Annotated in this window: 48 protein-coding genes and 2 pseudogenes (1 of these 50 running past the window's edge); 34 read left to right on the top strand and 16 right to left on the bottom strand. The window is 45.8% G+C overall.

All coding sequences use genetic code 11. The features are described 5' to 3' along the window. Positions 1-1,199: the 5' portion of a transglycosylase SLT domain-containing protein gene (locus tag NC994_RS00250; protein ID WP_190436080.1), read on the bottom strand. Its footprint begins 1,033 nt before the window's first position; the window shows 1,199 of its 2,232 coding nt (coding positions 1-1,199); its start codon is at positions 1,197-1,199; its stop codon lies off the left edge, out of view. A gap of 48 nt (positions 1,200-1,247) precedes the next feature. Continuing rightward, positions 1,248-2,354, bottom strand: coding sequence for a class I SAM-dependent methyltransferase (locus NC994_RS00245; RefSeq protein WP_190436077.1), 1,107 nt, complete (start codon positions 2,352-2,354; stop codon positions 1,248-1,250). Positions 2,355-2,499: 145 nt separating this feature from the next. Here NC994_RS00245 and NC994_RS00240 point away from each other — a divergent pair, with 145 nt between their 5' ends. Further along, positions 2,500-3,975, top strand: a complete 1,476-nt coding sequence (locus tag NC994_RS00240; RefSeq protein WP_190436074.1) for a leucyl aminopeptidase — start codon at positions 2,500-2,502, stop codon at positions 3,973-3,975. A 100-nt stretch (positions 3,976-4,075) separates the two neighbouring features. On the opposite strand, the gene NC994_RS00235 is transcribed toward NC994_RS00240, so the two are convergent. Continuing rightward, a complete protein-coding gene (locus NC994_RS00235; RefSeq protein WP_190428861.1) occupies positions 4,076-4,267 on the bottom strand; it encodes a hypothetical protein in 192 nt (63 codons plus the stop codon). 158 nt (positions 4,268-4,425) lie between these two features. After that, positions 4,426-4,578: a hypothetical protein gene (locus NC994_RS00230; protein WP_190986055.1), complete on the bottom strand. Its 153-nt coding sequence runs from the start codon at positions 4,576-4,578 to the stop codon at positions 4,426-4,428. 589 nt (positions 4,579-5,167) lie between these two features. Here NC994_RS00230 and hpsE (NC994_RS00225) point away from each other — a divergent pair. From hpsE (NC994_RS00225) to NC994_RS00130, 20 genes are all read left to right on the top strand, one after another. Next, entirely contained in the window at positions 5,168-6,196 is a 1,029-nt protein-coding gene (hpsE, locus tag NC994_RS00225) for a hormogonium polysaccharide biosynthesis glycosyltransferase HpsE (protein WP_190436071.1), read from the top strand. Positions 6,197-6,320: 124 nt separating this feature from the next. Further along, positions 6,321-7,298, top strand: a complete 978-nt coding sequence (gene hpsE, locus NC994_RS00220) for a hormogonium polysaccharide biosynthesis glycosyltransferase HpsE (protein ID WP_190436068.1) — start codon at positions 6,321-6,323, stop codon at positions 7,296-7,298. Positions 7,299-7,483: 185 nt separating this feature from the next. Continuing rightward, a complete protein-coding gene (locus tag NC994_RS00215; protein WP_190436065.1) occupies positions 7,484-8,653 on the top strand; it encodes a glycosyltransferase in 1,170 nt (389 codons plus the stop codon). A gap of 74 nt (positions 8,654-8,727) precedes the next feature. After that, positions 8,728-9,594, top strand: a complete 867-nt coding sequence (locus NC994_RS00210; protein WP_190428863.1) for a glycosyltransferase — start codon at positions 8,728-8,730, stop codon at positions 9,592-9,594. Positions 9,595-9,634: 40 nt separating this feature from the next. Further along, on the top strand, positions 9,635-10,939 hold the full coding sequence (locus NC994_RS00205) for a hypothetical protein (protein ID WP_190436062.1): 1,305 nt from the start codon (positions 9,635-9,637) through the stop codon (positions 10,937-10,939). Between the two features lie 1,026 nt (positions 10,940-11,965). Further along, positions 11,966-13,231, top strand: coding sequence for an IS701 family transposase (locus NC994_RS00200; RefSeq protein ID WP_190436059.1), 1,266 nt, complete (start codon positions 11,966-11,968; stop codon positions 13,229-13,231). Positions 13,232-13,473: 242 nt separating this feature from the next. Continuing rightward, positions 13,474-13,866: a hypothetical protein gene (locus NC994_RS00195; RefSeq protein WP_190436056.1), complete on the top strand. Its 393-nt coding sequence runs from the start codon at positions 13,474-13,476 to the stop codon at positions 13,864-13,866. 563 nt (positions 13,867-14,429) lie between these two features. Continuing rightward, the gene (locus NC994_RS00190) at positions 14,430-15,410 is read left to right on the top strand and encodes a decaprenyl-phosphate phosphoribosyltransferase (protein WP_190436054.1); all 981 of its coding nucleotides are present in this window, start codon (positions 14,430-14,432) and stop codon (positions 15,408-15,410) included. A 67-nt stretch (positions 15,411-15,477) separates the two neighbouring features. Then, positions 15,478-16,062 (top strand): YqeG family HAD IIIA-type phosphatase, encoded by a 585-nt coding sequence (locus NC994_RS00185; RefSeq protein ID WP_190436052.1) that lies wholly within the window; start codon positions 15,478-15,480, stop codon positions 16,060-16,062. 45 nt (positions 16,063-16,107) lie between these two features. Then, a complete protein-coding gene (locus NC994_RS00180) occupies positions 16,108-16,455 on the top strand; it encodes an SMR family transporter (protein WP_190412201.1) in 348 nt (115 codons plus the stop codon). Positions 16,456-16,763: 308 nt separating this feature from the next. After that, positions 16,764-17,537, top strand: coding sequence for a glucose-1-phosphate cytidylyltransferase (gene rfbF / locus NC994_RS00175; RefSeq protein WP_190412202.1), 774 nt, complete (start codon positions 16,764-16,766; stop codon positions 17,535-17,537). 53 nt (positions 17,538-17,590) lie between these two features. Then, positions 17,591-18,805 (top strand): L-2-hydroxyglutarate oxidase, encoded by a 1,215-nt coding sequence (gene lhgO / locus NC994_RS00170; RefSeq protein ID WP_190436050.1) that lies wholly within the window; start codon positions 17,591-17,593, stop codon positions 18,803-18,805. 11 nt (positions 18,806-18,816) lie between these two features. Further along, entirely contained in the window at positions 18,817-19,848 is a 1,032-nt protein-coding gene (locus NC994_RS00165; protein ID WP_190436048.1) for an SDR family oxidoreductase, read from the top strand. A 3-nt stretch (positions 19,849-19,851) separates the two neighbouring features. Then, complete coding sequence (locus NC994_RS00160) at positions 19,852-21,093, top strand: class I SAM-dependent methyltransferase (protein WP_190428869.1); 1,242 nt, start codon at positions 19,852-19,854, stop codon at positions 21,091-21,093. Then, positions 21,090-21,638, top strand: coding sequence for a dTDP-4-dehydrorhamnose 3,5-epimerase (gene rfbC, locus NC994_RS00155; RefSeq protein ID WP_190412206.1), 549 nt, complete (start codon positions 21,090-21,092; stop codon positions 21,636-21,638). The genes NC994_RS00160 and rfbC overlap by 4 nt, the downstream gene beginning before the upstream one ends. A gap of 103 nt (positions 21,639-21,741) precedes the next feature. Next, positions 21,742-22,683, top strand: a complete 942-nt coding sequence (locus NC994_RS00150) for a hypothetical protein (RefSeq protein ID WP_190412207.1) — start codon at positions 21,742-21,744, stop codon at positions 22,681-22,683. A 313-nt stretch (positions 22,684-22,996) separates the two neighbouring features. Next, positions 22,997-24,274 carry a DUF4910 domain-containing protein gene (locus NC994_RS00145; protein ID WP_190436587.1) on the top strand — a complete coding sequence of 426 codons (1,278 nt, stop codon included), beginning with the start codon at positions 22,997-22,999 and terminating at the stop codon, positions 24,272-24,274. Positions 24,275-24,305: 31 nt separating this feature from the next. Next, positions 24,306-25,031 (top strand): SDR family oxidoreductase, encoded by a 726-nt coding sequence (locus NC994_RS00140; protein ID WP_190436045.1) that lies wholly within the window; start codon positions 24,306-24,308, stop codon positions 25,029-25,031. Between the two features lie 287 nt (positions 25,032-25,318). Then, a complete protein-coding gene (locus NC994_RS00135; protein WP_190668175.1) occupies positions 25,319-26,578 on the top strand; it encodes a glycosyltransferase family 87 protein in 1,260 nt (419 codons plus the stop codon). Positions 26,579-26,587: 9 nt separating this feature from the next. Beyond that, entirely contained in the window at positions 26,588-27,397 is an 810-nt protein-coding gene (locus tag NC994_RS00130) for a glycosyltransferase family A protein (protein ID WP_190436039.1), read from the top strand. 44 nt (positions 27,398-27,441) lie between these two features. Here the strand turns inward: NC994_RS00130 and NC994_RS00125 are convergent, their stop codons facing one another. Continuing rightward, positions 27,442-28,140 carry a hypothetical protein gene (locus tag NC994_RS00125; RefSeq protein WP_190436036.1) on the bottom strand — a complete coding sequence of 233 codons (699 nt, stop codon included), beginning with the start codon at positions 28,138-28,140 and terminating at the stop codon, positions 27,442-27,444. Between the two features lie 563 nt (positions 28,141-28,703). On the opposite strand from NC994_RS00125, the gene NC994_RS00120 reads away from it, so the two are divergent. The 3 genes from NC994_RS00120 to NC994_RS00110 are packed head-to-tail and all read left to right on the top strand — an operon-like array spanning position 28,704 to position 35,568. Further along, on the top strand, positions 28,704-29,504 hold the full coding sequence (locus NC994_RS00120) for an alpha/beta hydrolase (protein WP_190412211.1): 801 nt from the start codon (positions 28,704-28,706) through the stop codon (positions 29,502-29,504). Then, positions 29,489-33,178 (top strand): response regulator, encoded by a 3,690-nt coding sequence (locus tag NC994_RS00115; RefSeq protein WP_242030606.1) that lies wholly within the window; start codon positions 29,489-29,491, stop codon positions 33,176-33,178. The genes NC994_RS00120 and NC994_RS00115 overlap by 16 nt, the downstream gene beginning before the upstream one ends. Before the next feature lie 2 nt (positions 33,179-33,180). Then, positions 33,181-35,568: a response regulator gene (locus NC994_RS00110; protein WP_190436035.1), complete on the top strand. Its 2,388-nt coding sequence runs from the start codon at positions 33,181-33,183 to the stop codon at positions 35,566-35,568. Between the two features lie 22 nt (positions 35,569-35,590). On the opposite strand, the gene NC994_RS00105 is transcribed toward NC994_RS00110, so the two are convergent. Next, the gene (locus NC994_RS00105; RefSeq protein ID WP_190412213.1) at positions 35,591-36,259 is read right to left on the bottom strand and encodes a hypothetical protein; all 669 of its coding nucleotides are present in this window, start codon (positions 36,257-36,259) and stop codon (positions 35,591-35,593) included. 62 nt (positions 36,260-36,321) lie between these two features. Beyond that, entirely contained in the window at positions 36,322-37,278 is a 957-nt protein-coding gene (locus tag NC994_RS00100) for a glycosyltransferase (RefSeq protein ID WP_190436580.1), read from the bottom strand. Positions 37,279-37,749: 471 nt separating this feature from the next. On the opposite strand from NC994_RS00100, the gene NC994_RS00095 reads away from it, so the two are divergent. Genes NC994_RS00095 through NC994_RS00085 form a run of 3 tightly spaced genes read left to right on the top strand, consistent with a single transcriptional unit; the run spans position 37,750 to position 41,418 of the window. Then, entirely contained in the window at positions 37,750-39,306 is a 1,557-nt protein-coding gene (locus tag NC994_RS00095) for a serine/threonine-protein kinase (protein ID WP_242030605.1), read from the top strand. After that, complete coding sequence (locus NC994_RS00090; RefSeq protein WP_277879700.1) at positions 39,287-39,421, top strand: hypothetical protein; 135 nt, start codon at positions 39,287-39,289, stop codon at positions 39,419-39,421. The genes NC994_RS00095 and NC994_RS00090 overlap by 20 nt, the downstream gene beginning before the upstream one ends. Positions 39,422-39,429: 8 nt before the next feature. Further along, positions 39,430-41,418 carry a pentapeptide repeat-containing protein gene (locus NC994_RS00085; RefSeq protein ID WP_190436032.1) on the top strand — a complete coding sequence of 663 codons (1,989 nt, stop codon included), beginning with the start codon at positions 39,430-39,432 and terminating at the stop codon, positions 41,416-41,418. A 25-nt stretch (positions 41,419-41,443) separates the two neighbouring features. On the opposite strand, the gene NC994_RS00080 is transcribed toward NC994_RS00085, so the two are convergent. From NC994_RS00080 to NC994_RS00055, 6 genes are all read right to left on the bottom strand, one after another. Beyond that, positions 41,444-42,514 (bottom strand): LOG family protein, encoded by a 1,071-nt coding sequence (locus NC994_RS00080; RefSeq protein WP_190436029.1) that lies wholly within the window; start codon positions 42,512-42,514, stop codon positions 41,444-41,446. Between the two features lie 375 nt (positions 42,515-42,889). Then, positions 42,890-43,213 (bottom strand): thioredoxin, encoded by a 324-nt coding sequence (trxA, locus tag NC994_RS00075; RefSeq protein WP_190412216.1) that lies wholly within the window; start codon positions 43,211-43,213, stop codon positions 42,890-42,892. Positions 43,214-43,527: 314 nt separating this feature from the next. Next, positions 43,528-44,691 (bottom strand): GuaB3 family IMP dehydrogenase-related protein, encoded by a 1,164-nt coding sequence (locus NC994_RS00070; RefSeq protein WP_190412217.1) that lies wholly within the window; start codon positions 44,689-44,691, stop codon positions 43,528-43,530. Positions 44,692-44,736: 45 nt separating this feature from the next. Further along, positions 44,737-44,919, bottom strand: a complete 183-nt coding sequence (locus tag NC994_RS00065) for a hypothetical protein (RefSeq protein ID WP_190436026.1) — start codon at positions 44,917-44,919, stop codon at positions 44,737-44,739. Then, a complete protein-coding gene (locus NC994_RS00060; RefSeq protein ID WP_190436022.1) occupies positions 44,919-45,206 on the bottom strand; it encodes a hypothetical protein in 288 nt (95 codons plus the stop codon). The genes NC994_RS00065 and NC994_RS00060 overlap by 1 nt, the downstream gene beginning before the upstream one ends. 11 nt (positions 45,207-45,217) lie before the next feature. After that, positions 45,218-45,586: a hypothetical protein gene (locus NC994_RS00055; RefSeq protein WP_190436019.1), complete on the bottom strand. Its 369-nt coding sequence runs from the start codon at positions 45,584-45,586 to the stop codon at positions 45,218-45,220. 951 nt (positions 45,587-46,537) lie between these two features. On the opposite strand from NC994_RS00055, the gene NC994_RS00050 reads away from it, so the two are divergent. Next, positions 46,538-47,101 (top strand): Uma2 family endonuclease, encoded by a 564-nt coding sequence (locus tag NC994_RS00050; RefSeq protein ID WP_190436016.1) that lies wholly within the window; start codon positions 46,538-46,540, stop codon positions 47,099-47,101. 129 nt (positions 47,102-47,230) lie between these two features. Here NC994_RS00050 and NC994_RS00045 read toward each other — a convergent pair whose 3' ends face one another. The 3 genes from NC994_RS00045 to NC994_RS00035 all read right to left on the bottom strand — a co-directional run bounded on the left by NC994_RS00045 (position 47,231) and on the right by NC994_RS00035 (position 51,029). Then, complete coding sequence (locus tag NC994_RS00045; RefSeq protein WP_190436015.1) at positions 47,231-47,839, bottom strand: hypothetical protein; 609 nt, start codon at positions 47,837-47,839, stop codon at positions 47,231-47,233. A 190-nt stretch (positions 47,840-48,029) separates the two neighbouring features. Next, positions 48,030-50,153, bottom strand: a complete 2,124-nt coding sequence (locus NC994_RS00040) for a flotillin domain-containing protein (RefSeq protein ID WP_190436012.1) — start codon at positions 50,151-50,153, stop codon at positions 48,030-48,032. Positions 50,154-50,324: 171 nt separating this feature from the next. After that, a complete protein-coding gene (locus NC994_RS00035) occupies positions 50,325-51,029 on the bottom strand; it encodes an OB-fold-containig protein (protein WP_190436009.1) in 705 nt (234 codons plus the stop codon). A gap of 512 nt (positions 51,030-51,541) precedes the next feature. On the opposite strand from NC994_RS00035, the gene NC994_RS00030 reads away from it, so the two are divergent. From NC994_RS00030 to NC994_RS00005, 6 genes and pseudogenes are all read left to right on the top strand, one after another. After that, complete coding sequence (locus tag NC994_RS00030) at positions 51,542-51,781, top strand: hypothetical protein (protein ID WP_190412221.1); 240 nt, start codon at positions 51,542-51,544, stop codon at positions 51,779-51,781. Positions 51,782-51,883: 102 nt separating this feature from the next. Beyond that, on the top strand, positions 51,884-54,340 hold the full coding sequence (locus tag NC994_RS00025) for an endonuclease MutS2 (protein ID WP_190436007.1): 2,457 nt from the start codon (positions 51,884-51,886) through the stop codon (positions 54,338-54,340). A 143-nt stretch (positions 54,341-54,483) separates the two neighbouring features. Then, entirely contained in the window at positions 54,484-55,074 is a 591-nt protein-coding gene (locus NC994_RS00020; protein WP_190412223.1) for a DUF3038 domain-containing protein, read from the top strand. Between the two features lie 41 nt (positions 55,075-55,115). Then, positions 55,116-56,747, top strand: coding sequence for a DUF4335 domain-containing protein (locus tag NC994_RS00015; RefSeq protein WP_190436003.1), 1,632 nt, complete (start codon positions 55,116-55,118; stop codon positions 56,745-56,747). Positions 56,748-57,047: 300 nt separating this feature from the next. Next, a pseudogene (locus NC994_RS00010) lies at positions 57,048-57,239 on the top strand (IS4 family transposase); the annotation flags it as partial. A gap of 75 nt (positions 57,240-57,314) precedes the next feature. Then, positions 57,315-57,671 (top strand): annotated as a pseudogene (locus NC994_RS00005) (IS982 family transposase); the annotation flags it as partial.

The following is a 57,671-nucleotide window of genomic DNA, read 5'->3' as shown; positions in this document are numbered from 1 at the left end:
CAAGCCCCTAAGAAATCCCCTAGAGTCGCCTTGGCTTGGGCGACTTTCCAGCGGTATTCTGCCGCGACATCGGAACTGCCATGTTTAGTCAGGAGCAATTGACGAGCTTCTGCGGCTGATTTGTCGCTGTTGAGACGATCGAGGATTTCGGCTTTGGCGAGGAGTGCCTCACCGGCTTCGTCGGGAAATTTGCGGATGACGATGTCGAGATAGGCGATCGCTTCCGGTGGCTGGGATGATAAAGAAGCCAGCCGCCTCAAAGCGAGTCCGGTTTCTTTGGCATCGGGAAATTGCTGAATCATCTGTTGATAAGCAATTTTCGCTTCGGTTCGTTTCTCGCCGAGATGGAGTCCGCGCCCAATGCGGTAGGCGTGGAGGGAGGTGCGGGGGGCTTTGGCGTAGGCTTGTCCGGCTTTGCGGTACTGACCGTTTTCCCAATAGCTATAAGCGATCGCTTGCCAATCTTCTGGCTTGAGTAGCCCTGTACCTTGCTGTTTGAGCGCCGCTTCCTGCAAAGTCACCAGCCGATCCAGAATCGGGAGAATGCTGGGGTCGCTTGGAGCATTTTTGGCTAAATGTAAGAGTAATCTGGGTTGATTGGGATTCTTACTCAGGGAAGAACGCACAATTTCCAGGGTGCGTGGATGGCTTTTGAACTGAGCGATCGCTTGTTCTCGATACTTCGGATTCGTTTGCCCCAGCACAAACAACGCTTCTGCGGCGACGGGATTATCGGGATAACTTTCGAGTAAATTCTGCCAAGCTGCGGTAGCTTTTGCTTTGTCCCCGGCAAGTTGGTAAGCTTGGGCGCGTTTCAGGGCGATGTAAGGGGCAAGAACCGGATAGTCTGCCTCCAATCCTTCCAAAGACGCGATCGCTTTTTTAGGCTGCTGTTGTTGGAGCGAATCGTTCGCCAAGAGATAGCGGGCGCGATTGCGTTCTGGGGATGGGGTGCCATTGGCGATCGCTTCGAGTTGTGCGCCCCGCTGTGCCGCCGGTAGCGACGCCAATGGCAAAACAGAATTCTTGGATTGGCTCCCCGGATTCAAAAGGGTTTTATCGGGGGACTGACCGTTCGGGGTTAATTTCTCCAGCCAACTGGTTAATTGCGGGACTGACAGCGTTGCTCCAGCGACTAGCGCTAGTAGTCCGGCTCCAACACTTAGCAAAATTTTATTTTTCTGTGCAAGCTTTAGCATCGATCCTTATCCTTACCAACCCAAAAAGGGCAACAACCTTGTATTCCGTTAGTACCGTCTACAGAGAATCCAACGCAGCTCCATCGGAGGGGTTTCTTGGATGGGAAACACGTCACGTCCGCTCGTCCAGGATACAAACCAATTAGTTGGGGGCCATGCCTCTTGCGGAAGGTGAGCGCGCTCATAATCAAGCACAGACTCATCTGACAGCATTTCCAGAGGTAAGTCCTCCATCGCTCGCTTCAGCTCCGATCGCGTCATGATATACGATGCCGCTACCTGTGACATTTCCCGCACCCGATCGTTTGGCTCATATCCATCCACAGCTAAGAAGAGGTTGAACAGCAACAGACCGCTACCTTGGATAACATCGCACATTTTCGCCAAGAGTAAGCGGACTTGATCGTTATCCCGGAAGTGAGACACCACTTCCGCCACAATTGCGAATTTGTAATAAGCGGGTCGCATTCTCACCAGGGGGTCGAGGATATCACCCTGGATGACTCGAATCGGTAAATTTTCCGCAACTGCCGCATTTAGCAGTTGTTCCGCCAAACCGGGAGTCAATTCTAAAGCATCAACCGGATGGCCTTTTCGCGCCAAGGGAAGGCTATTGCGACCTGTTCCTGCTCCCACATCAAGAATTGGGTTCCGAGCCGGATCTCTAAATTGGGCAGCCGTTGCCATGACTTTTGCGTCTGGGTGACTACCAAATAGGGGCGGCTCTCGGTTCTGAATCCACTGCTGGTACTCCTGGGCAACCGATAAAATCCTGGTTGAGACGTTACAGGTGAGGCTATTTAAGGAAGTAGGATCGGGTTGGTACTGAATGACTAATCGAGCATGAGGAGAAGCCAGAAAACCTTCTTGAATATTAGATGCAATCAAATCGCGCAATTTTTGCAGTTCTTCAGGAGCGAGTTGGCGACCAATCGCCTCAAACAGCCGCACTAGCCGATTGAGTGCATAATCTAGCATTGATGGCACGCAGGGCATCGTCAGTTCACCGCGGGCAGAGGAATGATGATTAAACTGTCTCTGGAGATCTTGCTGTAGCACGCTCGGATCGGGGCGGGCTACCGACTGGTTGCTAGGAACTGGCGCATTGGATGGCGACGAAAGAGGTTGGGGTTCTCCCCTAGCTTTTGAAACCATCAATCCGCTCCTAAGTCCAATCGGAAAAAGTGTATTCCTATAAAGTGTATCTACAGGGGACAAGTTACGCGGGTGGGCAGACGAGTCTTGTTGATGATTTTTGAGCAATACTGTTACAGGTAGTGCTTTAAGGTAAGAGCCGGGGATGGATATTCGAGCGATTGATACGCCGCGTTTGGACTGGGCTGGGGACGCTCTCGCCCTTGGTTTTTTTGAGGATGCGGTAGAGGTGACAGACGATTTAGCGGTGCTGGATGAGAAGTTTGCCGGTACGCTGAACGAACTGATTGCAGAAACAGAATTTAAGGGAAAAGAAGGGAGTAGTGCCGTCACCCGCGTGGGTGCAGGTAGCCCGGTTCGGAAAATTATTCTGGTAGGACTGGGGAAAGCAGAGGCTTTTCAACCGGATACTCTGCGGCGAATTGGTGCGGCAATCGCGCGGTTAGCGAAGAAGGAAAAGAGTAAAATCCTGGGGATTAGCCTGCCGGTGTGGAATCAGGCACCCGATGCAACGGCTGGCGCGATCGCTGAAGGGATACTGCTAGCTCTTCATCAGGATAATCGCTTTAAGTCAGAACCGGAGGATAAGGAGCCGCAGCTAGAGCGGGTGGATTTACTCGGATTGGCAGGTCAGGAAGAAGCCATTAATCGCGCTCAATTCCTATCTTCGGGGGTGATTCTGGCGCGGGAACTGGTTGCTGCACCGCCGAATGAATGCACTCCCATAACGATGGCTCAAACCGCACAAGCGATCGCGTCTAACCACAACCTCCAGTTGGAAATTCTGGAACAAGAAGAGTGCGAAAAATTGGGCATGGGGGCGTTCCTCGGTGTTGCCAAAGCTTCCGATATGCCCCCTAAATTCATCCATCTCACTTACAAGCCAGAAGGAACACCCCGCCGGAAAGTGGCTATCATCGGCAAGGGTCTCACTTTCGATTCGGGTGGTCTAAACATTAAGGGCGCGGGTAGTGGCATCGAAACCATGAAAATGGACATGGGAGGTGCTGCGGCTACCCTCGGCGCGGCGAAGGCGATTGGTCAACTCAAACCAGATGTTGAAGTTCACTTTATCTCAGCCGTCACTGAGAATATGATCAGCGGTCACGCCATGCACCCAGGCGACATCCTCAAGGCATCCAATGGCAAGACGATTGAAGTGAACAACACGGATGCGGAAGGTCGATTGACCTTAGCAGATGCGTTGGTGTTTGCGGAAAAGCTCGGCGTTGATGCCATTGTCGATTTAGCTACGCTGACAGGTGCTTGCGTCATTGCCTTAGGCGATGATATCGCTGGGTTGTTTACCCCCGATGACACTGTTGCTCAAGAGTTGCTGCAAGCATCAGAAAAGGCAGGTGAAAAGCTGTGGCGGATGCCGATGGAAGAGAAATACTTTGAAGGCATCAAGTCTCCGATTGCCGATCTGAAAAATACCGGCCCTCGTCCGGGTGGTTCGATTACGGCTGCCTTATTCCTAAAGCAGTTTGTCCAAGAGACACCTTGGGCACACCTCGACATTGCCGGTCCTGTCTGGGCGGATAAAGAGAACGGTGTCAACAATTCCGGTGCTACGGGTTACGGTGTCCGCACCCTCGTCAACTGGGTCCTGAGCCACTGATATCTCCGAGACATCCCGATTATCCAGGGATTGGTAATCGGGAATGGTGAGTTGTCGTAGGGACACGGCATTGCCTGTGTCCCTACGACAACTCCATCACTCATTCGTTCCCGTCTTTTGTTTTTTGCTTTTCACCCTCAACAGCTTGTTGAACAGCAGGGCTATCGAGAATCTCTTTTGCCATATTCATAAATTTCAGGCTGTCTGGATGAACGGTGCGCTTGAGCTGCGGCACTGGTTCTGGCTGTGACTGAGATTGTTCCGGTGTAAATTTGCGGTTTTCTGAATTCATCAAATACTTGCGCGACCTACACCCCAGTTTGTTCGGGATTGAGAACTGAGCCAAGCAAGAGAATGCTCAATACTCAGCACATTTTGAGGGGAGAAGCCGCACCCTCCAACTCAAAGACATTAAAGATTTACTTTTCCAAATATTTTAACGGAACGAGCCTAATTAGGTCGTGTCTCCCGCCAGGGTGAAGTAGACGGCTTGCCGTGTCCCACGTCCAGGGATTCGCTAATTTCTGCTGTACCCTTGGAGTCGGTCACTGCTGAACCCGGACTCACTGCCAGAGGATGCCTGCGGGCTACCCCCAACACCACGAGAATTTAGGCAATTTATCTGCTCGCTCGCCACGGTGAAGTATATGGGTATACCCAAAGGCTCGATTGCCGAATCCCATTTATGTCTTATTACAGATGATATTACGTGCGCATCTCTTTAAGATATGGACTGACGATAAAAGTCGTTTTTGGCGAGCCTTTTAATCTAACTTTATCTAAACTTCACAGGAGTCCCCACAAAACCCGGAAATTTAAAGCTTGAGTAAAGATACTTAACCCATGTGTAGATGAGTTCGTAAGTATTGGGTAAAATCTTATGAAGCTTTAAGAAAGTTTTCCGTAAAAACCCCGATCCAATGGTGTAGATTTAACCAAGATAACTGAGGTTGACTGCAACGAGAGAGCGATCGCTCAACCCAGCAACCGCTTCGCTGTCAGTCTACTTAAGTATTATCGCGGGGAAGATTTAGTAGGCCTTCTACAAAGCTCGACGTACCCCACGCCATTCAGGGGAAAGTGCAAGAGCAGTAGGTACTACTAATCTGCATCGTTTTGAAGTTGGTGTTCTCACCCAAGCTCTACTAACACAACATCGGCATCTATCTACTCAAAAAACCGGTCAAAACTTATGGTTGACGTTACAGTAGCCATTCCCACCTTTAATAGTGAAAAGCGTTTACCCGAAGTTCTCGATCGACTCAGAGAGCAGATCAACACCAAACACTTTTCGTGGGAAATTATTGTTGTTGATAACAACAGCACCGACAAAACCGCAAAAATTGTTCAAGAATATCAAGCCAACTGGTCAGAAGTTGCTCCGCTACACTACACGTTGGAAGTTGAGCAAGGAGCTGCATTTGCTCGCCAACGGGCTGTTGAAGAAGCCAGAGGCACTTTAATTGGCTTTTTAGATGATGACAATCTGCCTGACTCTAACTGGGTTGCTGCTGCTTATGCCTTCGGTCAAGCGCATCCAGAAGCGGGTGCCTACGGTAGCCAAATCCAAGGAAATTTTGAAATCGAGCCACCTGAAAATTTTAAAAAAATTGCTTGTTTCTTGGCATTAGTGGATCGAGGTGCGGAAGCCAGCCTTTACGAACCACGCAAGAAGATCCTGCCTCCAGGGGCAGGATTAGTGGTTCGCAAGCAAGCTTGGCTTGCGAACGTGCCTAAGCGCCTCGTCCTCAATCACAAGGGGAGAGAAGCTAAGTTAGCCAGCGAAGATTTGGAAGCCACATTGCATATTCAGCGCGCGGGTTGGGAAATCTGGTACAATCCCGAAATGCGTGTTTACCATCAAATTCCCCGCTGGCGATTGGAAAAAGATTACCTAATTTCTCTCATCCGTTGCGTGGGTTTAAGTCGGTATCACATACGGATGCTCGGTCTGAAGAACTGGCAAAGACCTGTAGCTTTTCCAGCTTACCTGCTCAACGATCTCCGCAGACTAATGCTCCATCTGATTAAATATCGAGGAGATCAAAGAGATTTGATTGCGGCTTGCGAGCGGGAACTACTGTTATCTAGCTTGATTAGTCCCTTTTTCCTTTTCAAAAATAAATACTTAGAACTTGGGCAAGCTAAAATATTTGGCTTGAGAGAAGACATTAATTCTTTACCGGGACTGGTAGATCGCAAAGTATCTACTGCCCCATAAGAAAGGTTGGTTAAATTTAAAATTGGACTGGAGACAACAATTAGCCGTGGGGGTTGACGCTAGCTCAATCCACGGCTACTCTGAAGGCAACTTCTGAACCCCAATCAGGGCTGGGCTTGTAGATATGTCTAAGGTAGACTTTACTGTAGCAATTCGCACTTACAACGGGGAAAAGCTTCTACCAGCCGTTTTGGAGCGATTGCGATCGCAGGTAGGCACCGAGCAGATTTCTTGGGAAATTGTTGTCGTCGATAACAATAGTACTGACAACACCGCCAAAATCATTCAAGAATATCAATCTAACTGGCCTCAAGCATATCCGCTCATGTATTACTTTGAGCCACAGCAAGGCGCAGTGTTTGCAAGACTACGCGCCATTAAGGAAGCAAGAGGTACTTTTATTGGTTTTTTGGATGATGATAATTTTCCGAACCCAAATTGGGTAGCAGCAGCCTACTCCTTCGGGAAATCTCATCCAAAAGCGGGTGCTTTTGGAGGCCAGATAAAAGGGGAATTTGAAGTTTATCCGCCAGAAAACTTTGAAAGAATTCAATCTTTTTTGGCACTGAAAGAAAGAGGTTCAAAACCTAATCTATACGACCCGGAGAATTTAAGCCTTCCTCCAGGAGCCGGATTAGTTGTCCAAAAGCAAGTGTGGCTAGACAACGTTCCCGCTCAACTTGTTCTTCAGGGACCAGTTGGGTCATCCTTGGCAGCCAAAGGAGAAGATTTTGAAGCGCTACTCTACATCGGACGCGCTGGTTGGGAAATTTGGTACAACCCCGAAATGTGTATTTATCATCAAATTCCCAAGTGGCGGCTAGAGAAAGATTACTTAATAACCCTGATTCGGGGGGTAGGCTTAAGTATTTGTCAGCTACGCATGATTAATGCTAATAATTGGCAAAAGCCAATTATTATTACCAGAATCCTTTTAGGAAACCTGCGTAGAGCCATTCTTCAACTAATTAAATATAGAGGTAAGTTGAAAACTGACCTGGTTGCTGCTTGCGAAATGGAATTCTTCTTAAGCAGTTTAGTGAGTCCATTTTATTTTTTGAAAAAAAGTATGCAAATGAAATTTCTAACAGGGAAAAATTAGTAAAAATACAAGAATTACAACTAAGTAGTTCGAGGAATTTTGTTAATTGATTTTATTAAGCTCATAACCGTTGACTTTTAATAAGGTTCAATTAATCAAACGAACGTCTATTGAACTAAACTTGACATAGACGTGCTAAGTTTCGCCTGGTTGAACTGGTTTTTTAAAGGGTAGCTGCATCAACCATGTCAATTTTCAAGAAAAAAATCAAGGTTTTGCTCTATGGAAATGTACATGGAGCTTATCGTTGCGAAAATTTGATCAAGTTTTTGTTGGATTCTGGATACTATGTTTCCTTCGTCTATCCAGACTTTTACCTCCGAGGAAGAGGAAGACAAACCTTTTTTGCTCAGTTTATCCGCAAAGTTTTCTCTAAATTTTATCTCATAGAGCTTTTTGTAAAAGCAGCTTTGACAGACGTAATCTACGTATTGCCAATGAGCGCTAATTTTATTCAAAGTGCTTTGTGGGTGTCAAAAATATTTAAAAATAAAGTCGTCATAGAACCATATATATCGATGTATGACACTTATGTAAGAAATAAAGATGACATCCAAGAAGGAAGTAAAGCAGCCAAAGAAATATTGAAAAAAGATATCCTAGCGTTTACAAAAACAGATTATATCATTCACCTGTCCGCTTATGAACTTGCTTACTGGGCAAAAGTTTTAGACGTTGAACTCGATCAAAATAAAGTTTTTATTGCTCCTTTATTTACCGAATCTAGACTAAGCCTTAAAAGACAATTTATGGAGGATGGTATCCTAAATATCTGCTGGTGGGGAACAATTCTTCCTCTACACGGAGTAGATAATATATTACAAGCTATGAAAATTCTAAAGGAAAAAGAGATACCGTTTACTTGCAATTTATTTGGTGCTTATGGATCTGGATATGCAGAACGGTTTCATGCCTACGAAAAGAAAATCAAGGAAGAGGAACTAAGCGATCGCGTTTTTCTTAGAAAAGATTTAAAGTTTTCTGATGGCTCTCTACCTAAATATTTAGTAGAAAATTGCGACCTAGCCTTAGGTGTATTTGGTAATAACGAAAGGGCGCGTAATAGTGCAACCCCCAATAAATTAGTCGAATCCCTTGCAATGAGAATACCAACCTTGAATATGAACTTTCCTGGTTTAAAAGAATTCTTCGACCCAGAAGTAGACTTTTGGACTTGCGAACCGACAGGTGAATCAATCGCTCAAACAATTCTTACGATCGTCAATGGTACAGCCCCTCCTGTGGACTGGGAACAGACTCGCCTGAAAGCGTTGAATACTTTTAGCCTAACTCGATATCAGGAGGTTGTGACTAAAGTCTTAGATAAAGTTGAAGATGACTTGCAAAGAGAATAGGTGTCAAATATATTAAGTAGCCAGTACATAAAATTACTTAATATAGATACGGGTGCGAAGCGGAAGATTGATTTATGAAGTTAAGTATTATTATTCCCTGTTTTAATGCAGCAGATACCCTTGCGATTCAACTTGAAGCATTGGCAAACCAAGACTACTTTGACTCATGGGAATTAATTATTTCCGATAACGGCTCCACTGACGATTCACTAGCAATTGTGGAACAATATAAAGAACGGTTACCCAATCTCCGCATCGTTGATTCATCTAAACAGCAAGGGCGTTCCTTTGCACGTAATACGGCTGCAAAAGCGGCGACTGGCGACGCACTGGTGTTCTGCGATGCTGACGACGAAGTGGCTCCTGGATGGGTTGCTGCTATGGGGGAAGCACTCTCGAAGTATGAATTCGTAGCAGGTCGCCTTGAATATCAAAAGCTTAACGATCCTTGGGTACAAAAAGTTTATACACTTAAGCAGCGAAATGAGCTTCTTGAATACAAATATCCTCCTTATCTGCCCTTTGCAGGTAGCTGCAATCTTGGTGTTAAACGCTCTCTGCATGAATCTATCGGCGGTTTTGATGAAAACATGATCCGACTGCAAGATGTAGACTATTGTTGGCGGCTCCAACTTGCCGGGATAAAACTTCACTTTGTAAAAGACGCAGTCGTTCATTACCGGCTCCGCAGCACTCTGGACGGTATGTACAAGCAGGCACGCCTGTGGGGAGAGTATGATGTTTTTCTATATAAAAAGTATCAACCCTTGGGTATGCCCCAGCTTTCATGGAAGACCAGTGGAAAAGCTTGGTTGCACTTGTTAAAGCGCCTTCCAAAAGAAGTATTCATTAAGGAAACCCGTAGTAAATGGGTAAAAGATTTGGCTTGGCGCATAGGACGTTTACAAGGTTGCGTTAAGTACCGAATTTTAGCCTTCTAAGAATTGCAATTATTGTCTGAGATACAGGACAGAATCTTAAATGTTTTCAAGAATTAGAGTTGGAACATTTCTAACCTTTTGGATACTTTACCTTTTCTCCAGTTTGTCTCTTTTTTTTACCGGAGTACTTGGAGTCAAGCGTTCCGACTTACTATTTCATTCAGATTATCATCGAGTTATTACTCAACTAACCACGTATAAAATTAATTTTTGGCGCACTCATACTCATCCTTTATTTATTCTTGTCTTTAATCCTCTAGGATTTTTACTCAAAAAAATAATTGGTTCTGGGGAAATTGTTGGCATACTATTTAGTACCTTTTTTGGAGCTGTTTGCGTTGTTTTAACCTTAGTTTTTTTCCAAAAACTGGGGTTTAAGCCTTTTCACGCCATTCTCTACTCGACTATCTTAGGATTATCTACCTCTCATATATTTTTCAGTTCGGTTCCCGATACGTTTATTTTCGCTGCCTGTAGTCTGATAATTATTTATTTGCTGGCAGTTGCTTACCCAGGCAGCTTAATCTACATGGTTCCAGCAACTATTTTTGCGCTTGGCATGGTAATAAGTAACGTAGTGCAGGGGATTATTGCCTATTTTTTCAGCATCTATCAGGGTAGGTTTAATCAAAAACTTTTTACAAAACTGATTGTTTTCATCGGGTTAGTTTTGTCTGGTGCTATTGCTTTGAACCTCTTGCAGAAGTTGATATATCCAAGTGCCGATCTATTTTTTATTCCAGGAAGTTATTACTCTAAAGAGGGAGATTATGTAAATTTGCCCGATCAATCTAGCAGTATTTTTTCGAGAATCCTAAAATTGCTAGGATATATTTTTATATTCAATTTTATTGCCATTAAGCCGCATATATGGAGAACTATTGAAGATAACCCACCTTCTTGGGTAAAACTTAATTCTGCACCTGCACCTTGGGTGAACTTCGATCCTCCATCTATTACAGCACTTTACATACCAGGCATTATCGCTTTTTTGCTGTGGACAGTTTTACTCCTTTGGAGTCTTTATGCCTTTATTAAGTTTCGCGCCGATAAAATGCCGATAATGAGGAGTTTAATTTTTTGTATTTTATTTAATTTTTTACTACATAATATTTATGGAAAAGACTATGAGCTGTTCTTGTTTACTCCGAATTGGACTTTTTTAGTATTGAGTTGGATGGCTCTTTCTCTAAAATTCTATAGTCATGCAGAAGGGATTAGCTCAAAAGTATTAAATGCCTTGTTATTACTATTTGTAATCACCCAAGTTTTAAATAATGCACAATTCGTAGACACGTTAGTTTCCTTGTATCAACAATCAAATTTAAGCTTGAACAAAGTATAACGAGTTTCGTAGTCAAGATAGGGCATGTTTAAGTATTGCGAATTTGCCGTAAGCTAGCTTGAACTGATTAAAGGAGTTGATAGGGCTAAAAAAGCGAACTAACAAAAATCTCAAATTCAAATCTAATCAAGGAGTATAGAAGAAGCATATGTATTTTTCGCGTATTTTAGTCAATTTACTGAACTATTGGCGAAGATTAAATCCTTTAACTCGAAACCTCTTGCTCTTTACGTTTGCTAATGTTGTCGTCGTAAATTTTATATTAATAACCCTGTTTTTTACAGAGTGGAAAGACCTAGGATTATCTAGAACTGAAATCTTCTTGCGGTACGGGCGAACCATCAATGATTCATGGAAACCCATGCTAGAAGCGTTCAACTATATTCAATCCGAGCATCAGCAATTATTATACTCTAAGGTTTTTTTTGAAGAACAAACAAAATTTTAGTATCCCCTACCTCTCTGCTGGTCTTCTATTTTCTAAAAATAAATGTAGTTGAGGGATTTCTAAGAAATATTGGATTATCTATATTTAATACTTTAAAATTTATTTCATGGAATTTTATTATCCTAACGATTTTTTTTGTTATTCAAATATTTAATTTAAGTTTAAAAAAGCACAAATGGAAAGAAAACGGAGCAATACCAAGATTCGAGCAAATTGCTATCAATTTTTTCCTAGTTTGTTTAAGTTTGAGTTTTTACCCAGTAGTGAAAGCCTATACATTAGGGCAAATTCAGTGTTGGCTTAATGCTTTGTTTGCTGTGCTTTTTTGGTGTTGGATGACAGATAGGAAAAAAATCGCAGGCATTTTAGGAGGAATAATGTGCCTGATTAAGCCCCAGTATGCTCTGATTTTGATATGGGGAATTTTGCGTAAGCAATGGAGCTTTACTCTGGGATTTATCGCCACAAGCTTGCTTGGATTGATAGTTTCAATATCCTTAACGGGACTTAAACGAAAATTCAGAAACAATAAAGGTATAATCCTGACATGGCAAGTATTCCACGTTAAAGATTGAGCCATGAAAGAGACAACTCCTGCCGCCATGCCTGCTTGTTTTGAGAGATGGTGTAAACGCTTTGATGATATCTGGACGCATCAAGCCCAAAAACGGGAATTTAAGAACTATATAGGCGGATTATTGGGGGAAAGTGAACGAAAAAACCTGTCTCAAATGGCGGATAACGCGGTGGGAGTGACTTACCACCGATTACATCATTTTTTGACGGAAGCGCCTTGGTCAGTCGAACAGGTAAATGAGCGCCGATTGCTGGTGATGAATCAGTGCAGCCAAACCCGAATCAGTAGAGGATTCACGTTAATCGTTGATGACTCCGGGCATAGAAAAAGCGGCAATTTCACAGCCGGAGTGGGACGGCAGTACATTGGAGAAATCGGGAAAACCGATAACGGGATAGTAGTGGTAACGACTCATCTGTATGATGGCAAAAAAAGCCTACCGCTAGATATAGAGTTATATCAACACGCCAGTTCTTTACCTCAAGGAAGAAAAGACCTTGAATTCAAGAAAAAGCCAGAATTAGCCTTAACTTTAATTGACCGCAGTTTATCGAGAGGATATCGACCTGGTATTGTGCTGATTGATGCGGGCTATGGAAATAACACAACGTTTCTGCTGGAACTAGAAAAAAGGAGACTAAAGTATCTAGGGGGATTAGCCAAAAATCGCAAAGTGATAACTCAAATAGAGTCAAATAAACTCCAAGAGATTCGCCTAGATCAGTTAGGTCAATCCATGCCAGTTGAGGACTTTACTCCTATTCAACTCAATAAGGATAAACAAAAGACCGTTTGGGTGGCAACGGTTGAAGTTGAACTCGACAAGCTAGAAGGAACGAGAACAATTGCTATCGTCATGAATGCCTCAACCTTCGACTCTTCTAGTGATGTTGATTATTTTATTACCAATGTTGACTCAAATATAGCCACGCCGGATTGGATAGTTGCTACCTATGCTCAAAGGAATTGGGTGGAAGTATTTTATCGGGAAGCTAAAGGCTGGTTAGGGCTATCTGAATATCAAGTCAGAGATTATAGAAGCCTGCTGAGACATTTCATTTTGGTGTTTTGTGCCTATACATTTATTTTATGGCACACCAAGACTGGAGGATTAAGAAGGCGTTGGGCATCGAAACCTTTAAACACCTTTACTGAAGCATTAGAAGCGTTTCGGACAGCCATGTCTTTCCGTTTTGTGCAGTGGCTGAATCAAAATTGGGACGTATTCTCAACTTATAAAGAGGCTTTGGGCTTTATTTGGGCTTGAAATCTGTCTAAGTCCCGTTAATCGGCTTTGCAGATCATGTTAACTACTTAAGCGTATTATCATTTATTTCCAAGCACGGCGAAACTTTTTTTACAAACCAATCAATTAATGGTGTTTTAAATAGATTGCTATTTAACGGTCCCATTCTTAACTTTAATCATAATTCTTTCCCGCCCTATAACCCTTGGGTTTACTTGGGAACAATACTAAGTTCAATCGCTTTAATTTCAGCAGCTCTATTCTTGCCAATGCTAACGAGTGAGAAAGGAAGTATCACGGATTTCTCTATTATTGCATTAACCTCTACAATTGCTTCTCCAATTGCTTGGGAACATCATTATGGGATTCTTTTGCCAATTTATGCTTTTTTACTTCCTTATTTATTAACCAAAAAAGTATTAGGAAAGTTTACGATTTATTTTCTGGCTATAAGTTATTTCTTGACCAGTAATTATTTTGCGATCGCTAAGGATTTAGCGTACAAAAAAATAGCTTTTCTCCCCTTAAACATTTTTCTGTCTTATCTCCTTGCTGGTGGTTTGATGGTTTTAGTATGTCTATACATTTTAAGAGGTACGAAATATGAGATAAATGAGAGTAACGATAACCTTGAAAATAACGTATTTATTGAGTAGTAACAATTAGTGGCGATCTGCTGCAAATAAACTTTAAAACTATCAGAGTCTACTTAACATACTGGTTATCAACGATTGTGCAACTTACCTGCGTATTTTTCTCAAATGCTCTTACCAAATTAAGAAGCTAGGTGAGAAATTGCCTTCTTTGCTAAATCTTTATATAAAAGAATGCATATTTAGGGAGTCTTGATAGTTTATTAACGATTTTTCGACTAAAATCATTACGGAATAAGCGATTAAATTTTTTATTATTTAATCTCGGCTTAAACTGGTACATCTAGATAAAAAAGCTACTCTCTGTGAGAATTACGAGGTTATTGCATGAAAGCAGCGCTGCTTACTGGAGGACTTGGTACTTAGGAGAGTAAAGTGGGTATTGAGTCCTAAAGTCGGAAATCATTGACTACATACAGATGCACCACAGCTTGCGAATAAAAGTCATTTAAACCGTGGTGTTGTTGACTGTAGTATTTACTACAAGCTGGGGTACTTTAAAACGAAGTTTTGCAGTGAATCTGCCTAAAAAAATTATTTCTATCAGAAAAAAGGTTTAAAAGCAAATGAAAATTCCCGCATTTCCTAGTGATAAACAAAATTCAACTAAGCTAGCTGATAATTCTATAAAATTTCCTTATATTAAAGCTTTAAGACCACGCCAGTGGACAAAAAATCTGATTGTTTTTGCAGCGCCCTTGTTTGCTTTCAGTATTAATCTGGAATCTTTGCTAGGCTCTTTACTGGCGTTTGCTTTGTTCTGTTTGACTTCGAGTAGTTTCTATCTACTCAATGACATTGCAGATGTAGAAGCTGACCGTCTACATCCAGTCAAGAGTAAGCGACCCATTGCCGCAGGCTTAGTTAGCGTGCCAGTGGCGATGGTAATGGCAGTCTGTTTGCTGGGCACTGGTTTAATTGTCGGCTGGTTGCGATCGCCCTACTTGGGAGCAACCATCACCGCATACGCACTGCTGCAAATTGCCTATAACCTGCGGCTGAAGCGGACTGTGATTTTGGATATTATTGCGATCGCAATGGGTTTTGTCTTACGAGCCTATGCAGGTGCTGCTGCAACAAACATTGTTTTATCCCCCTGGTTTCTCCTGTGTACTGCTATGCTGGCTTTGTTTCTGGGTGTGGAAAAGCGCAAAGCAGAACTGCGGCTATTGTCAATTAGAGGTGGCAAGACCCGGTCTGTATTGAAGCGCTACTCGTTGCCTTTACTCAGCCGCATGGAAAATACAGTGACAACCGGCGCAGTCATAACCTACGCGATCTGGAGTTCCGGACCTCAAGTTCGTGGAGCATCAACACCTTGGATGTTACTTACATTACCCTTTGTTTTATACGGGGTTTTCCGCTATCAGCTACTGAGCGATCCGCAAGAAATCGCTCGGAGAAGCGATATCGATGACGAAGGAGGACAGACTGAGCGTCCGGAGGAAATTTTATTAAAAGACGTGCCGATTCTCCTGACGGTACTCTCTTGGATCGTTACCAGCTTTGTCATTCTATTCCTGAAACGTCAAGGGCTAATCGAGTAATTTTTGAGTTGTTAGTCTCTGAACTTGTTGTGGCTGAACTTGTTGTGGCTGTGAGTGAAATGACCAAATGTTAAACCGAGTGTCTCTGTTCTTTTCCCGCTCTGTTAAACAAAAATCTAAAAAACCGGCTGTCAACCAGGGGCCTTACAGTTTTCCGAGAGAGGCGTACAGCTTGGCAGCCATAGAGCTTGACTTGCTAAAGCTTTGCGGAATTCAAGGGATTATTATCGATTTAGACAACACCATTGTTTCTGAAGACGATCGCTACGTGTCTCCTGATGCCGAAGCTTGGATCGAACAGGCAAAATTACAAGGATTTCAATTTTTCATTCTCTCGAATGGCAAGCGCCGGTATCGGGTAAAGGCTTGGTCCCATCGTCTAGAGATTCCAGCAATCAACCCAGCCAAGAAACCCTTTCCTTTTGCCTTCCGTAAAGCCATCAAATATATGCGGCTTAAACCAAAACAAGTTGTCGTTATTGGTGATAGCCGTCATACAGATGTGTTAGGGGCATGGCTAAGCGGCTGTGCGAGCATCCAAGTTGCTACGCTTCCTCATCCCTTTCGATGGTGGGAAAAACTCCTGGGAAAACGAGTCCAAACACCGTGGCCTAACGACCGCGAGCTTTGGGATTTTGATTCTTTTTATTAAGCGATGGCTTAAGCAAGCTGAATATCCAAGAAAGTGTCGTTGTTTATGTTAGCTAATCTTTTGTTTCCTTTTTTAATCTTGCTGACCGTTGGCTTAAATACTCTCGCACAAACATTGTTAAAATTGGGAGCCGGTCAAAATCCCTTAAATCTTTACTTGCTGGGTGGGATTTTAGTTTATGGTCTCAGTACAGTTTTCTATATTTTAGTTTTGGGGAAGTTTAATTTATCAGTTGCTTATCCAGTGGTGATTGGCTTAACGGTGGTAGCAACGACGATTGCCGGAGCAGTTATTCTCAGGGAGAAAGTTTCTCCGGTTGATTGGGTGGGAGTGGGATTGATGATCAGTGGAATTTGCGCGATCGCTTTTGGCAGATTGTCTTCAATAACATAGTTAGTATTCTATCGGCAACCTTCTAGGCTACTGCTCTAGCCTACAAGCTTGAATCGCAAAATTAGTCGATTTTGCGATTTTTTTGCTGTTTTTATGAGTTAAAAATTTAAAACTACTAGAGGCTCAACTTTTTAAAGTTTTAATAAAGACCCTCTATTTGTTTACTGTATCTTTACAGATATCTCAGTATTTTCCGCTTAGAATATTTAATTAGAGAAAATTGATTTTTTCGACTAAGAATACATTTCTATTATACATGAATCTATCTAAAGGTATAGATTCATTTTCATGAAAAAAGAGGCGATCGCATGAAAGCAGTGATACTGGCTGGAGGCCTTGGAACTCGACTCACGGAAGAAACCACAATCAAACCAAAGCCGATGGTGGAAATTGGTGGACGACCTGTGCTGTGGCATATTATGAAAATTTACGCAGCTTATGGAATCAACGATTTCATTATCTGCTGTGGTTATAAAGGCTACGTAATTAAGGAGTATTTTGCCAACTACTTCTTACATATGTCCGATGTCACGTTTGATATGCGGTTTAACCAAATGAATGTGCATTGTGGCTATGCCGAACCCTGGCGAGTCACGTTGGTAGATACCGGAGATCAAACGATGACCGGAGGACGCTTAAAGCGAGTTAGAGAGCATATTGGGAATCAAACCTTTTGCTTTACTTATGGAGATGGCGTAGCGAATGTCAATATTCAAGAGCTAATAGACTTTCATCGAGAGCAAAAGTGTTTGGCAACCTTGACTGCAACTCAGCCACCGGGACGTTTTGGAGCGATTTCTTTAGAACCCGATCAACATAAAATTACCACTTTTCGGGAGAAGCCTGAAGGGGATGGTGCTTGGATTAATGGGGGTTACTTTGTTCTAGAGCCGGAAGTCATTGATTATATTGAAGATGACTCCACAATTTGGGAGCAAGAACCCCTGAAAAAATTATCTCAAGATGGACATCTGGCTGCTTACAGACATCCTGGTTTTTGGCAACCAATGGATACTTTACGAGATAAGAACTACCTAGAAGAACTTTGGAAGAGTGGGAATGCTCCTTGGAAAGTTTGGTAACAAATTTTTAGGATAAACACTCATCCATTTCAGTTGCAGGGGCAAGAACTCTTATGTATGATTTTGCAATTATTGGCGGCGGGATTGTTGGACTTTCTACAGCAATGGCTTTGGGCAAACGCTATCCCTCTGCCCGTATAGTGGTGCTGGAAAAAGAGAGCCAGTGGGCGTATCATCAAACCGGCAATAATAGTGGCGTGATTCACGCTGGCATTTATTACAAACCAGGAAGTTTCAAAGCTAAATTTTGCCGAGAAGGAAGCCGCTCAATGGTAGAATTCTGCCGAGAGCATGGCATTGCGCACGAAGTCTGCGGCAAAGTAATTGTGGCAACGGAGGAAAAAGAGCTGCCACGATTAGAAAGCCTCTATCAACGCGGCTTGGAAAATGGGTTAAAAATTAGCAAGATTAGTGCAGAGGAAGTCAGAGAAATTGAACCTCATGTCGCCTGTATCGCGGGTATTCGGGTGTACGCAACCGGGATTGCCGATTACAAGCAGGTGGCTCGGAAATATGCTGAGCTAGTTGAAGCCCAAGGTGGAGAACTTCGCCTCAATACCAAAGTTGAGAAAATTGTTGGAACGGGGGAGAATCAGGTACTTGAGACAAATAACGGCACGTTTGAAACGCGCTTTGTCATCAATTGTGCCGGACTGCATAGCGATCGCGTTGCCAAATTAGGAAACGTCGATCCGAAAGCGAAAATTGTCCCTTTTCGGGGAGAATACTACGAACTCACGCCAGAAAAACGCTATCTCGTCAAAACCCTGATTTATCCGGTTCCTAACCCAGATTTCCCCTTCCTGGGCGTTCACTTCACCCGGATGATTGATGGAAGCGTCCACGCAGGACCCAATGCCGTTCTCAGCCTCAAGCGTGAAGGCTACAAAAAGACAGACTTTAATCTGCGTGATTTTGCTGAAGTGATGACCTATCCAGGTTTTTGGAAACTAGCGGCAAAACACGCCGACGAAGGCATTCAGGAAATCATTCGCTCCTTTAGTAAAGCCGCCTTTGTGCGGAGCTTGCAAAGGCTGATTCCGGAAGTGCAATCGGATGACCTGATTCCCACCCACGCTGGGGTTCGCGCTCAAGCTTTGATGAACGATGGCAAGTTAGTAGACGACTTTTTAATTGTTAAAGGCGATCGCTCCGTCCACGTTTGCAATGCGCCTTCCCCCGCGGCTACCTCTTCCCTGGAAATTGGCAAAGCAATCGTAGAGCAAATTCCGGAACCCCAACCCCTACAAACAACTGTTAGCGTTTAGGAATTGAACGAATGAAAGTATTAGTAACAGGAACAGAAGGCTATCTCGGCTCGTTACTCGCGCCCCTTTTGATGAAACGCGGACACGAAGTGATTGGGGTGGACACCGGCTTCTACAAAGTAGGTTGGCTGTATAACGCCACCGATTTAACTGCCAAAACCCTCAACAAAGATTTGCGGCACATCACACCAGAAGACTTAGAGGGTGTCGAGGCAATCGTTCACATGGCAGAACTTTCCAACGATCCCGCCGGACAACTCTCACCCAATATCACCTACGACATTAACCATAAAGGTTCAGTTCGCCTTGCCAATCTCGCGAAGGCAGCGGGTGTGCGGCGCTTCGTTTATATGTCTTCTTGCAGCGTCTACGGCGTCGCCACAAAAGATGATGTGACTGAAGAATCTCCCGTCAATCCCCAAACCGCTTATGCAGAATGTAAAACCTTCGTAGAACGAGATGTCAAGCCACTCGCAGATGACGATTTTTCTCCGACCTTTCTGCGAAATGCCACTGCTTTTGGGGCATCTCCCAGAATGCGTTTTGATATTGTTTTAAACAACTTGGCGGGCTTAGCTTGGACAACGAAAGAAATCAAGATGATCAGCGACGGAACTCCCTGGCGTCCGTTGGTTCATGCCCTTGATATCTGTAAGGCAATTATCTGTACCCTAGAAGCACCTCGCGACATTGTTCACAACCAAATTTTCAACGTCGGGGACACCGCTCATAACTATCGAGTTAAAGAAATTGCGGAAATTATTGCCTCAGTCTTCCAAGGATGCCAGTTAACCTTTGGAGAAAATGGCTCGGATAACCGCAGCTATCGAGTTTCTTTCGAGAAGATTAACAAAACCCTACCGGGATTTAAGTGTGAATGGGATGCCCAGCGGGGTGCCCAGCAGTTATTCGATTTGTTCAAGCAAATTGATATGACTGAAGATATCTTCTTGTTCAGAGGGTTCACTCGCTTGAAGCAGCTAGAGTACCTAATTCGCACCCAACAAATCGATCGAGACTTTTTCTGGAGTAAGGAGGTATAAATCATGGCGATCGCTAAGTGTCGTTTTTGCAGCAAATCCCTTGAGCACACCTTTGCCGATCTAGGGATGTCACCCATTGCCAATGACTACCTAACACCAGAACAGCTGCGTCGGGCAGAAAAAAGTTACCCACTTCATGCCTATGTTTGCGAAAGTTGCCTTTTGGTGCAGCTAGAAGAGTTTGAATCTCCCGATCATATCTTTGGGGATGGAGACTACGCTTACTTTTCTTCTTACTCAGACAGTTGGTTGCGTCATGCCAAAGCTTACACGGACTTGATGGTAGAAAGGTTTGGGTTTGACAAAAATCATCAAGTCATTGAAATTGCTAGTAATGACGGCTACCTGTTGCAGTATTTCCATGAAAAGGGAATCCCGGTTTTAGGAATCGAACCAGCGGCAAATGTAGCAAAAGTTGCAGAGGAAAAAGGAATTCCCAGCTTAGTCAAGTTCTTTGGGGTGGAAACAGCTAAGGAACTGGCAGCAGAGGGGAAGCAAGCCAATCTGTTGTTGGGCAACAACGTCCTCGCCCACGTTCCGGATGTGAATGATTTTGTAGCGGGAATGAAGATAGCCTTGAAGCCAGATGGCATCTTGACAATGGAATTTCCCCATTTGTTACAGCTGATGCAGCAAAATCAGTTTGACACAATTTATCATGAGCATTTTTCCTACTTCTCCTTCTTAACCGTCGAAAAAATCTTTGCAGCTCACGGTTTGACCTTATTTGATGTCGAAGAAATCCCGACTCACGGCGGTTCGCTGCGAATTTACGGCAAGCATGACAATGCGGCTGAGCCAGCCATGAGCGATCGCGTCAATCAATTAAAATCCAAGGAAACCCAGGCAGGCTTAGATAAGATAGACACCTATCTGACCTTTGGAGAAAAAGTCAAAGAAACCAAGCGCAAGCTACTGACTTTTTTGATTGAAGCGAAACAACAGGGGAAAGCGATCGCAGGGTATGGTGCCCCAGCCAAAGGCAATACCCTCCTAAATTATTGTGGAGTTCGCACAGACTTTGTTGATTTTACGGTAGATCGCAGCCCTCACAAGCAAGGAACCTTTCTACCCGGCACTCATATCCCCGTCCTCAACCCCGACGAAATCCGCGAAAAACAGCCTGACTACCTGCTAATTTTGCCTTGGAACCTCAAAGAGGAAATTATGCAGCAGATGGCATTTATTCGAGAGTGGGGAGGCAAATTTGTAGTCCCAATTCCAGAAGTGCAAGTTTACCTATGATATTCACCGAAACCAAACTCAAGGGTGCCTTTATTATTGACATAGAGCAACGAGAAGATAATCGAGGATTATTTGCTCGGACTTTTTGTGCCAATGAATTTGCAGATCGTGGATTAAAGCCAAACGTTGCCCAATGCAACCTATCCGTGAACTACAAAAAAGGGACGTTGCGGGGTATGCATTATCAAGCAGCCCCCGCCAGCGAAACAAAATTAGTTCGCTGTACCCGTGGTGCCATATACGATGCAATCGTCGATATGCGTCCAGAATCGCCCACGTATTTGTGTCATGTTGGCATCGAACTAACCGCTGAAAACCGGCGTGCCCTGTATATTCCTGAAATGTTTGCCCACGGTTTCCAAACCCTAACCGATGACGCCGAAGTGGTATATCAGATGAGCGAGTTTTATACACCAGGGTATGAGCGCGGGCTGCACTATGACGACCCCATCCTGGGGATTGAATGGCCCTTACCCGTCAGTGAAATTTCCGAAAAAGATTTATCCTGGCCTTTGTTCAGCTCTTATGTTCTTGTCGGGGCATAATTTTTTCTAACTATTGAGCGAGTTGTTCGATACAGAACTACCCGCTCAATGTTTGGATAATGTAGAGTGAATGGAGCGCTACAACCCTTAAGGAAATAGCAAAGTGAACACAATCTTTTTCGATTCTGATGTTAACGATGAGGTGAGGCGAAAACATCTTTTCAACGGACAGATTTTCGTCTTCTCACCCCGTCCAAGTGCGATCGCGCTGTGCGAATTAGCTCGCGAACTTACCCAAGAAGCGTTTGGTTCTCTAGATCCACGAGAAGCACAATTTAGCCTCCCCGTCGAAAAGTTTGTGGAGATTGTCGCTCCGCTCAAGCCCAGATTTATCCATCACCCCAAGTCAAAGCAGCTGATTCGGGAACTGCTAGAGGATCTTGGCTGCGAAATGAACAAAACCTATTTCGACGTTCCGCGCATGAGGGTTGTGTGTGATGGCACCTACCTCAACGCAGGGGTTGCTTATCCGCTGCACCCGCATCGTGACACCTGGTACGCTGCTCCCCTCTGCCAGATGAACTGGTGGCTTCCCATCTACGACTATGAATCCGAGAGTTCGATGGCATTTCAGCCCCGCTACTGGAGCCAGCCAGTAAAAAATGGCTCTAGCGAGTACAACCACTATGAGTGGAACCGGGAAGGGCGGAAAAACGCCGCCCAGCACATCAAGAAAGATACCCGGAAGCAGCCCCGCCCATTAGAACACGTCGATCTCGATCCGCAGATCCGAGTCGTTACCAAACCAGGCGGAATCATCCTCTTCTCTGGCGCACAGCTGCATTGGACAGTGCCCAACACCTCCGGACGCACGCGCTTTAGCATCGACTTCAGAACCGTACACCTCGACGATGTTATCGCTAAGGACGGCGCACCGAATCTCGACTCCGCGCCTCAGGGCACTACGCTCAGAGAACTCATGCGGGGTAGCGATCTCGCTCGCATTCCTGATGACATCATTGCGCTCTACGAAAACGAGCCACCACCCAGTGAGGAGGGGCTTGTGTTCCAACCTCCAGCGGAAGTCCTAAACTCTGTTCGTTAGAAGTTAACGAGCATTCAGCGAACACTTCCAGATCCAGATGATGCCCTCTTCGGTTTAGGATCTCCCCCAATCCCTTTTTAAAAGGCAATTGGGGGGATCTCCGAGAGCTGAAATGACCGACTCAGATGCACTGCCATCTGATGCAGCAACTAACAATCCTGTAAAGGTCGCTAAAATCAGTGCTAACTTTACGGATGCTGAAGCTAGTATTAAGGACGTTCGAGTTGCCCTTGATTTTTTGCAAAAGAGGCTTAAAGCTGTGAACCTCACCGATCTAAAGAGAGTTCTTAACCCTGATGAGATTGGCAACGAGATGTACCAGGTGATCTCAAAGCTATATCCGATTTGCCGCAGTATTACAGGAAATGGCTTTCGAGAAACTCTCAAGATTATTCAAGAACTCATTCCTTTAGAAATTCACGAGGTTCCGACGGGAACGGAAGTGTTCGACTGGACGGTTCCGAAGGAGTGGAATATTAAAGATGCCTACATCAAAAATTCCCAAGGTGAGCGAGTTGTAGACTTCCAAAAATCCAACTTGCACGTTGTCAATTACAGCGTGCCGGTTCGGAAAAAAATGCCGCTCCAGGAACTGAAAGAACACCTATTCACCCTACCAGATACTCCTGAGTGGATTCCTTATCGAACTTCTTATTATAAAGAAACTTGGGGCTTTTGTTTGAGCCACAAGCAATTTTTAGAACTAAAAGATGAAGAGTATGAAGTCTGCATTGATTCCTCTTTAGAACCAGGGAGCCTGACTTATGGCGAGTATTACATTAAAGGAGAAAGCCCAGACGAAGTTTTAATCTCCTGCCATGCTTGTCATCCATCTCTCTGCGACGATAATCTATCGGGTATCGCTCTGAGTACCTATTTGGCAAAACATCTCAGCTCGATTTCTCTGAGATACTCTTACCGATTTCTGTTTATTCCGGGAACGATAGGTTCCATTACTTGGCTATGTTTAAATGAAGCCCAAGCCCAAAAAATTAAACACGGATTGGTTCTAACGTGTGTGGGAGATCCAGGGAAAGTTACTTATAAGAGAAGTCGCCAAGGTGATGCCCAAATCGATAGAGCCAGCCTTCACGTTTTAAAGCATTCGGGGCAAGAACATGAAATTATTGATTTCTTCCCCTATGGCTACGATGAGCGGCAGTATTGCTCTCCGGGCTTCAATCTGGCTGTGGGTTGTTTTATGCGATCGCAGCACGGTGAGTTTCCCGAATACCACACATCGGCAGATAATCTAGATTTTGTGCAACCGCAATATCTGGCTGACTCCTTCTCTAAATGTTTGTCAATTTTCCACGTTTTGGAAGGCAATGGGACTTACTTAAATCAAAATCCTAAATGCGAGCCGAGACTGGGAAAAAGGGGTCTATATAAAGGAATTGGCGGGCAGAAAGAGGGGGCACTGAATGAAATGGCAATTTTGTGGGTTTTGAATTTAGCCGATGGCAATCATACATTGCTAGACATAGCAGACAGGTCGGGTTTAGCATTTGATGAGATTAAAAGAGCAGCAGATGCTTTACTAGAACATGATTTATTGAAAGAGTGTTTAAAATCAGCAGCCGTCAGTTGAGATTAATCCAAATCCTTGCATCCAAGATTGAATGTCAACCTTAAAAGACAAAATTGCAGTTGTAACGGGAGCGAGTAGCGGAATTGGCAAAGCGATCGCTCTCGGTTTGGCAGCACAAGGAGCAACGCTTTGCTTGGTGGGACGTAATTTAGAAGCGCTAGAGGCAGTTGCCGAAACTGCTAAAGCAACTGCATCCAAAGTTCTGCTGTATCAAGTTGACCTGACACTAGACGAAGACATTCAGCAGCTAAAAACTCGTCTTGAGCAAGATGTAGGAGAGGTTGATCTGCTCGTTCATAGTGCTGGCGTTATCACCTTAGGACACATGAAAACCGCCTCTCTGGAAGACTTTGACTGGCAGTATCGCGTCAATGTTCGCGCTCCTTATGCGCTGACACAAGCCTTATTGCCGATGCTAACAGTTCGTCAGGGTCAGATCGCTTTCCTCAACTCGACCGTGGGTTTGAATGCCAGAGGCGGTGTGGGACAATATGCTGCGACCAAGCATGCACTGAAAGCGATCGCTGACAGTCTGCGAGAAGAAGTCAACGCAGATGGCGTGGGCGTTCTCAGCATCTACCCCGGACGCACTGCTAGTCCCATGCAAGCATCGGTTCAAGAGATAGAAGGTAGAGAATATCATCCAGAACGACTTCTGCAACCAGAAGATGTAGCCGCCGTGGTACTCAATGCCCTCAGTTTGCCCCGCACCGCCGAAGTAACTGACATCAACATTCGACCTTTGAGAAAAGCTTAAATTTCCTTCAGGTTCATAGAATCAAAGACACATTTGGGTAATAACCAAAGGCTTAATAAGCGTCATAATCCTCAACTTTATGTTTTCACGAGCTGAGATATCATTTGTCTGACCTTATCTTCAGAACTTTTTATAGCATTTATAGGAGTTAAATCAGGTTTTCTATGAAAAATTACTTGATTTTCATTCTTTTAATCTTAGGGGCAGTTGGGCTAAATAGCCTTGCTGATAAATACTTAAAAAAGCGATGGAATTTATGGTTAGGCTATGGATTCCCTGTCTTACTTATGATGCTATTTTTATGGAATATTTCTAATCCACCTGCACAAAATTTATTTGCTGACTTTGACAAAGCTTATTACCCAGCAGGTCGTCTTGTACTAGAAAATCCCCCGGATTTATACCTACCGGATAAAAATTGCTTAGGACAACCTGATTGTCCGGCTGGGACTTTTGTAAATATTCCAATAATCGCCTATTTATTTACTCCTTTTTCTTTATTGAGTCAGCAAAACGCCCACGTTTTGCTGATGTTTTTAAGTGGCATTGCGCTTCTCTTCACTTACTATTTACTAATCAAGCTAGGCGAACTAACAACCGAAAAACAAAAAATCGCACTACTCGGACTCTTTGCGATTAATGGTCCTCTCTATTACAACTTGAGAGAAAGAAATTCGACTCATTTTGTCTTGTTGTTGCTAATTGCAGCTTTTTTTTGCATCCAGGCTAAACGCGAAATTTGGACGGGTGCACTCTTAGCGATCGCTGCTTTGATTAAAATTCCCTTGTTCCTTTTTGGTGTTTACTTTGTAATGAGAGGTCGATGGCGAGTAGTGGCGGGGTTTAGTGCAGCGCTACTGGCAATTGTCGGAGCATCAATCCTTTTGTTCGGAGTCGATTTGCATCAGACTTGGTTTGAGATGTGCATTCAGCCTTATGCTGGAAAGCCAATCGCCGCCTACAACAGTCAGTCACTCGATAGCTTCTTAGCTCGTTTGCTAACTGATGGTGGTCTTACCAAGTGGCTGCCTCTAGAGGTAGGATTGGGGTTCAAACTGGTGCGGTACGCATTGCTCTCACTGCTGTTTGGTGCGACTATTTGGATTTGCTGGCGCTCAAAAAAACATGTCACATTAGAAGAAGAAAATTTAGAGCTTTCTGTTGTCCTTTGTTTAGCACTGCTTACAAGTCCTATCTCTTGGACTCACTACTATCTATTGTTACTACTACCTTTATCTCTCTATCTAGGCAACAAATTAGCAGTCCCTAATAAACGGCTTTGGTCTAGCCTAATAATATTAGGCATTTTATTGATATCGTTGCCTGTTACCTATACTCTGGCTTACTTCAAACCAGCAAATGCTCAATTTCTCAGTTTTTTAGTATCCAGGGTATTTATCTCTCATTACTTCTTCGGCGGCATCTTACTACTGGGAGTCTTATTGGCTGCTCGACGGCAGAATTCAAAACGCTTTCAGCAATCTCAAAGTAGTGTTGGGTCTTTGAGACCCTGCTTTGTGACCATGCTTTATGGCATTAATTCTTAAGGTGTCAGTATGATTGTTTTTGTTATACCGCTCAAAAGTCAGCAATCTTCAAATTCTTGGGAGCGCGTTCTTAAGTTATTTGAAAGATGTATCAAGTCAATCTGCAATCAAACTTCACCCGATTTTAGGGTGATTGTTGTTTGTCATAAAAATCCACATATTGACTTTAATCATCCTCAGATCACATACATTGAAGTAGATTTACCACCGCCAAATACAGCTTTAAAAACAGTGGCTTTGGAGAAATGGAAAGATCGAGATTTGACATTTAAGCGTCTGGACAAGTTGCGAAAGGTTCTGACGGGATTTATATATGCTCAACAGCTAAAGCCGTCTTATATAATGACCGTTGATGCCGATGACTGTGTAAGTAAACATTTGGCAGAATTTGTCAATCAGCATCCACAATCTAATGGATGGTATGTGGATAAGGGGTATATATATCAGGATGGCAGCCGATTGATATATTCCAAAAAATATGCCTTCAATAGATCGTGCGGAACCTGCCGAATTGTCCGGTACGATTTGTATGATTTGCCTGAAAAGGTGGAAGATGCTAATCTAGCTTTCCTTATCCATATTGATTCTCATAAATCAATTGAGATAAAGAAAGGAGTAAGACTCAAGCAATTGCCCTTTGAAGGTGCTGTTTATATTATTGGAAATGGAGAAAATATATATCAGACAGGTTTCGACACCTTCTTTGGTGCTAAGGCGGGAATCACGTTAAGCCTCCGATCTCGGATAAGAGAAGCCTTCAATTATCGATTTATAACGAAATCAATTCGTAGCGAATTTGGCTTATATAAACTGAACTAGCAATTCTAAATAAGCCTTACAAGGAAAAATAGTTATAAAGCAATTTATTCATTTGATAGGTTGCGCGATCGCATCACTTCTTTTTCGCAGACGTCCCAAAAATAGAGAATAATATTCACTAAGCCTAATATTTTGCTTCCATCTTCTAAAATAACTGGAGTTCCTTCACCCTTAATAGGCAATAAGTCTGCCATACCTGAGATTATAAATAAACTAAAACCGACTAGCAACAGAATATAGGGTGTTGATAATATTCTGCGCCAAAATGCAACGATATAGCTCACTAAACCAAGACCGTATAGGGAATACATAATTACCTTTGGGATACCCACTAATAAATCCAGCGTCAACGTGAGCCGAAATATATCATCCAATAGAAAAATAGTCAGCGCGATCGCAGAGAAGAGGATAAAGGGATCGCCTTTGTGACTATGACGAATTCTTTTTAGTAAGGTAAAGCTAAATAAACAGATCGTTAAAGAGATGCACCAGAGGATTTCTGAAAAGTGAGTGAAAAGAGCCAGGTAAGGGATGTCTTTACGAAAAGGTTCAGCAAATAGAAGTTTTATGAAATTAACTCTGGCATAGTAGTCTGAACCGTAGTAGGTGCCTGCCATTTTGACATAGACTGTCATTCCCAGAAACAGTAACAGCACTAGACCATTAAAAACGAGAACGGAGCGGTCTTCTAGGATTTGCTTTTTGAGGTCTTGCCAGATTTTTTTTATTTGATAATTCCGCATTTTCATTCAAGCTAGTTGTGATTATTTTATAATAGAAAAACATAACAGACTTAAATAATTAAGTTTTTGTACATTTTTATGTATTTGAGTATAAATAAATTTTAGCAAACGAGTCCAGGGAACCGGGAAATATGTTTGATTTATCTTTGGACTGAAGCTTTCTGTATTTCAAGGAATACAGTAGACGAATAGATAGCTTGAGCATCTGAAAAGAGTTGGAAGAACAAAGGGTTGGGAAGACAATCAAGCGAAATTATGTAATCTAGTCCTTGGGTCAGCTTAAATTATGTTCGTTTTATCGTTACTGTTTATTTTTGCATTAGGATTAGTATGCCTCAACCTAAAATATTTAAAGGATCGTTAGGTTATTGTCTTTAGTTCCGGCTTGGGAACCGCGTTAAGAAAGTCGGTATAGTAATTGACAGCTTCTCGCATGGCTGCTGTTACATATCTGAGCTTTTAGGGAACGCTAAAATATAACCTCAATGAGGTAAGTCTTTTAGTTTGGTTTCGGTATAGTTTTTGTCTTGCATTAAGGTAATAAAGAGAAGGAGTAACTACCTATGGCAACGAGCATCATGCAGCGTAATAATGTCCAAATGCTGGGTGATGGCAGCCAGACAATTATCTTTGCCCACGGTTTTGGCTCGGATCAGACGGCTTGGCGACATCAGGTAGCAGCCTTCGCGCCTAATTTTCGCATTGTGCTGTTCGACCATGTAGGGGGAGGTAAGTCAGATTTTTCTGCCTATAGTCCGCGCCGCTACAGCAGCTTATACAGCTATGCTGAGGATTTGCTGGATTTATGTGCCGAGTTAAAGTTAACCAAGAGCATCTTGGTGGGGCACTCGGTCAGTGGGATGGTTAGTTTACTGGCAGCATTAGTCGAGCCTGATTGCTTCAGCCAACTGATCTTTCTAGATGCGTCCCCCCGTTATCTCAACGATGACGGATATGTTGGTGGCTTCGAGCAGTCTGACTTAGATACGCTCTATGCAGCCATGTCAACCAACTACTATGCTTGGGCTAGCGGTTTTGCGCCGATCGCAATGGCTACTCAGGATAAACCTGAATTGGCAGCGGAGTTTGCTAATACGCTAGCTGCTATCCGTCCAGATATCGCGCAAGCGGTCGCTAAAGTGATTTTCCAGTCTGACCACCGAGATGATTTACCACGATTGAATGTACCGACTGTGATTTTACAGGCAAGCGATGATATTGCCGTACCGCCTGAAGTTGGTCAGTACATGGCAGATAAAATTCCTCAAGGTAAGCTGATGAATATCGCTGCTAGAGGACACTTACCGCATATCAGCGCTCCCGACGTGGTAACGAGTGCAATTGCCCAATGTATCGCCGCTTAAACTTAAATCTTCTTCGATCGCGGTTGCTGCTTTGTCCTCCTGACCGACTACCGACCTTTAGAGCCGTCCTAATCTGGCTAACCCTCTTTTTCATCGGACTGGGCGTGCTGGATGGATGGAAGCCTATGCAGATGGTCGCCCCAGTCATCTTGATAATATGCACGCTTCTGCCCCTACCAGCGGTGCAAGTCGCTCCCGCCGCAGGGCTTTGCATTCTGTTCTTGGGACTGCTGCATGGTGATTTGCGGCTAACCCGCCAGTCACTTGAGCTGGGCAGTGTGGCTGTGTTTGGAACGCTTGTAGGCTCTTTTCTGCGGGGAATCGAGTGGCGGTTGGCGTCCCAATCGGTGCTGAGTACTCTTACTAATACCGATACTAGAAATTCTCCCGATATACCGATCCGGCAAGCCCTGATTTTACTGCGGGAGTTTGTTTGTGCCGACGCAGCGATCGCGCTACGCCAACTTGATGATGTCACAGCTGAAGCCTTGGTGTGTATTCCCCAGCAGGCGCTGCCAGATCAACTGACAACGCCCACCTTGTTTGAGAAAGCGATCGCTCAAAATCGCTGTCTCTACTATCCAAACTACCCCGCTACTCCCGGTGCTTCTCATGTCTTGGTCGCTAAAGGGACTCAATCCCTCGCCATCCTTCCATTTCAGTATCCCGGTAGGGGCACGACTTTATCAGCGCCCCATAGCGGTGCAATTTTGCTGATCTGGCATCGCCAGACCAATATCTCCCCACGTCTGCGTCAATTTATTGAGTCGCTACTTGGCGAGTTACGCACCCTTCTACAGTTCAGCGATACCACCTTGCGGCTGGAGAATCTACAAGCCCGCTTCGGTGCCATGTTAGAGACAATCCATCAGGGAGTGGTATTCGTAGATGAAAGTGGGGAGCAAGGGTGGATCAATCAAGCCGCTGCCGAGCAACTGGGACTCACCCCAGGGGCTGTAGAACCCCCCGTGCTAGCTCAGGCGATGGCATTGCTACGCACGAGCGCTGATAATCAACAGGAAATCGTGGCGCAGGCAGCAAAGTTTTTTTCCCAACCTCAAGCAGTCATTCGCAACTGGATCTGGGTGTTCAAAGGCGACACGCCAAAAACCCTAAGTATCTCTAGCACGGCGACGCAGATACACGACGTGCCCGGTCGCCTCTGGATATTCGATGATATTACCGAGCGATATTTCGCGCAACTGGCACTCGTCGAGCGTACTCAGGAATTATCCCAGGCGAATTTGGAACTGGAAAAGGCAAAAGCAGCAGCTGAAGCAGCGACTCGCATTAAGAGCCAATTCCTCGCCAATATGAGCCACGAAATCCGCACCCCGATGAATGCAATTATCGGCATGACGGGACTGCTACTCAACACTGAGTTAACTCCTCAGCAGCGAGATTTTGTGGAAACAACCCAAAGCAGTGGCGATGCATTGCTAACGCTAATCAACGACATTCTTGACCTTTCTAAAATTGAGTCAGGCAAGCTGGAATTAGAAAAGCATTCTTTTAATTTGCGAGTTTGTGTTGAAGAAGCCCTCGATTTATTAGCTTTCAAAGCAGCCCAAAAAAATCTGGAATTAGCATATTTAATTCATCCGGGAACCCCGCTCTCGATTGTGGGAGATGCCAGCCGGTTGCGCCAAATTTTAGTAAATTTGCTTAGTAATGCGGTCAAGTTTACTCAAACTGGAGAGGTAATTGTATCGGTCAGTGCAAAAGAGGCGATCGCTCAGGAAGAATCGGAAATCAGTCACGAGCCAACCCACGCATTGCCCGATTACCAAATCCAATTTGCGGTTAAAGACACCGGCATTGGGATTCCCGCCAACCGGATAGACCGCCTGTTCAAATCTTTCAGTCAAGTCGATGCTTCCACAACTCGCCAGTATGGGGGAACCGGGTTGGGACTCGCGATTAGCAATCATCTGAGCGAAATGATGGGCGGTCAGATGTGGGTCGAGAGTATGGGAGCGATCGCGGGAAATCCTCCTTCTAACTGGCAACCTACAATAAAAAAAGATCCGGGTGCAAAGAGCAACCCTGAATTTCATTCTCCCCTTCAAGAAGGCGAAAGCGTTGCGGCAAAACCGCTAGGGCCTACATCCCCTGCTACGCTCTCGGTCGCTAACAGCCCTCATCCAGACGTAGGCTCTACTTTTTATTTCACCATTGTTGCGGCATCAGCTCCCAATGTCTCTGCGATCGCTTCTCAAAATCCTCAACCTCAGTTAGATGAAAAGCGGCTCCTAATCGTGGATGATAACGCTACAAATCGCCAAATATTGACGCTACAAGCCCAATCTTGGGGAATGCTGACTTGGGCGGCTGAATCTGGTTTTGAAGCCCTCGACTGGCTGAACTTAGGGGAACCGTTTGATATCGCCATTCTAGATATGCAAATGCCACACATGGATGGTCTGACTTTAGCGGCTAAAATCCGTCAGCTGCCTAACTATGAAAAATTACCCTTAATTGTGTTGACCTCCATCGACAGGCCAGAAAGGAGTCATGATGTCCAAGCCGTCGATTTCGCGGCATTCCTCACCAAACCCGTTAAACAATCCCATCTCTATAATGTCTTGAGCCATATCTTGGGGGAACAGCCGATCCAGGTAAAGCCCTCGCGCTCAAATCTACCGGCAATAAATCCCCAAAGAGGGGCACAATTTCCCCTGCGGATTCTGTTAGCAGAAGACAATATTGTGAATCAAAAGGTAGCCTTGTATTTACTATCACAGATGGGCTATCGAGCAGATATTGCGAGTAATGGATTAGAAGTGCTAGAAGCTCTACATCGCCAATCCTATGACGTGGTACTGATGGATGTGCAGATGCCAGAAATGGATGGATTGACAGCGACTCGCCGCATCATTGGGGAATGGTTGCCTGCTTCTCGTCCCCGCATCATTGCTATGACAGCGAATGCGATGCAAGGAGATCGGGAAGAATGTCTAAAGGCAGGCATGGATGACTACCTAAGCAAACCGATCCGAACCGAGGAACTCATCCAAGCTTTGAGCAAGTGTCAGCCTTTAAGTGAGGCTGAGGAACCAGGATTGTTAGCGAAGCAGCACGTTAGCGAATCCAAGAGCGATCGCGCCTTAGTCCAGACTGAGGAAGAAATAGACAGTAGAAGAATTCCCCCCGTCATCCCGTCACCCCCGCACCCCTCTCTTCCGACTCCCCAACTCAGTCTTCAGCCCTCAGTCCTCAGTCCTTCTATCGACAGTAGAAGAATTCCCCCCGTCATCCCATCACCTCCACACCCCTCCCTTCCGACTCCCCAACTCAGTCCTCAGCCCTCTGTCCTCAGCACTTCTATTGATGCCAAAGTATTGCAATCATTTCGCAAAATGGTCGGTGAAGAAGATGCCGAGGCGATTTTAGGAGAGATGATCGATTGCTACCTCGACGATGCGCCAAAACTCTTGGAAGCGATCGCGATCGCAGTTGCCCAAGCAAATGCACCCCAGTTGCAACGCACCGCTCACACCCTCAAGTCAAGCAGTGCCACCCTAGGTGCCACAACCCTCGCCCAACTCTGTAAAGAGTTAGAAATCATGGCTCGGACTGGAAATATTAAAAATGCATTAGACAAATTGCCGCAGCTTGAAGCTGAGTATGAACAAGTTAAGGCGGATTTGCACTCTCAACGCCAGCCAAATTAGCTATGAACACCACCGACGCTAATCAACATACTCCCCTCATCCTCGTCGTAGATGACGACAAATTCATGCGGCTTCAACTTCGCCGAGCGATGGAACAAGCCGGATACGAGGTAGCAGAAGCAAGCGACGGAGAGGAAGGTTTAGCCGCCTACACGCGCCTACACCCAGATATTGTGCTGCTGGATGCCATGATGCCAGTGATGGATGGTTTTACCTGCTGTCATCTATTGCGTACCCTTCCAGAGGGTGATTCTCGTGGAGAGAAGTTTGGCGATTCTCCTACAGCGACGGGAACTGCTGAAAAAAGTCGCCCCCCTGGAGGATCGCGGAACACACCCGTATTGATGATTACGGCTCTTGAAGATCAAGAATCGGTCGATCAAGCATTTGAGGCAGGTGCCATCGATTACATTACCAAGCCGATTCACTGGGCAGTTCTGCGCCAGCGCGTGCGTCGTGTCCTCCAAGCTAGCCAAGCAACAGAGGAATTGCGACAGCAAACTGAGCGGGCACAAATGAGCGAGGAGCGACTAAGGTTAGCCCTAGAAGCTGCCCACATGGGCACCTGGGACTGGAATATCCATAACGGCAAAGTTGTTTTCTCCGCAACCGCAGAAGCGAATTTTGGTCTTCCCCCAGGTTCCTTTGACGGCACCTATCAAAGCTTCCTCACCAAAATCCATCCTCAAGACCTAGAATTAGTCACTCAAGCTTTAGTACGCCCCGTGGAAGAAGGGGCGGACTATGACATCGAATACCGGATTATTTGGTCGGATGGTAGCGTTCATTGGATAGCCAGCAAAGGTCAAGTTTATTACGACCAAACCGGCAAACCCATCCGTGTGAACGGCATCAACATGGACATCACCGAGCGCAAGCACTCGGAACAAAAAATTTGCGAACAAGCGGCTCTACTGGATATCGCCACAGATGCAATTCTGGTTCAAAATCTAGACAACCAAATCTTATTTTGGAACCAAGGTGCGGAACGTCTCTATGGCTGGAAGCAAGAAGAAGCCCTCGGCAATAACACTGCTGAGCTGTTGCATAAGCAAATTTCACTAAAACTTCGAGCCGCCCAAAAAACTCTCATCGAGGAAGGAGAGTGGTATGGGGAGTTGTATCAAATGACCAAATCTGGTCGAGAAATCATTGTTGAAAGTCGCTGGACGCTCGTGCGCGATGAGGCGGAAAACCCAAAAGCAATTCTGATTGTCAACACCAATATAACCGAAAAAAAACAACTAGAAAGGCAGTTTCTCCGCGCTCAGCGTATGGAAAGCTTAGGAACGCTGGCTAGCGGCATTGCCCACGATTTAAACAATGTGCTAGCGCCTATTTTGATGTCAGTTCAACTTCTGCAAATCAAGATCCAGGATCGCCAGAGTCAACAGCTGCTTTCCATCCTCGAAACGAATGCCAAACGTGGAGCTGATTTAGTTAAACAGGTGCTTTCTTTTGCGCGAGGCATGGAAGGCGAACGGACAAATCTCCAAGTCGGGCACCTAATTTACGAGATTGCGAAGATCGCAAATGAAACTTTCCCTAAATCAATCGAGATTCATACGCATATCCAGACAAGAGAGCTGTGGCCTGTTTCTGGCGATGCTACTCAACTACATCAGGTACTCATCAATCTTTGCGTCAATGCTCGTGATGCCATGCCAGATGGCGGGACGTTGAAGATTTCCGCCGACAATACAGTAATTGATGAAAACTATGCCAGGATGAACTCAGGTGCAAAAGTGGGTGCCCATATTGTGATTAGTGTCTCTGATAGTGGAGTGGGAATGCCTACTGAGATGCTTGATAGAATCTTTGAGCCATTTTTCACAACTAAAGAAATTGGCAAAGGTACGGGTCTGGGTCTTTCAACTGTTCTTGGCATCATCAAAAGCCACGGTGGTTTTTTGAATGTATATAGCGAAGTGGGAAAAGGCACAGAATTTAAGATCTACTTGCCAGCAATCGAGGGAGAATTAACATCGCAAGCTCTAAAAAAACCATCTAATCTGTTAACTGGAAACGGCGAGTGTATTCTGGTTGTTGATGACGAAGCTTCAATTTCTCAAGTGACTCAAGCATCTCTAGAAACTTATGGCTATAAAGTTTTAACTGCGAGCGATGGGATTGAGGCAGTCGTACTGTATGCCCAGCATAAAACGGAAATTAGTGTTGTACTCCTCGATATGATGATGCCGTCTATGGACGGGCCAACAACGATTCGCACGCTACAAAAAATTAACCCGCAAGTTAAAATTATTGCGGTTAGCGGACTCTTATCTAACGATAGGGTGAGTGAGCTGGCTCGCGCTGGGGTCACAACCGTTTTGTCAAAACCCTACACTACAGAAGAGTTGTTGAAAGCCTTACATGAGGTAATTATCTAATGCAAGACTTAACAGCAACTGCTCAACTGATGCCATACTTCCTCTGCATGACTTCCTGACGACAAACGTGCCAAAAGTAAAATGCGATATTGAGGATTCCCAGTAACTTCGTGCCATCTTCTAGCATTGCCGGAGTACCATTTCCTTTGATGTGCAAGATGTCCACTAAGCCAGAAATGCCAAATAAGATACCCGCAATTATCAGCAATACATAAGGCGTTGATAAAAGTTTGCGCCAGAAGCATAAACCATAAGCGATCGCGCCAGTACCGTATACTAAGTACATCACCCCTTTGGGCACCTTAGCTACATCTCTCAAAATTAAGGTAATCCGAAATAAATCGTCGGCTAATAAAACAAAAATCCCAATCGCAGAACATAAGATAAATAGATTTGCTTTGCGATTGGGAGAAATTATGTTTAGCAAGCTAAAGCTAAACAAACAAACTGTACCTGAAAGGCACCATAACACTTCAGAGACACTCGTTAATAAGCCGTAGTAGGGTCGTCGGATTGAGAAGGGGTCGGCAAAAAGAAATTCAATGCCTTGACCTTTTCCCAGAAATTTTGCGTAAACTGACAGTGCCAAAAATACTAATACAGTTCCGCCATTCAAGAAGAGGATCAGGCGATCGGCTTCTATTTGCTTCTTACTTTCTTGCAAGATTTTATTAAATACGTGAAGCTGCATTCTTATTCAAATCAGTTATCACCTATTTAACATAGCTGATAACTGATTGTACCGGCTACAGTTTAAATAGAAGCCGTTCTGTAGGTTACAACTTCTTGAGGCACGGTAGGAGCCTGAGAATTGATTTTTCTGGAATAAGTAACTCTTGCTAAAGAACTCCAGGCGGCAAGTGAAAACATTGCCGGATATGCCATCTTGAGTGCCATTAAGATTTTTCCTTGCTTGAGTCCTACCAAACTCCAATGCAGTTTGAGAAACGCCTTAATTTCCTCAAGTTTCGGAATAGACGAGCGATATTTTTCATGCACTAACGGGTAGATTCTTTCCTTGATTAAGATATTGGTTTCTAACCGTTTTTGCAGTGAAAACTTCTGATTGCATCCACCCGGCCATAATGTCCGGAAGGTAAGATACTGATTAACAAATGCGGCATCCCCATATTGGGCAATTTTCACCCAAGAGTCGATGTCATCGCAGTTACCATCTAAAGCCGAATCCCAACCGCCTGACTTGAGAAAGGCATCTTTTTTGAAAGCAACTTGAACGGGTGTCCCAAAAGGAACTACTTCCATCAACATCCCGTAGTGGATATCCTCTTGTTTCACGTAAAATAGTTTGCCAGGACCGCTCGGCTTGGTGCGGGTAACTTCTTCACCATTGACATCAACTTGAACGGCTTGACACGAGCAAATCGCTGCTTGAGGACGTTGAGCGATCGCTTTTACCATTTCCCAGACACAGTTGGGTGCCAGATAGTCATCATCATCCAGCGGTTTGATCCAGTCTCCGGTTGCCACGGCAACCCCAGCATTTACGGTAGCCGAGTGACCGCTATTGACTGGGTTGCGGTAGTAAACTACGCGATCGCCCAAGCTGCGGACGTATTCTTCGGTACCGTCCGTGGAACAGTCATCTGCTACTACCACTTCGCAAGGCATCGTTTGTGCTAGCGCTGATTCAATCGCCCGCCGCAGCAGCGGTAAACGATTATAGGTTGTAATTACGATGCTAAATTTCAGCATATAGAGCAGCTCCTGATCCGTTATAAAGTTATTTGTTATCAGCGCAGCTTTCTACTTAAGCCACAAAAGTCAGGTACTTTTTCAATCCGTTCGTTTACTTTTTCAGCCCTTAGGGGGATGAATTAGCCGATTTTACTTACGTAAGTACACTAACATCCACCCGTAGATAGAGAATAGACTTGCAAAAATTATCCGTATAAACACTTATCTTAAGCAATTTTTTTGAAGAAAGCATCAAGATAAGGTGAAGAAAATGTATATCCCGGATAATCTTCTTAAAGTTTTCGTAAAGATATCGGCAACCCGCTATCAATTCATCGGTTTGTATCATTAAATACAAACAAATTTCACAAAAGACGAGATCGCTCGAAAACCCGATTTTACAGTATCAACTATAAACTCACCGTGCTTTTAAGGATGATAACTTCGGCAGGTTTTGGGGAACTCAGTTAAGGAAAGAAGTTTCTATTGCTGTTAGAGACGCTGCCGCCAGTGAGTCGGAGCGATGTCCCATCATCTGCTTTTACAGGCAGCTATAGTGGGAAAAGTGCCAAAGCCTACAGCACGCTGCGCTTACCGCGTAGCGATACTTGTAGGGGTTATCGTCGCCTAACCATCATGAGCGAATTCCCAGATTTTTCCGATTTAGGCTATCAAATGGAAAGAGAGCTAGGGCACAACCCTTGCGGGGGTCGAGTTACTTACCTGGCAAGCCGTACCAATACACAGCAGCGCGTCGTTATCAAGCAATTTCAATTTGCCCATTCGGGTGCCCGCTGGTCAGACTATCAAGCTTACGAGCAAGAAATTAAGGTGCTACAGCAGCTGAACTCACCCAGCATTCCCCAGTACCTCGATTCCTTTGAAACTCCCACTGGCTTTTGTCTAGTTCAAGAATATAAACCAGCTCCCTCTGTGTCTACATCGCGTCACTTTCCCCCAGAGGAAGTCAAGCAAATTGCCATTGCCCTGTTAGAAGTTTTAGTCTACTTACAACAGCAAAATCCCCCGATTATCCATCGAGATATTAAGCCGGAAAATATCTTAGTGGATGAACAATTGAAGGTTTACCTGGTAGATTTTGGCTTGGCTCGCATCGGAGGTGGGGAAGTCGCCGCCAGCAGTACCGTCAAAGGCACGTTGGGATTTATGCCGCCAGAACAGGTGTTCAATCGCCAACTCACCCAAGCATCTGACTTATATAGTCTCGGCGCGACGCTGATTTGCTTGCTTACCCAAACCAAATCTACTGGAATTGGCAATTTAGTTGATGAAGCTTATCGGATCGATTTTAAGCAGATGGTGCCGCATCTGAGTCGGCAATTTGTAGACTGGCTCTCAAAAATGACGGCACCCAGCCTCAAAAATCGCTTCGAGCGTGCAGCGGATGCCCTAGAAGCTCTGAGGTCGATTGATGTTCGCCGCCGCGTACTCAAGCCAAGTGATATTGTCCGCTATGCCAAGGCATTCGGAACTCTAGACCGTCCCACAAAAACCAAGATTCTCGCCGCTGGATTATTGCTAACATCTCTGGGATTTGCCACGCTCGAAGACAGACCCAGTTTAGTCAAAGCGGATCTCGTCAGGCAGTTGTTGGAAACTAACCACTGTGACAGATGCGACTTAAGCCATGCTCATCTGAGTCGAGCTGATTTGAGTAACGCTTATCTAACGGGTGCCAACCTTCGGGAAGCCTATCTCAGGGGTGCTAACCTCATTGGTGCCGACTTGACGGGTGCCGACCTCCGGAATGCTTACCTGGTAGTTGCCGATTTAACCATTGTTAAGTTCAGGGGTGCCAACCTCGAAGGTGCCGACCTTCAGGATGCTTATTTGGGGAGTGCCGACCTTAGAGGAGTCAAACTCAGGGATGCCAATCTGGAAGCGGCTGACCTAGAGGGTGCCGACTTGACGGGTGCTGACCTCAGGGGAGCGAACCTCAAAGATGCCAACTTAGAGGGTGTCACGATCACCGGAGCCAAGCTGACAGACACCATCATGCCCGATGGCTCAATTCATCGATAGGGCAATGCAAGTGGTTCCAACGAGCGATATGGATGATAGCAAAAACAGAGCGATCGCATCCGTTACTTTTGCAGCCATCTGTTATAAAAGACTCACCACCTACATCTATCGATAGGTAGGCTCATGGGTAATTTAGCAGACTTTTCTAGCCAAGGCTATCAAATCGAAAGAGAGCTAGGACAAAATCGCGCTGGGGGTCGAGTCACTTATCTGGCAACGAGTCTGGCAACGAGTACAAAAACCCAGCAGCACGTTGTGATTAAGCAGTTCCAGTTTGCCCAATCCGGTGCTAGTTGGTCAGACTATCAAGCTTACGAGCAAGAAATTCAACTATTGCGCTGTCTGAATCATTCCAGCATTCCCCAGTACCTCGATTCCTTTGAAACTCCCACTGGCTTTTGCCTGGTTCAAGAATATAAACCGGCTCCCTGTGTCTCTACATCGCGTCACTTTACCCCAGAGGAAGTCAAGCAAATTGCGGTTGCCCTGTTAGAAGTTTTAGTCTACTTACAACAGCAAAATCCCCCGATTATTCATCGAGATATTAAGCCGGAAAATATCTTAGTGGATGAACAATTGAAGGTTTACCTGGTAGATTTTGGCTTGGCTCGCATTGGAGGTGGAGAAGTCGCCGCCAGCAGCACCGTCAAAGGCACGTTGGGATTTATGCCGCCAGAACAGGTGTTCAATCGTCAACTCACCCAAGCATCTGACTTATATAGTCTCGGTGCAACGCTGGTTTGCTTGCTCACCCAAACCAAATCTACGGAAATTGGCAATTTAGTAGATGAAGCTTATCGGATCGATTTTAAGCAGATGGGGCCAAAACTGAATCCACAGTTTATCCGCTGGTTGGAAAAAATGACGGCACCCAACTGTAAAAATCGCTATCCCAATGCGGTCACTGCTCTGGAAGCACTCAAGCCGATTGATGTAGTCCGCCGTACCACAATTCCCAAGATTCTCCTGCGTCCTACAAAACAAGGCGTGCTGGCAGCTGTAGCATTGCTAACCCTAAGTTTTGTCACTCTCAACACCGTGACTCGTCTATTCCAAGAACATCAAATCACGCAGTTGAGAAAACAGCACCTTCGGCAGTTGCTCAAAACAAAACAGTGTCGAGGATGCGATTTAAGCGGTGCCAACTTAGCTGGAGCAAGTCTGAATGGTGCCGACTTAAGCGAAGCCAAGTTGATAAAAGCGAATCTGAAGGGTGCTGAACTCAGAAATGCGACGTTGAATCAGGCAAACCTCGCGGGTGTATCCCTAAGCAGTGCTGACCTGAGAGGAGCCAGTTTAGTTGAAGTGCAGTCAAGTTCCGGTCAATCAAGCCAGAGTGATTGTGCCGATTTTAAAGATGCCAACCTGAGCCAAGCCAACTTAAGTGAAGCCAATCTGGGATGTGCCTCCCTATACAACGCCAACCTGAGCAGTGCCGAACTCAGCGGTGCTGACTTAACAGGCGTTGACCTGAGGTATGGCAATTTGAGAGGAGCATCTCTGAAACTGGTGCGCCTCAACACTGCTAATCTAGGCAGCGCCAGCCTCACAGATGCTAACTTAAGCGGTGCTGACTTAGGGGGTGCTAACTTAAGGAACGCTAACTTAAGTAGTGCCAATCTCAATGATGCAGCTTTAGTGGGTGCAAGCTTATACGGTGCTGACCTCAGTGATGCCAATCTCAGTCATACCAACCTCAGTACAGGGAATCTGAAGGAGGTCAACCTCAGTGGTGCCAACCTCAGCGGTGCCAATCTCAAAGATGCAAACTTCAGCTTGAGTCAGCTATTGGGTGCCAATTTAATCGGTGTAAACCTAGAGTCGGCTGATTTGAGTTTTGCTAAGCTGAGTGACACCAACCTCAGCCGCGCCAACCTAAAGTTCGCTAATTTGAGTTATGCCACTTTAACGCAGGCCAATCTGAGGGGTGCCAATCTCAACCAAGTGAATCTGAGTCAGGCGAACCTGAGCCAAGCGAACCTGGAGTATGCTGACCTGAGTTACGCTAACTTAAAACAGACTAACTTGAGCCGTGCCAACTTGAACCAGACCAAGCTGCACCAGACTGACCTGACAAACACAAGAATGCCCGATGGTAGCATTCACAAGTAATCAACATTTAAGTTGACTGAACCCATTACTTAAGCTCTGGATGCGCTGCCACAGAAGGCGGGGGAGTCACCATCTGGTTAATCGTAGAAATCATCTGGTACAAGCGCCCCAAATCCCGTTGGTTGAAGTACAAAACCAGACGAGGCAAATCCAATGTTTCATCGACTGCTTCTTGAGGTAATGCCTGAGTTTTTTCAATTCTTCCCTTCACCAAGATGTCGCTGAAATCAGCATTCAGCTGTTCAACCGCTGCATCCGATATTTCCGACTTAAGACGCAGAACAAATTTATCCTCAACATAACGGCTGGAGTGATAAACCCGGTAAAAGCGATTGATCGCTTCACAAGCGACATCTAAGTTATCTGTAATGGTATACAGGTTTGGATCGTCATGACTCACTAAACCGGGTTCGACTAAATGCTTGCGAACATAAGCATCCCAGGACGACCAGTAATCGCCGCCAGGACGGTCAATTAAGACCATCGGCACAGGACCATATCTTCCCGTCTGGCAAAGCGTCAAACACTCCAAGGCTTCATCCTGGGTACCAAAGCCACCGGGAAAGAGAGCGATCGCATCGCTTTCTCGCAGGAAAAACAGCTTCCGGGTGAAAAAATACTTAAAAGGAATCAGCTTGGGGTCGCCTTCAATAAACGGGTTTGCTCCCTGCTCAAAAGGTAGCTGAATATTCAAACCAAACGATTTTTCAGATCCAGCGCCTTCGTTTCCCGCCTGCATAATCCCCCCACCGGCACCCGTCATCACCATATAACCGAGCTGGGTGACACGGCGAGCAAACTCAACCGCCATGAGGTATTCGGGACTATCAGACGCAAGGCGAGCCGAACCAAAAATCGTTACTTTGCGGACGTGTCGATAAGGATAAAAAACTTGAAATGCCCGCTCCATATCTTGCATAGAAGCGCTCAAGATTTTCCAGTCCAGCCGGTCGATTTCCTCCCCAGCCAGTCGCACCAGCACTGACAGCGCCCGTTGTATCCATTTTCCGTGTTTCAGGTTCGGTAGCTGGTGAATTAGATCGGCTACGTCTGATTGCAGTGACTCAAGGGCATTAGAAGGAGGAGTGATGGTCATAATTTATGCAAGCACCAGCGGCACTCTATTCTAACGGGATTCGCCCCAGCATCGCCGCTACTGGTATCATCCTATACGATTTTCTCCCCAACCGGCTTTCAGCGCCTGTCTAACAGAAAGGTTGAAGCTTCCATTAAGGGGGCGGAACTCCTCAAAAAAACCCGTTTTCTACAAGAAAACGGGTTTTTTCAGATCGTGCATATCTTTCGTTATTTAAAACAACCTACTGAATGGTTCAAGAAGGCGAGTAAAAAAGACAAATGACAAGCAGAACTGTCAACTCAACTTAGAGAGTCTGGGTTGATAAGCAGCGATTTCCCGCAAAAATAGGTAACTATGCTGACGGTTTATCCATTCTTGCTGGGAAAAAGTTGGTTAGAGATACTTTTCCAAAGTATTTGCCAAAGTGGTTTTGGGAACCGCTCCCACCACCATATCCACCCGTTGACCGCCTTTAAAAATCATGAGCGTGGGAATGCTGCGAATCCCATACTGGCTGGCAACGTTAGGGTTTTCATCGGTATTGAGTTTGACTACTTTTACTTGACCGTCGTACTGCTGGGCAATTTCATCCACCACAGGCGCAACCATCCGGCAAGGTCCGCACCAGGGTGCCCAGAAATCTACTAGAACGGGAACTTCACTGTCAAGTACTTCTTGTTTAAACGAAGCGTCTGTAACTTGTGCGGCTGATGACATGCCTAGAAATCCTTAAGCGTAACAGTTTCTAATTTTTAGCAAATTCTACCATAGGCAAAACAGACATTTTCTGACTCAAAAGGTATACATTTAGACATAATTGACGAGTCAGTGGGTTTGACTGCTGGCTGGCTGGCGGTGATTTTAACCCCAAAAAAGGAACCGCCCGAACAGTAGTCCGGGCGGAGTGTGGTGTGAGGAGTGAACGGAAACATTCGTCTCCGCTTTCTCTATTCTAAGCGACAGCTTTAGATTTTCCAGCCCTCTAAGCAGGAGTCCGGAATTTCTTAAGGAACGCAAATGAGTCAGTGAGTTTATTTACCCATTCCCAACTGCTGTGCTTTCTGGTAGACCTTCCCTTCGGTCAGCAAAGAGGGTGCGATAACGACTTCAACTTGCTGCATCTCCTTGATATCTTTGGCTCCCAGCGTGCCCATACTGGTTCTCAAGGCTCCCAGCAGGTTATGGGTGCCATCATCCAGACCAGCGGGGCCGCGCAGGATTTGTTCGCACGTTCCCGTCGTGCCGACGCGAATGCGTGTACCACGAGGGAGAACGGGGCTAGGTGTTGCCATCCCCCAATGATACCCCCGTCCGGGTGCTTCTTTGGCTCTGGCAAACGGAGAACCAATCATCACGCCGTCAGCACCGCAGGCAAGCGACTTGCAGATATCGCCGCCAGTGATTAAACCGCCATCGGCAATCACGGGGACATAGTTGCCGGTTTCGTGGAAATAGTCATCGCGAGCGGCTGCACAGTCGGCAACCGCGGTTGCTTGGGGAATCCCTACTCCCAAAACGCCGCGAGAGGTACAAGCGGCACCGGGACCAATCCCCACCAGCACGCCAGCCGCACCCGCCTTCATTAAGTTCAGCGTCACGTCGTAGGTGACGCAGTTCCCTAAAATGACCGGGATGGGCATTTCTTGACAGAAGTGAGCCAAATCCAGGGGGGTCACTGACTCAGGCGAGAGGTGAGCGGTGGAAACCACCGTCGCTTGCACAAAGAACAAGTCTGCACCCGCTTTTGCCACCGCTGCGCCGTACTTTGTCGCTCCCGCTGGTGTGGCGCTGACGGCTGCGATGCCGCCTTGTTGCTTAATTTCTTGAATCCGTCGTTCGATTAATTCTTCCTTAACGGGTTCTGCATAGAGTTCTTGCATCAGCGCGACAAACTCTTCTTTGCCCACAGAGGCGATGCGATCTAAAATCGGCTCTGGGTTTTCATAGCGAGTTTGAATTCCTTCTAAGTTGAGGACGCCTAATGCCCCCAGTTGAGAGAGTAAAACTGCCATGCGGACATCTACTACCCCATCCATCGCACTGGCAATAATCGGTATTTCTCGCTCGATGCCGCCGATGCGCCAGCGGGTATCTGCCAAACTGGGGTCTAGTGTCCGATTTCCAGGCACTAGCGCGATTTCATCGATGCCATAAGCTCGGCGAGCTGTCTTACCCCGCCCAATTTGAATGTCCACTCTTAACTTCCCGTTCCCAAGACTATTTAAGTTAGAGTATCAAATTCAATGAGGAATTTGTTCTGGGCGGAGGGTCAAGTTAGGTTGGGCGAGCGCGATCACAGCTAGACAAACGAAATCCGACGAGAGCGGGCTGTGGGAGCGATCGCATCTTTGAGCAAGGATTAAAGGAAGTAGGGGCGAGCGCATCCTTGGCTCAGGTTCAGTTGCAGCGGGGCGTGATCGCATCAGATTTTTTGCAAATGTTTGAAAATTCTTTCCCTTAGCTCAGGATTCTCACACTCAATAGAAATTCCTGCCATAGAATCCCAGGCTATTATCAGTAAATTGTCCTCAATCTTGAGGTCAATATAGATTTGATCGAGTCCAACTAATTCGTCAGTTTTTATAGCGGAAAAAGTTGCCACAATAGTTGCTTCTATTTTAGCAAGGCAGGAAACGTTTTCATCTTCATCGACGACTATTATAATTACATCATCAGACCTTATGTAATGTGTAACTTGTCTAACCTTCATAGTATTTAATTTTATTCTAAACCAAATTTTTTATTGTATTCGGCATTTGTTTTTGTGGCACTTTCGATGATTTTTTCCCAAGTTTTATTTTGTACGGTTCGGAAATAGTCGATAGTTGGACCCAACTCGTCACCATACAGTTGAAGGTTTCGCCTGTAAATTTCTTCTCGTTCTTTAGGGGGTGTTAGCTTTTTATATTTTACCCCTATTTCTCGCCGTCGCCTATGTACCTCAATAGCTATTTCTTCGTTAGTTCTGCCAGCCGCCTGAAGTTCTTCTACTATCGATGATAGAGCCTGCACTTCCCCTACGTAAGCGGATCGAAGCTGCCTAAGTTCTGATTCATCAGGCTCTTGGCTATTGGAAGAGTCATTAGTCATGATGGTATTCTTTGATTCCAGCATAAGTTTAGTTAGTAGCGATGACTAAGAGAGCGCCATGGTCATTGAAATTGGGGCTATAGAAAGAAAACCCGGACGGTATGCGGGTTAGGAAGATGAGGGTGCGAGCACGTTATTGAGCATTCCAAATAAGAAATTGATCGCAGGCTCTTGTTAGGTAGTCATAGGTAATTTACTTTTTCGTTATTTTCTCTTTGCCTCACTCTCGGTTTGGTGGGGCAATTTATTTTATTATCTGCACACATTTCCTTGGCATGGGTAAAATTAGATCACTTCTTCATTAATTTTGTAATTTCTTTGGGATCACTGCAAATAAAGTCGGTTTTGGTTACAATCTTCATGTTTTAGGAGACTGTAAAAAGAGAGAATAATTGCTGTATCCAGTAATATTGGTAGAGTCTTCACACTCTAGAAAATAAGTAAACGTTGAAAAAAACAACCATAAAACCGTAGATTTTAGGTCAACAAGTGTTAAAAAAAGCGAAATTTTAGAAGAGGTTAAATCAACGAAAATGTTGCAAGATTTGGGGAACAGTTGACTGCATCACCTCAAAATTTTTCACTAATGGCTGAAATAATTTCAGCCACTGATGATTCTAAAAAAATATTCACTTTCCTGAAGATAAGTCAATATCTACAATACGACTGTCAAAAAGTCTGACTAATATTGCCTAAAAGTAAGGGGATTGTCGGAATTAATTAATAGCAAAGATTTTTATTTACTACGGGTGAAGTGGTTAGCACTCAAAAGGTTTTACAAAGTTTTAACGTGGCGGTTGATGAATTATTGGCTTGAGGTGATGGAACGCGATAGCGAAGCGCTGACTTGTCAGTTCGCATCTCTCCACAAAAGCGCGAGCGCTCCTCTATGGAGAGTCATTAGTAGGGAAGAGTCAAGTTATACTTAAAAATAAAGGAAGATGAACTAAAATGATAAGTTCAATCATTGAATCAACCGAGGCAAAAGTTAGCGAATCTACCCACATTTCTCTAGAGGAATGGATGCAAAGTCCACCTGATAATACAGAATGGGTGGATGGGCAATTAATAGAGAAAAAGGGCATAACAGCAAAGACTGGGCGGATTCAATCAAGACTCTCTTTTTACTGGAGAAGTTACATAATTTCCAACGGACAAGGCGGAGAAGTTTACACAGAAACATCTTGCCGTACTGTAGGACGAGGGCGTTGTCCTGATGTCTCCTACCTGATACCAGAACTTGTCGTACAATTTGGCGAATTTACCGTACTCCCCCAGAGTTTCTCGCTAATTGCTGAAATAATCTCTCCTACTGATGATGCTGAAGAAGTATTTACGAAGGTAAATGAATATCTACAATCCGGTTGTCAAGAAGTCTGGCTAGTATTACCTGAAAGTAAGTGGATTGTCGTAATTACTCAAGAGCAAAGATTTTTATTTACCACGGGTGAAGTGGTTAGCACTCAAAAGGTTTTACAAGGTTTTAACGTGGCGGTTGATGAATTATTGGCTTGAGGTGATGGAACGCGATCGCGCTCACGCGAAGCGAGGCGTTAGCCTAGCGCTGACTTGTCAGTTCGCGCTTTTGTGGAGAGATGCGAACTGACAAGTCAGCGCTTCGCGATCGCATTCTCAAAAAAGCGCTCAGCACCGATTATTTTGTTCAAAGTTCACATCGTTAATGCGCCGCAGTATTTTGTCATCCTTACTCAGTACCCGCATTTGGCAAGAATGATTAGCTCCTGGTGATATTAGGACAAAAACACCGTTAGCGGCTTCGTCGCGCAGAATCTTCCCGTTATCAAAGGTTATTTCGACAGCAGCAACTTTTGGCGAGAGTAGCTTACCGTAAGTGAGGGCGTAAGTCTCACCTTTATTATTCGAGTAGTTGCTGCTTCCATACCACACCAGCTCCTCTGGCGGTAACTGTGGGCGAGCCGTAAAGAATTCAGCGCTGTCATTACCAATCTGTTCCCAGCCCCTTCCTTTACTGACAAGTACGCTGTTACCAAATATCTGCGGCGACGCTTGCTTGCGATCGCTACTGGGGCAGATGGTGCTATAGAGTACCACTACACCCTGCGACCATTGGCGGGTACCCAGCACGCGAAAGTCCTGAGCTTGGGTTGTGGGAGAGGGACAGAGGTTGTTTTGGCGTACAACTTGTTCTGGGGTGGCTGCCACACGCTCAGAACTACAGCTAGAGGCGAAAAGCGCCAGCAACCCAATTAGGGGGAGCATTAACCGTCTCATTGTCGTGTGGCTGGATTCGCCAGGGTAAGAATTCCATTCAAACTTGGCTCAGCCGTGAGTGAGTGGCATCTTCCCAAAGTAGGGTGGCTATGCCAATACTTCTCAGACAAGAAGACCTAAACGCCTTCCCAATTACGGAAAAGAGACGCGATATATCGCGTCTTTACAGGAGAGGGGTTGGAAAGACGGGTTAACTAATTTGCATACCGTCTTGGTTGTTATTTTGGCTTGGCTTTTCTACTGAGGAAATCATAGCGGTGAGGGCTTCTGGCGGAATGCTGCCGTTGTTGCTGCGAACCAAATTACTAACTTGACCAATTAATGAGCCTAATTTGCCATCTTCAAGCAAGGTGTTAATTAAGGCTAAACCGCTGGTGGATAGTAACATTTTGTTAATGTCACCGGCACCGTTGCCGTTGCTGCCATTTGCGCCGGGGAAGGAGTAAATTCGGGCATCGCCGATAACTCCTGGTTGAGGTGCCAGTGCCTTAACAATTTCTGGTAGTTTATCGGCTAGATCGGGCCAAATTGTGGTGATAATCTTGGCAGTGAGGTTAGCGTCGCTAATTGTATTTTGGGCGGAAATTTGGGCTTGAATCCCTTCGGCTTCGGCTAAAGCTCTGTCGCGGTTAGCATCTGCTAGGGTGCGAATTGCTTCGGCTTCGAGTTCCGCTGCTTGTTGGGCAATTTCGGCTTGCCGCTTGCGCCGGAAAGCGTCAATTTCGACAACGTTGCGATCGCTAATACTCTTCTCTTGGGCTTCTCGTTCGGCGGCAATAATGGAAAGCTGTTTGTCCCGTTCGGCTTTCTCAACTGCACTTGCCGTTGTCACAGATGATTCTGCTCTCGCTTGTTGTGCCTCAGCGACAAAGCTTTCCCGTTTTTTGTTGGCGACTGCGATCGCTACCTCTTCTTGAGCAATTCTTGACAGTTTTTCAGACTCCGCTACCTGCACTTGCGCTTGCAATTTCGAGGATTCTACTGTCTGTAGACGAATAATTTCCGCCATTTCTGCTTCTTGTTTTTGCAGTGTTTGCGCCACTTTGAGTTGTTTATTGCGTTCCTCTAGGGAAATATCTGCCTCAATTTGGCTTTGTTGTACTGCCAGTTTTTTGTTAATTTCTTCCTCCTGAATGATGCGTTGACGGGTTATTTCCGCAACTTCCGCTTCTTGTTTTTGCAGTGCTTGCGCCACCTTGAGTTGTTTATTGCGTTCCTCTAGGGAAATATCTGCCTCAATTTGGCTTTGTTGCACCCCCAATTTCTTGCGAATTTCTTCTTCTTCAACGGATTTAAGCTGCAAAATCTTGGTACGCTGCACGGTTGCAGCTTCTCTGTCTTTCGATTCTTGTATTTCCCGCTGTTTTTGAGCTTTGAGTGCTTCTACTTGTAACTGTTGCTCTTGTTTGGCGTTTTCTTTTTCTTGCTCGATTTGGAGCGATCGCTTTTGGGCATCCAGTTCTTTCTGCTCAATGGTAACTTGAGTGGTTAATTCAACTTCTCGTTTTTGTTGAATCGAGCGTTGAATTGTTTCAGTCCGCAGTCGCACGCCTTGAGCATCGAAGAAGTTATTCGTATCGTAGGTATCGCTTTCTTCTATTTCTGAAATTGCAATATTGTTTAGCGTCAAACCTACTTTTTTCAAATCTTGCTGAACCAGATTTAAAACGGCATCAGCAAACCCAATCTTATCTGAATCGATTTCAGCTAAACTCTTATTTTTCGCCGCTGCTCGAATCGCATCATCTGCGCGTTTTTCCAGAGCATCTTTAATATCTTCCGGCGTAATTTTTCCAGCTCTAGATAGCCTAGCCGCTGCCGTTAAAACATCTTGTTCGTCGGCATTGATGCAGACATAGAAAGTCACCCGCATATTTGCCCGGAGGTAATCTTGAGTACGAACAGCCAGCTTCCCGGTGCGCTCAACGTCAATCGAAATTTCCCGCAAAGGTACGCGGGTAAGCTGATGAAAGCCAGGTAAAACAACGCAACCACCATAGAGGATAACGGATTTACTTTTAATAAAAACTCCGCCTGTCCTCACAAAAGCTTCGTTGTTGGGTGTAACAACATAAACTCGCGTATATGCCCAAATGCTAAATAGCAGTAATAAAACCAAAGCCCCAATAATTCCTGGGAAGACAATCCCACTTCCCAGTTGGGCAATCGTTGGTTGTATCGGGGCAGGCAGGGTTTGAGCGATTAAAGTAGACTCATTTTTGGGTAAATTTGCCTCGGTTTGCCATTGTTGCTCCGAGAGTTCAGATGTGGTAGCAATTGGTAATGATTGAATGAAGGTAAGCCAAAATAGCATAATTTTGAAGAAGTTGATTGTTTGCTGTTAGTTTCTCTAACAATTGGAAGTTTCGGCTATACAGATGAAACCTATCTACCTAGGCAAATTGAAATTCTAAATTCAGGGTTAGTGTAAGCGCGTAGATAGACTTTGCTTGAATCGCGGTGAATCCTATTTTTTAGAGATTTCCTACTTGATTTTGTGTGCATTTTCTAGCCAATGTTCTTGATCGGGACTATCTTTGGCGACGACTAAATAGTGGTGTTCCAAACGTTCAATGACTAAGACTTTTTCATTGCGACGCGGGAGAACAGTTGCCCAATCAGGCAAAGTAGCGCTGACGGTGACAAGATTTCGCGCTGAATCGATGACATCTACCTGACCAATTTTGCCTCTGTGTTTATGGGGAATAAAGGCAGAACTTACCGTACCGAAACAACCAATTAAGCGATCGCTACTGGCATCTTCCCCAAAGGCAGCAAAGATTTTTCCCAGAGGTCGAGAAATCAACCCCCCTAGAAACAAGCTGATTGCCATTGAACTTAATAACACCACTCCCCCTAACCCAAAAAAACGGTAGGGGATGCCACCTGTGAGGCTACCAACCCAAACATTGAGCATCCAGCCGATGACACCCCAAAGGCTAAAGTCAGTTCCTAATAATAGGATTAGCGGCGCTTTGCCAATGCCCAACCATCCCAAAATTTCCAAGGAGTTGAAGCTACCATCCGTGTCGGTGTCTACGTCTATAACATCTACGTCGGTATCTATGTCAGCGTCTATGTCGGCATCTACGTCGGAGTCTCCTCCACCGGAAACAATCACCAATAGGAATAAAAGGACTCCCATCCCTAGAAACATCCAGTAGGGTAGGTTGGCTGAATTAAACAGCATGAATGCCTAGTGTCCTTAATTGAGTTAGAAATTCCATCGTTTCAAGACTTACGCAAGAAAGTCCTTAATAGAGAAGTTCGTCTTTGCGCTTCATCGATTAATTAAACTGACTGCACTTAGATCATCTCAGAGCGTTATTGGCGATTCAGCTCACTCTTTGGCTCACTCTTTGGCTCAGTTGTTGGCTCAGTTTGCCTGAAGTTGAAACTCTTGGTTTCATCAAATGTAGGTAATCCCTCGCCTCGATCAAACGGCTTTCTTAAACCTGCACATCGCGTGAACTGAGATAAAACATCACTAGCCTAGCCGCCATTCCTGAAAAACCGGAAAAAAGATAACTTTTTTTAATTTGTATTCTCTATAAAGAGAATTTTGGAGTTAAGTTCAAGTGAGCTTATAAATAACATCCTCCTAGAGGCAGAGTTTAAGAGCAATAAACTTCACTAAAGGGATAGAGGTAAGCAGCTAAAGCCTGTTTTAGGTTGAAGCAATTATCTTCATCAGGAACGCAAATGTCTGCATCTACCAACAAGTCAGCGCTGGCTTGCTATTTCACAGTGATGCAAATGCCGATGAGGCAGCGCGACTTGCAAGCACTCACTGAAATATTTGATGATTTTGACACAGAGGAGCTGATGCACTTGGAAGCGATCGCTCCCTTAGAGTCAGCCGGAGTTCTGGAACCTTGGGAGGAAACTGGGTGGGCTACACTTACCGAAAGCCAGTATGAGATGGAAGGTGCCTTTGCGTAAAGAAAGCGGTGCTGGCGGATGTTTGTTCTCGTGCGGTCAGTTAATCAGAGCTTAAAATTAATATAGATAAGCACTTGAATATTTAGATATAGCTTTTAAGCTTTGATTCAATCTGAGACCTTAGAATTACTCGAATGGCCCCGCCTGTGTCAGCATTTGTCTACCTTTGCTGCCACGAAGTTGGGCGCGATCGCTGCCAATCATCTGCAAATCCCAGCGACTCAGTCAGAGAGCCTGCAACTAATCGCCCAAACTCAGGAAATTTACCAGTTGGAGAATCGTCTTTCTCCAGGGTTGAGTTTTGAAGGAATTCAGGATATCGGAGATTCTCTGGAGCGGGCGGAACTTCAAGGAATTTTAGCAGGGGAAGAGTTGCTAGCGATCGCGACCACCTTAGTTGGAGTTAGGCGTCTGCGGCGCATTATTGACGATCAAGAAGATGTGCCAGTGCTGAAAGAGCTGGTTGCCGATATCCGCACCTATCCAGAATTAGAGCAGGAAATTAACCACTGTATCGATGAGCGGGGAGACGTAGCTGATAGGGCGAGTGCCAAATTGGGCGGGATTCGCATCCAACTGCGGCAGCTACGCGGTCGCATTTATCAGATATTGCAGGGGATCTTGCAGCGCCAAGCCAATGCAGTCCAGGAACAGACGATCAAACAGCGGGGCGATCGCTTCGTGATCCCCGTCAAAGCACCGCAAAAAGACGCCATTCCCGGCATCGTCCACGACACTTCCGGTAGCGGCGCGACGCTATTTATCGAACCGAACGCGATCGTGCAATTGGGAAATCAATTGCGGCAGTTGCGGCGTCAAGAACAAGTGGAAGAAGAAGCCATCCGCCAAGCGTTGACGGTACAAGTGGCAGCCGTGAAACCAGATTTAGAGCAGTTGTTGGCAGTGGCGACGACTTTGGATTTGGCAGCTGCTAGGGCAAGATACAGCTATTGGTTAGAAGCAAATCCTCCCAGATTTATCGAACGCACCCCGCCAGAAAAGCCAGGGAACCCGGAAGAGGCGTTGGGAGAATCCCCAGCCGAGACTCGAAAATCGAAAATCGAAAATTCCATCACCCTGCGCCAGTTGCGCCATCCTTTATTGGTTTGGCAGCAGCGACACGAAAACGGGGGTGCCGTCGTGCCCGTAGATTTACTGGTTCAGCCGGAGATTCGGGTCGTAACGATTACCGGGCCGAATACTGGCGGCAAAACCGTCACCCTAAAAACTTTGGGATTAGCCGCACTAATGGCAAAGGTGGGGTTATTTGTCCCGGCGCGGGAGCCGGTAGAATTGCCTTGGTTTGATTTGGTGCTGGCGGATATTGGCGACGAACAATCTTTAGAGCAGAGTTTATCGACTTTTTCCGGGCATATTCGTCGCATCAGCCGAATTACCGAGGGAATGACCCCAAATTCCCTTGTTTTGCTAGATGAAGTGGGAGCGGGAACCGATCCGGCAGAAGGGAGTGCTTTAGCGATCGCGCTTTTACAATATCTGGCAGACCATGCCAATCTCAGCATTGCAACCACTCACTTCGGCGAACTCAAAGCGCTCAAATATGAAGACGAACGCTTTGAAAATGCCTCGGTAGAATTTGACGATCGAACCCTCAGCCCCACTTATCGCCTGTTGTGGGGAATTCCGGGACGTTCTAACGCCCTGACGATTGCGCGACGCTTGGGATTGAAGGGGGAAATTGTCGAACAAGCGCAAACTTATGTGGGTGGCGCTTCAGAAGACATCAACCAAGTGATTGCTGGACTGGAAGCCCAACGGCGCAATCAAGAAACTAAAGCCCAAGAAGCCAGTCAGTTGTTGCAGCAAGCAGAGCGTTTTTATCAGGAGGTGTCGAGAAAAGCCGCCGCTTTGCAGGAACGGGAACAGCAGCTCAAACTGTCCCAGGAACGCGCTGTGCAGGAAGCCCTGATTCAAGCCAAAGGAGAAATCGCCCAAGTCATTCGGCGGTTGCAGCAAGGTCCAGCTACCGCTCAAGATGCCCAAAGTGCAACCAACGCCTTGAATGAAATTGCCGAACGTCATCTGTTGCCCTCGCCGCCCCCCAAACCCAAGCCGGGATTTAAACCAAAAACAGGCGATCGCGTCCGGATTCCCCGCCTAGGACAAACCGCCGAAGTGCTGAGCAATCCCGACGCAGAGGGTCAGATGAGCGTGCGATTTGGGTTAATGAAAATGACCGTCTCCCTCGAAGATATCGAATCTTTGGACGGTCAAAAACCCGATCCCATCGCCAAAGCAAAACCGGCGGCGACTCCAAAAGAGCCACCCGCACCTCCCAAACCGCAACCCACAATTCGCACCTCCAAAAATACCGTCGATATTCGGGGGAGTCGAGTGCCGGATGCCGAGATGGCATTAGAGAAAGCGATCGCCCAAGCAATGGATGCAGGCTGTTTGTGGATTATCCACGGAAAGGGAACCGGAAGGCTGCGAGACGGGGTTCACGAATTCTTGAAACAGCATCCTCTCATCGAGCGTTTTGAATTAGCTGGCACTCCAGAAGGTGGCACGGGGGTCACAATCGCCTATATTAAGTAGCGAATTACTAATGGCGAATTGTTTAAAAACAGTCAGCCATTCGCCATGAGCGACGACAGGAAACTTACTTAAAACCGCGATAGTCTGGTTTCAAGACTCGTAACGGCGAAGTTATTACCAGTTGCGTCACCTAAGCTAAAAATATGCCCTCCATCGTGAAGACACCAACGACGCCAACCCCCCGCTGGGAGGATTTACCCCTTGCTTCCGCGCCAGATCCCGTACAGTTGGACAATATCAAAGCCCAACTGGATTTAATTTTATTGGCGCTCGAAGCATTGGCAGGCATCGGTTCCGACGCGATACTCCAAGCCGCAGCTCAATTGAATTTAGAGTCAATGGTGGCAGATCGGGTGGCTTTGTGGCGATTGCGCCAGTCTAACCCCATGCGGAAGAGTTCGGGAGGGCGGAAGAAGTTAGATGTGGAGGAAGCGCGATCGCTTGTTTTAATCGTCTGTCACCTTGCCGGACAGCAGCAAGAGCTAATCCGACGTGCCGTTGCCTTGCTCGAACAGCTAGCCGAGCAAAACCGGGAACCCCACGAAGCTTCTTTACTAGGAGATTATCTTGATGCCTTCAGCAACACTTACCAGGAACGCATGGAGGAAGAAGAAAATGTATCGTCCGACGCTTTGAGCCACTTGGCCTTGAAACTTCTGATCGATCTCCTGTTCTACAGTAGCCCCAATGGTCATCGGCGTCTCTGGTTAGCACTTTTGGATCGCGCCCGCTAGCAATTCACACTTAGCAATTAGCAATCCTCTGAATTAGCAAAATGGTTTTGCGACGCTTTACACCCCCCACCTGCACGTTGGAAATCCAGGCGAAAGATTCGCCCCTGTCTCGCTGGGCAGGACAACCCGTGCTGAAGCATCTACGATTTGAGCTAAGCTTTGACGATCCGCGACAGCCAGAAGATCAACGAGTGACGATCCGCGGAAATCGCGCTCAATTAGAAAGCCTTTGCGAAGCCGTTAGCGTTTACGTGCAGGACTTCCTTCAGCAATCCCCGCGATCGCAGCCGGTGGCGCATCAAATGCCCGTAGGCGAGCCGATGATGGCTGCTGCTGCCCCCGCCCAAGCGGCAACCATTCTTTCGCCGCCTGAATCCCCCACTCCTCAAACCTTTGTCCCTTATATACAACCGAGGGGACTTTTGTCCCACGACCTATTTTTGGGGCATTTGGCGACGGAAGAAACGGGACCTGTCGTAACGCTGAGTGCGCTGCAACTGTTCGACTTAGCTACGGCTTTGGATGAATACAATGCTGAATTGGTGGCGTTGCCTCCCCTCAAACGCACCCAGTGGTTGAAAAATCCGCCCATCTGGACCCGGACGGCAGCCATCTTTCTGTTAGGGGTGGGGATAACAGCAGCCACGCTGAAGCTAATGCAGCCTAGTCCCACTATCATCTCCTCTGCACCGGCACCCACACCATTACCCACTACCCCGGCACCAGTGCCCGGTACCGAGGTGTTGCCGGTTCCAATAACGCCGACTCCAACGACGGGAGTGCCGACGCCTCCTCCTTTGTCTTCCCCATCGCCGACGCCGACGGGGTCTCCTTCGTCAATTTTGTTATCTCCGGCTCCTGTGACCACGCCGACACCCTTCAGTGCCAAAAGCCCAGGGGTCGTCGTTGTTCCTCGGAATCCCCCTGGAAATTCCAACCCCGTTTTCAGCAATCTGCCCCCGATTCAACAACGTTCTGCCCCAGAGGGAAGAGCCATTTTCCAGCCCCCTCCTCCCAGTAACTTCCCGCCCATCCCCAAACCCCCGGCTGAACAGCCAAAGCAGGCGATTCGCAATAATCTCCCGTTTGAGCCGCTCCCCAGTAGCGGTGGGGTGAGTGCGCCCCGAATCGGGCAATCAGCTCCTGCTCCTGGTTCCATCGCCTCAAGTTCTGAGGGTGCAAACCAGTCTGCATCCCCCAATGCCCCCGGCATTCCTGCCGCGCCTCCCCCGCTTCCCAATCTGCCGTCGCTTGCCAGCCTTCCTGCGGAAAGCTCGGCTGCAAATAACAGCGATCTGAGTCCCGGTGCGACTCGCGGCAGCGTTGCCCCACCGGCAGCGAAACGCGGCAGCGAATCTGGAAGCGATCGCGCCCAGAATGACCGGCTATTTGACACGATTCCTCAAGTCGCACAAGTGCGGGACTATTTCCAACAGCAATGGAAACCGCCCGCCGATCTGACACAGCCGCTGCAATACTATCTCCGGCTGAATCCGGATGGCTCCATCGAGCGCATTCGCCCCTTAGGAGAAGCGTCAGTCAAGTATATTGACCGTACCGGGATGCCAGTACCGGGGAAACCGTTTGTTTCTCCCATCGAAGGTGAGCGTAACGCCCACATCCGGGTAGTTCTTAGCCCTGATGGCAAAGTGGAAACGTTTCAGGAACCTTAAGCGGGTTGTCGAGCGAGAAAAATAGAATTCTTGAGAAACCGGGTTTTATAAAACCCGGTTTTTTTGTTTTCTAGCAAATTAATCTAGCAGTTCTCGATGAGAGGCAGTAGGGTTTGACCCCACCCCTGCCCCTCACCTCTGCTAGCTACCGTGTATACATAAGTCGCCCTGAAACAATCTGAATCGCATCAAAGAGCGCAAAATGATGGAGAATCCGCTCCTTATCCATGCCCAACAGTTCAAAGGAGCAGCGTTTGGAGACCGACGCCTGCAAAAAAGGGGGCATCATTGTACGAGGCCATCTGTGAGCATCAATCGGTAAACATTCGCCAGATCAGTCGAGACTGGGCACAACAGATGGGATACTACCGCTTTTTAGAGAATCAGCAAGTGAGTCTGAGCGAGTTAGCCAAAAGTTTGTCCGCTCACTGCCAGCAACAAGTGGAAGGACTGCATGTGCTGGCAGTTAGTGATAGCAGTGAGATTAACTTAACCTGAGTTCGGGATAAGGAAGGGGCAAAACAGGTAGGGTGAAAGTGCTAACTTCTCATCCATCTGAATTACCCCATGCTTAGTCTAGAAGAACTATTTTGCTGTGTCGACGACTTCTGCCAAAGCTTTGAACCGCAGTGGGAGCGCCAACTGCTTGGGCATGGATTACAGCTACGCAAACGAGAGCGGAGCCTACGCCTGAGCTTTCATCATGACCATTCTGATTGCCTTTCACCAGTCCTGCTACCGGAATTTCAAAACCTACTATCAACAGAAGGTGCAGACCCAGTGGTCGGCAGAGTTTCCAGCACTGGTGAGCTACAACCGATTTATCGAGTGGATACCCAGCACGTTGATACCGCTTTGTGCGTATCTGCGCTCCTGTTTTGGCAGCTGTAGCGGTATCAGTTTTCTGGATTCCACTAGCCTCAA

The sequence above is a fragment of the Trichocoleus sp. AS-A1 genome (assembly GCF_039962015.1).
In the GTDB taxonomy this organism is placed as follows: Bacteria; Cyanobacteriota; Cyanobacteriia; order Cyanobacteriales; family FACHB-T130; genus FACHB-T130.
Note: the sequence above shows the minus strand (reverse complement) of the source record. Positions and strands in the feature narration are given on the sequence as shown.

Excerpts from the sequence above, each read along its gene's own strand:
- NC994_RS00245 (WP_190436077.1), bottom strand. The coding sequence starts at position 2,354 with ATGGTTTCAAAAGCTAGGGGAGAACCCCAACCTCTTTCGTCGCCATCC.
- NC994_RS00240 (WP_190436074.1), top strand. The coding sequence starts at position 2,500 with ATGGATATTCGAGCGATTGATACGCCGCGTTTGGACTGGGCTGGGGAC.
- NC994_RS00235 (WP_190428861.1), bottom strand. The coding sequence starts at position 4,267 with ATGAATTCAGAAAACCGCAAATTTACACCGGAACAATCTCAGTCACAG.
- hpsE (WP_190436071.1), top strand. The coding sequence starts at position 5,168 with ATGGTTGACGTTACAGTAGCCATTCCCACCTTTAATAGTGAAAAGCGT.
- hpsE (WP_190436068.1), top strand. The coding sequence starts at position 6,321 with ATGTCTAAGGTAGACTTTACTGTAGCAATTCGCACTTACAACGGGGAA.
- NC994_RS00215 (WP_190436065.1), top strand. The coding sequence starts at position 7,484 with ATGTCAATTTTCAAGAAAAAAATCAAGGTTTTGCTCTATGGAAATGTA.
- NC994_RS00210 (WP_190428863.1), top strand. The coding sequence starts at position 8,728 with ATGAAGTTAAGTATTATTATTCCCTGTTTTAATGCAGCAGATACCCTT.
- NC994_RS00205 (WP_190436062.1), top strand. The coding sequence starts at position 9,635 with ATGTTTTCAAGAATTAGAGTTGGAACATTTCTAACCTTTTGGATACTT.
- NC994_RS00200 (WP_190436059.1), top strand. The coding sequence starts at position 11,966 with ATGAAAGAGACAACTCCTGCCGCCATGCCTGCTTGTTTTGAGAGATGG.
- NC994_RS00190 (WP_190436054.1), top strand. The coding sequence starts at position 14,430 with ATGAAAATTCCCGCATTTCCTAGTGATAAACAAAATTCAACTAAGCTA.
- NC994_RS00185 (WP_190436052.1), top strand. The coding sequence starts at position 15,478 with ATGTTAAACCGAGTGTCTCTGTTCTTTTCCCGCTCTGTTAAACAAAAA.
- NC994_RS00180 (WP_190412201.1), top strand. The coding sequence starts at position 16,108 with ATGTTAGCTAATCTTTTGTTTCCTTTTTTAATCTTGCTGACCGTTGGC.
- rfbF (WP_190412202.1), top strand. The coding sequence starts at position 16,764 with ATGAAAGCAGTGATACTGGCTGGAGGCCTTGGAACTCGACTCACGGAA.
- lhgO (WP_190436050.1), top strand. The coding sequence starts at position 17,591 with ATGTATGATTTTGCAATTATTGGCGGCGGGATTGTTGGACTTTCTACA.
- NC994_RS00165 (WP_190436048.1), top strand. The coding sequence starts at position 18,817 with ATGAAAGTATTAGTAACAGGAACAGAAGGCTATCTCGGCTCGTTACTC.
- NC994_RS00160 (WP_190428869.1), top strand. The coding sequence starts at position 19,852 with ATGGCGATCGCTAAGTGTCGTTTTTGCAGCAAATCCCTTGAGCACACC.
- rfbC (WP_190412206.1), top strand. The coding sequence starts at position 21,090 with ATGATATTCACCGAAACCAAACTCAAGGGTGCCTTTATTATTGACATA.
- NC994_RS00145 (WP_190436587.1), top strand. The coding sequence starts at position 22,997 with ATGTACCAGGTGATCTCAAAGCTATATCCGATTTGCCGCAGTATTACA.
- NC994_RS00140 (WP_190436045.1), top strand. The coding sequence starts at position 24,306 with ATGTCAACCTTAAAAGACAAAATTGCAGTTGTAACGGGAGCGAGTAGC.
- NC994_RS00135 (WP_190668175.1), top strand. The coding sequence starts at position 25,319 with ATGATGCTATTTTTATGGAATATTTCTAATCCACCTGCACAAAATTTA.
- NC994_RS00130 (WP_190436039.1), top strand. The coding sequence starts at position 26,588 with ATGATTGTTTTTGTTATACCGCTCAAAAGTCAGCAATCTTCAAATTCT.
- NC994_RS00125 (WP_190436036.1), bottom strand. The coding sequence starts at position 28,140 with ATGCGGAATTATCAAATAAAAAAAATCTGGCAAGACCTCAAAAAGCAA.
- NC994_RS00120 (WP_190412211.1), top strand. The coding sequence starts at position 28,704 with ATGGCAACGAGCATCATGCAGCGTAATAATGTCCAAATGCTGGGTGAT.
- NC994_RS00115 (WP_242030606.1), top strand. The coding sequence starts at position 29,489 with ATGTATCGCCGCTTAAACTTAAATCTTCTTCGATCGCGGTTGCTGCTT.
- NC994_RS00110 (WP_190436035.1), top strand. The coding sequence starts at position 33,181 with ATGAACACCACCGACGCTAATCAACATACTCCCCTCATCCTCGTCGTA.
- NC994_RS00105 (WP_190412213.1), bottom strand. The coding sequence starts at position 36,259 with ATGCAGCTTCACGTATTTAATAAAATCTTGCAAGAAAGTAAGAAGCAA.
- NC994_RS00090 (WP_277879700.1), top strand. The coding sequence starts at position 39,287 with ATGGCTCAATTCATCGATAGGGCAATGCAAGTGGTTCCAACGAGCGAT.
- NC994_RS00085 (WP_190436032.1), top strand. The coding sequence starts at position 39,430 with ATGGGTAATTTAGCAGACTTTTCTAGCCAAGGCTATCAAATCGAAAGA.
- NC994_RS00080 (WP_190436029.1), bottom strand. The coding sequence starts at position 42,514 with ATGACCATCACTCCTCCTTCTAATGCCCTTGAGTCACTGCAATCAGAC.
- trxA (WP_190412216.1), bottom strand. The coding sequence starts at position 43,213 with ATGTCATCAGCCGCACAAGTTACAGACGCTTCGTTTAAACAAGAAGTA.
- NC994_RS00065 (WP_190436026.1), bottom strand. The coding sequence starts at position 44,919 with ATGCGATCACGCCCCGCTGCAACTGAACCTGAGCCAAGGATGCGCTCG.
- NC994_RS00060 (WP_190436022.1), bottom strand. The coding sequence starts at position 45,206 with ATGAAGGTTAGACAAGTTACACATTACATAAGGTCTGATGATGTAATT.
- NC994_RS00055 (WP_190436019.1), bottom strand. The coding sequence starts at position 45,586 with ATGACTAATGACTCTTCCAATAGCCAAGAGCCTGATGAATCAGAACTT.
- NC994_RS00050 (WP_190436016.1), top strand. The coding sequence starts at position 46,538 with ATGATAAGTTCAATCATTGAATCAACCGAGGCAAAAGTTAGCGAATCT.
- NC994_RS00045 (WP_190436015.1), bottom strand. The coding sequence starts at position 47,839 with ATGAGACGGTTAATGCTCCCCCTAATTGGGTTGCTGGCGCTTTTCGCC.
- NC994_RS00040 (WP_190436012.1), bottom strand. The coding sequence starts at position 50,153 with ATGCTATTTTGGCTTACCTTCATTCAATCATTACCAATTGCTACCACA.
- NC994_RS00035 (WP_190436009.1), bottom strand. The coding sequence starts at position 51,029 with ATGCTGTTTAATTCAGCCAACCTACCCTACTGGATGTTTCTAGGGATG.
- NC994_RS00030 (WP_190412221.1), top strand. The coding sequence starts at position 51,542 with ATGTCTGCATCTACCAACAAGTCAGCGCTGGCTTGCTATTTCACAGTG.
- NC994_RS00020 (WP_190412223.1), top strand. The coding sequence starts at position 54,484 with ATGCCCTCCATCGTGAAGACACCAACGACGCCAACCCCCCGCTGGGAG.
- NC994_RS00015 (WP_190436003.1), top strand. The coding sequence starts at position 55,116 with ATGGTTTTGCGACGCTTTACACCCCCCACCTGCACGTTGGAAATCCAG.